The 57,671-nt window shown below is 67.8% G+C and carries 52 protein-coding genes and 1 pseudogene (2 of these 53 cut by a window edge); 33 read left to right on the forward strand and 20 right to left on the reverse strand.

What is annotated here, in order from left to right:
* Nucleotides 1-173 carry the 5' end (the start) of a hypothetical protein gene (locus G1H11_RS16295; protein ID WP_163819643.1) on the reverse strand. It extends 793 nt beyond the left edge of the window, so only the first 173 of its 966 coding nucleotides appear in the window; its start codon is at nt 171-173; the stop codon falls past the left edge of the window.
* Nucleotides 174-426: 253 nt separating this feature from the next.
* Here G1H11_RS16295 and G1H11_RS16300 point away from each other — a divergent pair, with 253 nt between their 5' ends.
* The 4 genes from G1H11_RS16300 (at nt 427) to G1H11_RS16315 (ending at nt 3,641) form a co-directional block, all read left to right on the forward strand.
* Nucleotides 427-759: a hypothetical protein gene (locus G1H11_RS16300; RefSeq protein ID WP_163819644.1), complete on the forward strand. Its 333-nt coding sequence runs from the start codon at nt 427-429 to the stop codon at nt 757-759.
* 319 nt (nt 760-1,078) lie between these two features.
* Entirely contained in the window at nt 1,079-2,374 is a 1,296-nt protein-coding gene (locus G1H11_RS16305; protein WP_163819645.1) for an AlbA family DNA-binding domain-containing protein, read from the forward strand.
* A gap of 707 nt (nt 2,375-3,081) precedes the next feature.
* Nucleotides 3,082-3,360 (forward strand): type II toxin-antitoxin system prevent-host-death family antitoxin, encoded by a 279-nt coding sequence (locus tag G1H11_RS16310; RefSeq protein ID WP_163819646.1) that lies wholly within the window; start codon nt 3,082-3,084, stop codon nt 3,358-3,360.
* Complete coding sequence (locus G1H11_RS16315) at nt 3,357-3,641, forward strand: type II toxin-antitoxin system mRNA interferase toxin, RelE/StbE family (protein ID WP_163819647.1); 285 nt, start codon at nt 3,357-3,359, stop codon at nt 3,639-3,641. The genes G1H11_RS16310 and G1H11_RS16315 overlap by 4 nt, the downstream gene beginning before the upstream one ends.
* 830 nt (nt 3,642-4,471) lie before the next feature.
* Here G1H11_RS16315 and G1H11_RS16320 read toward each other — a convergent pair.
* Nucleotides 4,472-4,858 (reverse strand): annotated as a pseudogene (locus tag G1H11_RS16320) (transposase); the annotation flags it as partial.
* A gap of 80 nt (nt 4,859-4,938) precedes the next feature.
* Between G1H11_RS16320 and G1H11_RS16325 the strand changes: the two are divergent.
* The 10 genes from G1H11_RS16325 (at nt 4,939) to G1H11_RS16370 (ending at nt 16,375) form a co-directional block, all read left to right on the forward strand.
* Nucleotides 4,939-6,168: an ROK family transcriptional regulator gene (locus G1H11_RS16325; protein ID WP_163819648.1), complete on the forward strand. Its 1,230-nt coding sequence runs from the start codon at nt 4,939-4,941 to the stop codon at nt 6,166-6,168.
* Nucleotides 6,165-7,232 (forward strand): Gfo/Idh/MocA family protein, encoded by a 1,068-nt coding sequence (locus G1H11_RS16330; protein WP_163819649.1) that lies wholly within the window; start codon nt 6,165-6,167, stop codon nt 7,230-7,232. Before G1H11_RS16325 ends, G1H11_RS16330 begins: the two co-directional genes overlap by 4 nt.
* A gap of 45 nt (nt 7,233-7,277) precedes the next feature.
* Nucleotides 7,278-8,636, forward strand: coding sequence for an ABC transporter substrate-binding protein (locus tag G1H11_RS16335; protein WP_163819650.1), 1,359 nt, complete (start codon nt 7,278-7,280; stop codon nt 8,634-8,636).
* Nucleotides 8,633-9,571 (forward strand): ABC transporter permease subunit, encoded by a 939-nt coding sequence (locus tag G1H11_RS25890; protein ID WP_163819651.1) that lies wholly within the window; start codon nt 8,633-8,635, stop codon nt 9,569-9,571. The genes G1H11_RS16335 and G1H11_RS25890 overlap by 4 nt, the downstream gene beginning before the upstream one ends.
* Nucleotides 9,571-10,392 carry a carbohydrate ABC transporter permease gene (locus G1H11_RS16345; RefSeq protein ID WP_163819652.1) on the forward strand — a complete coding sequence of 274 codons (822 nt, stop codon included), beginning with the start codon at nt 9,571-9,573 and terminating at the stop codon, nt 10,390-10,392. The genes G1H11_RS25890 and G1H11_RS16345 overlap by 1 nt, the downstream gene beginning before the upstream one ends.
* Nucleotides 10,389-11,348 (forward strand): zinc-binding dehydrogenase, encoded by a 960-nt coding sequence (locus G1H11_RS16350; RefSeq protein ID WP_163819653.1) that lies wholly within the window; start codon nt 10,389-10,391, stop codon nt 11,346-11,348. Before G1H11_RS16345 ends, G1H11_RS16350 begins: the two co-directional genes overlap by 4 nt.
* Nucleotides 11,345-13,831: a glycoside hydrolase family 65 protein gene (locus G1H11_RS16355; RefSeq protein WP_163819654.1), complete on the forward strand. Its 2,487-nt coding sequence runs from the start codon at nt 11,345-11,347 to the stop codon at nt 13,829-13,831. Before G1H11_RS16350 ends, G1H11_RS16355 begins: the two co-directional genes overlap by 4 nt.
* Nucleotides 13,832-14,096: 265 nt before the next feature.
* Nucleotides 14,097-14,804: a hypothetical protein gene (locus G1H11_RS16360; RefSeq protein ID WP_216843821.1), complete on the forward strand. Its 708-nt coding sequence runs from the start codon at nt 14,097-14,099 to the stop codon at nt 14,802-14,804.
* Nucleotides 14,805-15,542: 738 nt separating this feature from the next.
* The gene (locus G1H11_RS16365; RefSeq protein WP_163819655.1) at nt 15,543-15,734 is read left to right on the forward strand and encodes a hypothetical protein; all 192 of its coding nucleotides are present in this window, start codon (nt 15,543-15,545) and stop codon (nt 15,732-15,734) included.
* Nucleotides 15,735-15,970: 236 nt separating this feature from the next.
* Entirely contained in the window at nt 15,971-16,375 is a 405-nt protein-coding gene (locus G1H11_RS16370) for a hypothetical protein (RefSeq protein WP_163819656.1), read from the forward strand.
* 105 nt (nt 16,376-16,480) lie between these two features.
* On the opposite strand, the gene G1H11_RS16375 is transcribed toward G1H11_RS16370, so the two are convergent.
* Complete coding sequence (locus tag G1H11_RS16375; RefSeq protein ID WP_163819657.1) at nt 16,481-17,113, reverse strand: TetR/AcrR family transcriptional regulator; 633 nt, start codon at nt 17,111-17,113, stop codon at nt 16,481-16,483.
* Between the two features lie 68 nt (nt 17,114-17,181).
* Here G1H11_RS16375 and G1H11_RS16380 point away from each other — a divergent pair, with 68 nt between their 5' ends.
* The gene (locus G1H11_RS16380) at nt 17,182-17,946 is read left to right on the forward strand and encodes an SDR family NAD(P)-dependent oxidoreductase (RefSeq protein WP_163819658.1); all 765 of its coding nucleotides are present in this window, start codon (nt 17,182-17,184) and stop codon (nt 17,944-17,946) included.
* A gap of 592 nt (nt 17,947-18,538) precedes the next feature.
* Here the strand turns inward: G1H11_RS16380 and G1H11_RS16385 are convergent.
* The 4 genes from G1H11_RS16385 to G1H11_RS16400 all read right to left on the reverse strand — a co-directional run bounded on the left by G1H11_RS16385 (nt 18,539) and on the right by G1H11_RS16400 (nt 24,502).
* Nucleotides 18,539-19,600: an alanine racemase gene (locus G1H11_RS16385; protein WP_163819659.1), complete on the reverse strand. Its 1,062-nt coding sequence runs from the start codon at nt 19,598-19,600 to the stop codon at nt 18,539-18,541.
* On the reverse strand, nt 19,597-20,709 hold the full coding sequence (locus G1H11_RS16390; protein WP_163819720.1) for a DUF1611 domain-containing protein: 1,113 nt from the start codon (nt 20,707-20,709) through the stop codon (nt 19,597-19,599). The genes G1H11_RS16385 and G1H11_RS16390 overlap by 4 nt, the downstream gene beginning before the upstream one ends.
* A 308-nt stretch (nt 20,710-21,017) precedes the next feature.
* Nucleotides 21,018-22,706 carry an ABC transporter ATP-binding protein gene (locus G1H11_RS16395; protein WP_163819721.1) on the reverse strand — a complete coding sequence of 563 codons (1,689 nt, stop codon included), beginning with the start codon at nt 22,704-22,706 and terminating at the stop codon, nt 21,018-21,020.
* A 110-nt stretch (nt 22,707-22,816) separates the two neighbouring features.
* Entirely contained in the window at nt 22,817-24,502 is a 1,686-nt protein-coding gene (locus G1H11_RS16400; RefSeq protein WP_216843824.1) for an ABC transporter ATP-binding protein, read from the reverse strand.
* A 138-nt stretch (nt 24,503-24,640) separates the two neighbouring features.
* Here G1H11_RS16400 and G1H11_RS16405 point away from each other — a divergent pair, with 138 nt between their 5' ends.
* The 3 genes from G1H11_RS16405 to G1H11_RS16415 all read left to right on the forward strand — a co-directional run bounded on the left by G1H11_RS16405 (nt 24,641) and on the right by G1H11_RS16415 (nt 26,830).
* Nucleotides 24,641-25,069 (forward strand): nuclear transport factor 2 family protein, encoded by a 429-nt coding sequence (locus G1H11_RS16405; RefSeq protein WP_216843825.1) that lies wholly within the window; start codon nt 24,641-24,643, stop codon nt 25,067-25,069.
* A gap of 86 nt (nt 25,070-25,155) precedes the next feature.
* Entirely contained in the window at nt 25,156-25,467 is a 312-nt protein-coding gene (locus G1H11_RS16410) for a DUF6506 family protein (RefSeq protein ID WP_163819660.1), read from the forward strand.
* 178 nt (nt 25,468-25,645) lie between these two features.
* Complete coding sequence (locus G1H11_RS16415) at nt 25,646-26,830, forward strand: ScyD/ScyE family protein (protein WP_163819661.1); 1,185 nt, start codon at nt 25,646-25,648, stop codon at nt 26,828-26,830.
* Nucleotides 26,831-27,176: 346 nt separating this feature from the next.
* On the opposite strand, the gene G1H11_RS16420 is transcribed toward G1H11_RS16415, so the two are convergent.
* Nucleotides 27,177-27,737, reverse strand: coding sequence for a helix-turn-helix domain-containing protein (locus G1H11_RS16420; protein WP_163819662.1), 561 nt, complete (start codon nt 27,735-27,737; stop codon nt 27,177-27,179).
* 67 nt (nt 27,738-27,804) lie between these two features.
* Between G1H11_RS16420 and G1H11_RS16425 the strand changes: the two genes are divergently transcribed.
* The 4 genes from G1H11_RS16425 (at nt 27,805) to G1H11_RS16440 (ending at nt 31,110) form a co-directional block, all read left to right on the forward strand.
* Nucleotides 27,805-28,482: an AzlC family ABC transporter permease gene (locus G1H11_RS16425; RefSeq protein ID WP_163819663.1), complete on the forward strand. Its 678-nt coding sequence runs from the start codon at nt 27,805-27,807 to the stop codon at nt 28,480-28,482.
* The gene (locus tag G1H11_RS16430; RefSeq protein ID WP_163819664.1) at nt 28,479-28,802 is read left to right on the forward strand and encodes an AzlD domain-containing protein; all 324 of its coding nucleotides are present in this window, start codon (nt 28,479-28,481) and stop codon (nt 28,800-28,802) included. Before G1H11_RS16425 ends, G1H11_RS16430 begins: the two co-directional genes overlap by 4 nt.
* Before the next feature lie 107 nt (nt 28,803-28,909).
* Nucleotides 28,910-30,028, forward strand: coding sequence for a hypothetical protein (locus G1H11_RS16435; RefSeq protein WP_163819665.1), 1,119 nt, complete (start codon nt 28,910-28,912; stop codon nt 30,026-30,028).
* Nucleotides 30,029-30,093: 65 nt separating this feature from the next.
* A complete protein-coding gene (locus tag G1H11_RS16440; protein WP_163819666.1) occupies nt 30,094-31,110 on the forward strand; it encodes an SDR family NAD(P)-dependent oxidoreductase in 1,017 nt (338 codons plus the stop codon).
* Between the two features lie 9 nt (nt 31,111-31,119).
* Here G1H11_RS16440 and G1H11_RS16445 read toward each other — a convergent pair whose 3' ends face one another.
* Nucleotides 31,120-32,814 (reverse strand): helix-turn-helix domain-containing protein, encoded by a 1,695-nt coding sequence (locus tag G1H11_RS16445; protein WP_216843827.1) that lies wholly within the window; start codon nt 32,812-32,814, stop codon nt 31,120-31,122.
* A gap of 91 nt (nt 32,815-32,905) precedes the next feature.
* Between G1H11_RS16445 and G1H11_RS16450 the strand changes: the two genes are divergently transcribed.
* Complete coding sequence (locus tag G1H11_RS16450) at nt 32,906-34,171, forward strand: NAD(P)/FAD-dependent oxidoreductase (RefSeq protein ID WP_163819667.1); 1,266 nt, start codon at nt 32,906-32,908, stop codon at nt 34,169-34,171.
* 493 nt (nt 34,172-34,664) lie between these two features.
* Nucleotides 34,665-35,027, forward strand: a complete 363-nt coding sequence (locus G1H11_RS16455) for a RidA family protein (protein WP_163819668.1) — start codon at nt 34,665-34,667, stop codon at nt 35,025-35,027.
* A 19-nt stretch (nt 35,028-35,046) separates the two neighbouring features.
* On the opposite strand, the gene G1H11_RS16460 is transcribed toward G1H11_RS16455, so the two are convergent.
* Nucleotides 35,047-36,429: an FAD-binding oxidoreductase gene (locus tag G1H11_RS16460; protein ID WP_163819669.1), complete on the reverse strand. Its 1,383-nt coding sequence runs from the start codon at nt 36,427-36,429 to the stop codon at nt 35,047-35,049.
* A 121-nt stretch (nt 36,430-36,550) separates the two neighbouring features.
* On the opposite strand from G1H11_RS16460, the gene G1H11_RS16465 reads away from it, so the two are divergent.
* From G1H11_RS16465 to G1H11_RS16475, 3 genes are all read left to right on the forward strand, one after another.
* Nucleotides 36,551-37,003: a MarR family winged helix-turn-helix transcriptional regulator gene (locus G1H11_RS16465; protein WP_163819670.1), complete on the forward strand. Its 453-nt coding sequence runs from the start codon at nt 36,551-36,553 to the stop codon at nt 37,001-37,003.
* Nucleotides 37,004-37,460: 457 nt separating this feature from the next.
* Nucleotides 37,461-39,206 (forward strand): alpha/beta hydrolase, encoded by a 1,746-nt coding sequence (locus tag G1H11_RS16470; protein ID WP_163819671.1) that lies wholly within the window; start codon nt 37,461-37,463, stop codon nt 39,204-39,206.
* A 9-nt stretch (nt 39,207-39,215) separates the two neighbouring features.
* Complete coding sequence (locus G1H11_RS16475) at nt 39,216-40,121, forward strand: hypothetical protein (RefSeq protein ID WP_163819672.1); 906 nt, start codon at nt 39,216-39,218, stop codon at nt 40,119-40,121.
* A gap of 185 nt (nt 40,122-40,306) precedes the next feature.
* Here the strand turns inward: G1H11_RS16475 and G1H11_RS16480 are convergent, their stop codons facing one another.
* Nucleotides 40,307-42,688 (reverse strand): DUF222 domain-containing protein, encoded by a 2,382-nt coding sequence (locus G1H11_RS16480; RefSeq protein ID WP_163819673.1) that lies wholly within the window; start codon nt 42,686-42,688, stop codon nt 40,307-40,309.
* Between the two features lie 241 nt (nt 42,689-42,929).
* On the opposite strand from G1H11_RS16480, the gene G1H11_RS16485 reads away from it, so the two are divergent.
* Both G1H11_RS16485 and G1H11_RS16490 read left to right on the forward strand, forming a co-directional pair.
* Nucleotides 42,930-43,097, forward strand: coding sequence for a hypothetical protein (locus G1H11_RS16485; protein WP_163819674.1), 168 nt, complete (start codon nt 42,930-42,932; stop codon nt 43,095-43,097).
* A gap of 113 nt (nt 43,098-43,210) precedes the next feature.
* Nucleotides 43,211-45,343, forward strand: a complete 2,133-nt coding sequence (locus G1H11_RS16490; protein ID WP_163819675.1) for an MMPL family transporter — start codon at nt 43,211-43,213, stop codon at nt 45,341-45,343.
* Nucleotides 45,344-45,431: 88 nt separating this feature from the next.
* On the opposite strand, the gene G1H11_RS16495 is transcribed toward G1H11_RS16490, so the two are convergent.
* Nucleotides 45,432-46,310 (reverse strand): endonuclease/exonuclease/phosphatase family protein, encoded by an 879-nt coding sequence (locus G1H11_RS16495; RefSeq protein ID WP_163819676.1) that lies wholly within the window; start codon nt 46,308-46,310, stop codon nt 45,432-45,434.
* A gap of 251 nt (nt 46,311-46,561) precedes the next feature.
* Nucleotides 46,562-47,320, reverse strand: coding sequence for an arginase family protein (locus tag G1H11_RS16500; RefSeq protein WP_163819677.1), 759 nt, complete (start codon nt 47,318-47,320; stop codon nt 46,562-46,564).
* A 234-nt stretch (nt 47,321-47,554) separates the two neighbouring features.
* Between G1H11_RS16500 and G1H11_RS16505 the strand changes: the two genes are divergently transcribed.
* Entirely contained in the window at nt 47,555-47,929 is a 375-nt protein-coding gene (locus G1H11_RS16505; protein ID WP_163819678.1) for a MerR family transcriptional regulator, read from the forward strand.
* Between the two features lie 54 nt (nt 47,930-47,983).
* Here the strand turns inward: G1H11_RS16505 and G1H11_RS16510 are convergent, their stop codons facing one another.
* The 6 genes from G1H11_RS16510 to G1H11_RS26585 all read right to left on the reverse strand — a co-directional run bounded on the left by G1H11_RS16510 (nt 47,984) and on the right by G1H11_RS26585 (nt 54,150).
* Complete coding sequence (locus G1H11_RS16510; protein WP_163819679.1) at nt 47,984-49,687, reverse strand: hypothetical protein; 1,704 nt, start codon at nt 49,685-49,687, stop codon at nt 47,984-47,986.
* 109 nt (nt 49,688-49,796) lie between these two features.
* The gene (locus tag G1H11_RS16515; protein ID WP_163819680.1) at nt 49,797-51,023 is read right to left on the reverse strand and encodes a GNAT family N-acetyltransferase; all 1,227 of its coding nucleotides are present in this window, start codon (nt 51,021-51,023) and stop codon (nt 49,797-49,799) included.
* 9 nt (nt 51,024-51,032) lie between these two features.
* Nucleotides 51,033-51,512, reverse strand: coding sequence for a hypothetical protein (locus tag G1H11_RS16520; protein ID WP_163819681.1), 480 nt, complete (start codon nt 51,510-51,512; stop codon nt 51,033-51,035).
* A gap of 53 nt (nt 51,513-51,565) precedes the next feature.
* Complete coding sequence (locus tag G1H11_RS16525; protein ID WP_163819682.1) at nt 51,566-52,627, reverse strand: sigma-70 family RNA polymerase sigma factor; 1,062 nt, start codon at nt 52,625-52,627, stop codon at nt 51,566-51,568.
* Between the two features lie 128 nt (nt 52,628-52,755).
* A complete protein-coding gene (locus G1H11_RS16530; protein ID WP_163819683.1) occupies nt 52,756-53,463 on the reverse strand; it encodes a nucleoside/nucleotide kinase family protein in 708 nt (235 codons plus the stop codon).
* Between the two features lie 12 nt (nt 53,464-53,475).
* Nucleotides 53,476-54,150 (reverse strand): TetR family transcriptional regulator, encoded by a 675-nt coding sequence (locus G1H11_RS26585; protein ID WP_163819684.1) that lies wholly within the window; start codon nt 54,148-54,150, stop codon nt 53,476-53,478.
* Nucleotides 54,151-54,202: 52 nt separating this feature from the next.
* Between G1H11_RS26585 and G1H11_RS16540 the strand changes: the two genes are divergently transcribed.
* Nucleotides 54,203-54,547, forward strand: a complete 345-nt coding sequence (locus tag G1H11_RS16540; RefSeq protein WP_163819685.1) for a VOC family protein — start codon at nt 54,203-54,205, stop codon at nt 54,545-54,547.
* A 240-nt stretch (nt 54,548-54,787) separates the two neighbouring features.
* On the opposite strand, the gene G1H11_RS16545 is transcribed toward G1H11_RS16540, so the two are convergent.
* Nucleotides 54,788-55,723, reverse strand: a complete 936-nt coding sequence (locus G1H11_RS16545) for an ArgP/LysG family DNA-binding transcriptional regulator (RefSeq protein ID WP_163819686.1) — start codon at nt 55,721-55,723, stop codon at nt 54,788-54,790.
* A 142-nt stretch (nt 55,724-55,865) separates the two neighbouring features.
* Here G1H11_RS16545 and G1H11_RS16550 point away from each other — a divergent pair, with 142 nt between their 5' ends.
* Both G1H11_RS16550 and dnaG read left to right on the forward strand, forming a co-directional pair.
* On the forward strand, nt 55,866-56,474 hold the full coding sequence (locus G1H11_RS16550) for a LysE/ArgO family amino acid transporter (protein WP_163819725.1): 609 nt from the start codon (nt 55,866-55,868) through the stop codon (nt 56,472-56,474).
* 103 nt (nt 56,475-56,577) lie between these two features.
* A protein-coding gene (dnaG, locus tag G1H11_RS16555) for a DNA primase (RefSeq protein WP_216843828.1) crosses the window boundary here: on the forward strand, nt 56,578-57,671 show its 5' portion. It continues 811 nt past the right edge of the window; only the first 1,094 of its 1,905 coding nucleotides appear in the window; it begins with the start codon at nt 56,578-56,580; its stop codon lies off the right edge, out of view.

The following is a 57,671-nucleotide window of genomic DNA, read 5'->3' on the forward strand; positions in this document are numbered from 1 at the left end:
CGACGCCTGCGCTTGTCGGGATCGGGGACGCGCAGGCACTCGAAGACCACGGCGGGGCAGGCGACGACTTGGATTCCACTCGCCTTGGCCATCTTGCGCAGTGGCTCAACACCATTCTCATCGATGATGTAGTTCCATACGTTGGTATCGAGCAGGACTGTTGGTGCAGACATACGTCAGAGTCTGGCGGACCGGACGGCCGGAAGGAAGGTTGGATCCATCAAAGGCAACGTCCACTGCCGCCTGTGCAGCCCGCGCCTGATCATGTCGAACGCGAAGCACCAGCACGGCAGCGTCTACTGCCGATTCATCTGCACCGGCTGATACGCCCGGCGCACCAACTGCGACCGCAGCGCGATCCCCATCGCGGATGCCGAGAGGCTGATCGCGGACTACTACCAGCGCATCTAGATCATCCCGCCCGCCGTGAATCACCCCCTGGGGTGCTACGAGTTCGACCAACTGCTCTCCGCCGAAGTCGAGGAACTGGCCCAGCTCACCGCGCACCGCCGCGACAGTCTCCGCCACAGCAGGAATGGCTCTTGCAAGCCCACTACGCCATCACGATCCCACTCACCCTCCTCAAGAGAGAGCAAGAACCGCATCCTCGCCGAGCGGGACAGCGTGAAACGGCGCATCGATGGCCACCACGGCGAGTACGCCGAGGCCCGCGCCCACGTCAACGACGCGCTGAACCTGCCGACCAACTGCGCCGAAATCTACAACCTGTGGGTACACCAACCGGCGCCTTGCAACTAAGCATTCCTCACCAAGGTCTACATCGACAAAACGACGGACTCCGCGTCGAGAACAACCGTCCCTCCAGATTGCTGCTGCACCGAGATCAACGCCAATGCCCTCAACTGGCTCAAGACAGCCAAAGCCCAGTCTCAGCCAACAATCCGTTCGGTCGCCGCGGGGAGGCATTTAACCACTCGTTGACAACTTTCGAAGCGTCCGCCGGTCGGAGGGAGCGTCCGAGAGATTCGCCCGAGCGGCTTTGGCGTATGACTGCATTGGAAGTATCCACCCTCTGCTCGGCAGTGTCCGGCAGTTTGTCGGTATCGTTCACCACGTGATGATCACCTGGTCTAGCCTGCACCGGCTGCTTGGGCTCACTCCGCAGCCACTCACCCGCGCACATATCGATCAGGCTGTCCACGAGTCAGTCGCTGAAACCAGCGACCTTGATTGGAAGCCACTCCCCGGACGGACCGACCAGGAGCGACACGAGTTCGCCAAGGATGTCGCTGCCATGGCGAACAGCGGTGGTGGCCTGCTCGTGTTTGGGGTCGGCGAAGACGGTGGTGGCCGAGCCAGTTCCGTCCCCGGTGTGGAGATCGGAGAGGACGTGGAGAGGCGACTACGCGCACTCGCCGCCGGACGCATCCAACCGCCAGTCGCTGGGCTACAGTTCGCCAGCCTGTCTAATGACGGCGACCAAGCGCGAGGAGTGCTCGTGCTCGCTGTCCCCGCCAGCGCCGACGCCCCTCACATGCTGGAACGTGACGGTGGCATCCTTCTGGCCCCGTACCGAGACGGACCCGAGACGCCGTGGATGCGTGAGCGGCAGTTGGAACGGGCATACCGCGACCGGTTCGCTCAACGCGCAAATGAGCTTGGCGAGCTCGGACGGCTTGCCGCAGAGGTGAGCGACCAGCTTGAACTTGACGTTGGCGCGTGGCTCGTTGGCGTAGCACGGCCACGGATACCACGAGCTGGGATCCTGCCGGACATTGTGCAGACCGAAGTGCGCGAGATCGTCATCGAGGGCAAGAGCAGAAGCGTTGACATCGCACCAGCAAGGCCGGGGACCGGCCGGTTTCTCATACTCGACGAGCTCTACGACGAGGCACTGAACCCCCGTCGTGGTCTCCGTCGGTGGGTCGTTCGAAGCGCCTCGGATACAAGCCCTAGGGGTCAGAGTGACGGTTCCTACCTCGAAATTCACCACGACGGCACCATCGCATTCGCCACACGGCTCGATTGGGGAACTGCAGCCGTAGAAGGTCACTATGTCGTCCCTGCCGAACTGGCAGAGAGCTATGTCTCCGATCTGATCGGCCTGGCCCATGTCTCAGCCCAGCGCCGTTCGGTGGACGGGCCGATGGCCGTCCACCTGGACATCGTTAAGCCAGATCCTGCGACTCCGCTTGCGATCGTGACCCGCTACAGCACGGGCAGTCGTCCAGGCCAAGTCGAGCAGGAAGCACCATGGGCACGCCCAGTGCGCAAATTTACGCCGCTCACTTCAGAGATCTCGCCAGGCGTCGACACCGAAGCACTTCGTGACACAGCCCGCAACCTCGCGCAGGACGTCGTCCACCAGTTCGGACATGACCCCTTGCGGATCATCCCTCCAGCGTCGTCCTAAGCCCCGTAGGTTGGGATCAAATAGCCCTCTACACGACTACGGCCCGGGATGTGCCCGGAGGGCCATCGGCAGAGACGGGCCGCACAGGATCCATCCGCGCCGCTCCTGGCGGGCAATCCCCAATCTGGTCTGTGATCTTCAGCACGATGTTCGTGGCATGAAACGTGGCATGAAACGGCGGGAACTACGGTGGACAACGACGACTACAGAGGTCGCGGCGTAAGCGAAGGTGCAGGTAGATGCCGTAGTCAACGTTGTGGAGGACACTCATAATCCCTTGGCCGTGGGTTCGAGTCCCACCCGCCCCACTAGCAGGTAAAACGCAGACGCATGCAGTCCGCACAGCACCTTGAGACGCAAGGGGTTGTTTGTGCCATGACAGGCACGTCGATCGCCAGCCAGCCCAATAGGCGTGTAGCGTTGCGCACCTGTCACCGGGTCGGTCTACGGCTGCTGTAGCCACCAAGAGCCGCGCCGGAGGAGGCCAACATGACCGTAGAGGTCATTTCCAGGGCTGACGCCGGGGCGCGCCGCCGTGCCGCGTCAGAACTGATCGAAAACTGAGCGCGAAGCACAATGATGAACCCAACAAGATGGTCGGCCAGGCGGGCAATGAACGCACCGCACGCAGGGGTAACCCATGCTCGCCGGGCACCTACGCGGGTCTGGACCTTCCACTCCATGTGTACACGAGGTACACTTGCGGCATGACGGCTGCAAGCAACGCCTCGGTGTCGTCGGTACGCGAGCTACGCGACAGCCTCGCCGACGTGATCGACCGCGCCCTACGCGACGAGATCACCGTCGTGCAACGCCGCGGCAAGGAGGTCGCCGCCGTGGTGCCCATCGAGTACCTGCGCGAGTACCAGCGCCTGGAAGAGGAGCGGGTCGCGGCGATCCTCGACGAGCGCATGGCCGCCGTCCGGGAAGGCGAGGGTGTGCCGCTGGAAGACGTAATGGCTGAGACGCTGGCGCGCACCGAGTGACTGACGAGCCCGACGAGCCGGTCAAGTACCGCACGGTCTTTACGCCGGCCGCCCGCGACGACCTGCGCAAGATCGACCGTGCCACCGCGCTGACGATCCTGCACAAGCTCACCGAACTGGAGACAGACCCGTACGGATTCGCCACCACCGAACTAGTCAGCCGCCCCGGCGTGCGCCGGCTGCGAATTGGGAACTACCGCGTGTTCTACACAGTGGAAAACGGCAAACTCACCATCTGGATACTCGCCATTGGCCATCGCTCCACCGTCTATGACAGCTGACGCGAGAGATTCCGATCTGCCCCCTCATCTGAGGGCAACCGCAGCGCGCTTGAAGGCCTCAGCTTCTCCGTTGAGCGTGGCGACGACGCCGAAGAACCGGACAATAACCTGGAGCGCCTGCGCCGCCATAAGCCCGCAGTCTCAGGTGTCACCGGATCCCCCCGTGGAGATCACCTACGCACGCGGCGACTCAACTCGCGGCCAGGGTGCCCATCGTGGGCTGCCTGCAAAGGTGTTGGCACGCGAGTAGGTCCTTGGAACGACACACCACTGCTCACATGTGGCCGAGCCCAATCACGGCGCGCCGGCAAGGATATCGATATCGTCGCGTACCGCATGGAATCTCTTCTTGACCGTCGCACAGTGAGTCGGAGAGGCCGTGTCCGACCCACGGCGTCCTGCTGTAATCGCGGCTCCTGGTAAGACGCGACGAGATGCAAGGGATTCGGGCACTTACGCTCGCAGCCAAGCTGCGTTTTCATTGGTTAGCACTGCGTTCGCTGTATACGCACTCATAATCCCTTGGCCGTGGGTTCGAGTCCCACCCGCCCCACCACCCGTGAGCTGCACATATGGACGAGCAGATCCACAAGAGGCCCGTCGTCGCATGGTCCATGGCATGAGCTGCGCGCTGTTGTTCGCCCGCACGAACGGATGGCCGCACTCGCAACGACATCGAGGAGCTGCCGAGCGGCGGCTATCGCGTGCGGGTCTATGCCGGCTTGGGCCCCTTTAATCAAGCAGCCGGCACCATCTCCGCAAGACAGTGCCGACTGGCCCCCGGGTCAAGTCCCCGGTAGTGGTGTAGCGCGGTGTCCTTCGGTTTGGTGTTAGGCGCTGAGTTCGAGGGGGGTTTCGGTGCTCACCTCCGCCTCGGTGTTGGGGACGAGGGTGAGGCGGCTTTTGGTGAGGATGTCGAGGCCGAGGTAGCGGCGTCCTTCGGCCCACTCGCCGGTCTGTTCGGCGAGGACAGCGCCGACGAGCCGGACGATCGCGTCGCGGTTGGGGACGATGCCGACGCTGTCGGTGCGGCGACGGATCTCCCGGTTGAGGCGCTCGTTGGGGTGGTTCGAACAGATCTGTGACCACAGCCCGTCGGGGAAGGCGGTGAACGCGAGGATGTCGGCGCGGGCGGTATCGAGGTGCTCGAATGGGTCGGGCAGCTTGTCCTGGACGTAGTCGAGGAGCCGGTCGAACTGGGTGTGCGGCAGCGCTGCCAGCTTGCACGGAGGGCTTGTCACCTTACTTTGTTTGGCGTACGATCAACTTCGTTCTCGTACCGAACGAAGGTAGTCAGATGACCAAGCCCATGGCCTCGAACGCAGACTCGTTCAAGTCCGACAGCGGCGCGATCGCCAGCGCGGCCGCTGTTGTCGCCGCTATCCGGCCGCTGCCTGACGGCGCATCTCGCGCGGAGGTCGGTTCGACAACTGGCTTGAGCAAGGCCGTGATTTCGGAACGGGTACGCGCCCTCGTCGATGCTGGTCTGCTTCAGGAGGCTGGTGAGTTCGGCAGTAGCGGTGGCCGACGGGCAACCCGCATTCGCCTCCGGCCTGACCGGGTGGTCTTCGCCGCGGAGATCGCCATGACTCACGTGCGGGCCGCGGTTGTCAACCTCGGTGGGGAGATCCTGGCTGACGGCAAATTGTCTATATCCATGCGCGAAGGCCCTGACATCGTCCTTCACGAGCTCGAACAGCTGATGGACCGAGAGCTCGCCCGGGCTCGAGAGAGGTTCGGCGACGGCTTAGTGCTGTGTGGCACCGGTGTCGGCATCGCGGGACCGGTGGAGTTCACCACCGGACGGACCGTCCACCCGCCAGTTCATCCCGATTGGCATGACCAGCCCGTCCGTGATCGCCTCGCGATCCGTTTCGGCGTTCCCGCCTGGGCCGACAATGAGGTCAATCTCATGGCGCTCGCCGAGCAGAGTCTCGGCGCAGGCATCGGAGTCGCGGACTCGCTCGTCGTTAAGATCGGCTCGTGGGTCGGAGCTGGCCTAATCTCGAACGGACGGCTGCATCGCGGCGCCCAAGGAAGCGCCGGTAGCCTCGCCACCACGGCCGGCGGCGACGACATCGCCGCGCGCGCCGAGCTCATCGCGCTGAGCGGCCAGAGTCAGGCCTTAGCCCGCGCCGCCCGAGATCGCCCTATCACCGCACAAGTGGTAGCCGAACTGGCGCAACTCGGGGACCGGGACTGCCGCACGATCATCGACGACGCGGCCCTGGACATCGGCTCGCTCGTCTCCGTCATCGTCGACTTCTTCAATCCCGCGTTGTTGGTCGTAACAGGCGGCGTCACGAGCGGCGGTGGCGAGTTTCTGGCCCGGATCCGGGAGACGATCTACCGCAAGTCACTGGCCCTGGCTACCCGCGATCTACGTATTGTGCCTTCGGAGCTGGGCGCTGACGCCGCTGTCCGCGGCGCCGCCGTGATGGCCGTGGACGAACTCACCACTCCGGCCATGTTGGCTGACACGCTGGGACGCCTCGCTAGGGCCGTCGCCCCGGGGCGGGTCAAATGATCCGGGTCGGCGTCGTCGGCGGCAGCGGCGTGGGCGCCGCCCATGTCGCCGCCCTGCGGATGGTTGATGGCGTTCGTGTCGAGGCGGTGACAGGCTCGACGCAACAGTCCGCCGAACGTGCCGCACGATCCCTCGACGTCCCGGCGTCCTTCGTCGACGCAAGACACATGATTGAGTCAGGGCTCGTCGACGCCGTCCACATCTGTACCCCGAACCACCTGCACGGCGAGGCAGTTCGAGGCGCGCTCTCCAACAGTCTTCATGTCGTCTGTGAGAAGCCCCTTACCAGCGCAGCGGCACAGGCCGTAGAGCTCGAAGCGGTTGCGAAGGTTTCGACGGCGTCGTCGACTGTGTGCTACCAGTACCGCTACTCACCGCTGATCGCGGAGTTCACTGACTTCGTGGCAACCGGGAAGCTGGGATCTGTCCACTCCATCCGTGCCGCCTACCTACAGAACTGGCAGCTCGGCGGTGCCGCCTCCTGGCGAGACGATGCTGCCAGAGCGGGAGCGTCCCGAGTCCTGGCGGATATCGGCACGCACCTTATGGACCTGGTGGAGACCGTTAGCGGCGAGCCGATGGCCAGCCTGAACGCCGACTTCCTCACCGACCGAGATGGACGTCCTCGCGGCCGGGACGACGCCGCAGTGGCCATGGCCCGCCTGGATAGTGGCGCACTCGTGGCGATAACGGCGTCCCAGGTCTCACCGGGACACATGAACACGATCATCATCGAGGTGGACGGCGATGACGGCACCATCCGATGGGAGCTGAGCGACCGCGAGACCCTCGAACTCGTCCACGCTGCCGACGCCCGCCCGCTCCGCCTCAACCGACACGCGAACCCCCATGTCGTCAGCCGTGTCTGGCGGGCACGCCTGGACCCAGATGAAAGACTCGGCGCGCTTTTCCGAGCGTTCTATGAACCACTGCTCGGGCGTGCCGAGCACAGGTCCGTCCCGCTACCCGGTTTCCACGAAGCGGCCCGGCATGTCCGGCTCATCGAGTCGGCAGCCGCCGGCCTGACATCCCTTTCCACTCCCGAGGAACTCGCCGCCGGGTGACACCGGTCGTCCACACGCATCCACAAACTCACCCAGGAGGTAATGATGCACCTCAGGCCCACCTTGCTTGCGGGAAGGCCCCGCCGCGGGATCCTCGCGCTCGCCGGTCCAGCCGCGGTCCTCGGGGCGGTCTCCCTCACCGCGTGTGTCGGCGGTGTGGAGCCGTCAGGCGACACGAGCGTCCCTCTCGGCGAGGACGCGACGCTGACCGTCGTCAGCCAGTTCGGCGACAACGCCGCCCTCCAGCCGGTACTGCAGGAGATCAGCGGCCTTTGGGAGCAGGGCCACCCCGAGGTCAACGTCGACATCCAGTTCTTGTCGGCGGAGGACCAGCAGAAGACGCTGCCGACGTCGCTGTCCTCAGGGTCCGGCCCAGACGTCTTCGACTATGACGCGGCCGAAGGTGCCCTGGGCGTGCTAGCCGCGAACGGACTCGTCCGCCCACTCGACGAGTACGCGGGCGAATATGGCTGGCTCGACCGGCTGCCCGAGTCGATGATCGAGCGCATCACATACGACGGTGCCTTCTACGCGGTACCCCGATCCAGTGAGGCCGTCGGCCTCTTCTACAACGCGGATATCCTCACCGACCACGGCATTGCCGAACCGGACGACTACGCCAGCTTCATCGCCGCGGCCGATGCCCTCAGGGACGCGGATATCACGCCGGTCGCCTTCGGCAACAAAGACCAGTGGCCGTCCTCGCATCTAGTCGGTGCGGCGATCCACGCGCTCGTCCCGGTCGACGAGATCAACGCTTTCGAGTCCCTCGACGCCGAGGGCCACTGGTCGGCGACGCAGGTGCGCGAGGCATTCGAAATCACCTACGGGTGGGTGGAGAGCGGTTATCTCACGCCCAACTTCAATGGGGTCAGCTTCGACGACGCCTTTAAAAGCTTCATGAACGGCGAGGCCGGCATGTTCATCGAGGGGACCGGTGTGACGCCGGACCTCATCGCCAACACGCCGGCCGGAGAGATCCGCTTCATCTCGTTCCCGATGATCGACGAGAAGCTCGAGCAGCAGGCCCAGGGCGGCGTCGGCGGATCCTGGGCGATCTCGTCCTCCTCGCCGGTCGCCGACATCGCCGCCGACTGGATCGACTTCGTCCACTTCTCCGAAGAGGCCGAGCGGATCTGGCTCGAAGCGGGGGTCCTGCCAACCACCGACTATTCCACAGACGGTGTGGAATTGGCGCCGCTGCTGCGGGAGAGCGTCGAGGTCGTGCAGGATGCACTCGACGGCGGCGGGCTGGGTCAGTGGACGGGGTACACGTCCAGCCCGCTGGTCACAGACGCTTGGAACGGCGGCGGCCAGCGCTTCCTAGCGGGCGAGATCGACGCGGACGCCTTCACTGCCTCCCTCGACGAGGCATTGGACGAGGCGAGGAACTCGACGTCGTGACCACCACCGCGACCAGGCCGCGTACCCCCGGCGCAGGCACGCCAACGAGAATGTCATCGCGCCGCGGCGGCGCCCGAGGCGGGCGGCGAGGCTACTGGCTCGTTGTCCCCGCACTCACGCTCTACACCGCGTTCCTGTTGTGGCCGATCGGGCAGACGGCATGGCTGAGCCTCACCGACTGGAATGGGTTGACCGCCTCGCCCACCTGGGTCGGCATGGAGAATTACCGGCGCCTGGCCGGCGACGCGCGCTTCTTCGCCTCGCTCGGTAACAACCTTCTCTGGGTGGTAGGGAGCTGGCTCGCGCAGGGCCTCGGGCTGCTACTGGCGGCGATGCTGTCAGTCTCGTGGATCCGCGGGCGCACCCTGTTCCGAACACTTTTCTTCATTCCGGCGACGATGGCCCTGGTCATCGTCGGCATCGCGTGGGACCAGATCTACCAGCCGAACACCGGCCTGCTCAACGCGGCCCTCGACGCGATCGGCCTCGAGATCCTCACTCGCGGCTGGCTCTCGGACTCCGGCACTGCGATGGGCGCCGTCATCGCGACCGCAAACTGGACGTACTACGGCTTCGCCATGGTGATTCTGCTCGGTGGCATGCAGGCCATCGACCCGCATCTCTATGAGGCGGCGTCGCTGGACGGCGCGAGCGCGTGGCAGCGCTTCCGGCACGTCACCGTCCCCGGTATCCGCAACCAGATCACCCTGCTCGTGGTCGTGTCCTTCATCAACACGCTCAAGACGTTCGATCTTGTGTACGTAATGACCAGCGGCGGACCCGGCCACGCCACCGAGGTGGTCGCCTACTACATCTACGCCCTCGCGTTCGTCACCGGCCGGCCCGGCTACGCCGCGGCGGCGGCCGTCGTGCTCACCGTAATCATCCTCATCATCACCGCGATCTTCCTCCGAGTCCGCGAACGGGAGCGCTGATGACTCGCGCGCTGGAACGGATGAGTGCCTACACAGCGCTCATCGTCATGGCAATGATCTCTGTGATACCGCTGTTGTGGATCTGGGTGCAGTCGCTACGCACATCCGCGGCAACGGCGGCCAATCCGTTCGGACTCGAATGGCCGCTGCAGGTCGGCAACTACGCGACCGCGTGGAACGCCGGGCGGTTCGCCGACTATCTAATGAACAGCACCATCGTCGCCGTCGGCACCGTAACCCTGGTGGTGGCGGTGGCATTCCCAGCCGCCTATGCCCTCGGCACGCTCGATCTGCGCTGGGCCAACGGCATGTTCATGCTGTTCCTGCTCGGACTCATGATCCCTATCTGGTCGATCGTGATTCCGCTCTTCTATCAGATGCGATCTCTCGGACTGATCAACACCCTGATCGGTGCGATCCTCATCGAAGCCGCGCTCGGGCTTCCATTCGCGATCTTCCTGCTCCGCGCCAACCTCCGCGGGTTGCCCCGTGAACTCCTGGAGGCAGGGCGGATCGACGGCGGCGGCGACCTGCGCCTCATGTGGTCGGTGGTACGGCCCCTCGCCGCGCCGGCGCTTGGGGCGATCGTCGTCTTCCAGTTCATGATGTCGTGGAACGAGCTCATTGTCCCGCTGTTCTTCCTCCAGACCGACGACGTGCGCACACTTCCCATCGGCCTGACGTTCTTTCAAGGTCGATTCACAACTGACACGGCCGTCCTCGCGGCGGGCACCACCCTGGCGTCCCTCCCGGTCGTCGTCGTCTACATGATCTTCAACCGGCAGTTCGTCGCCGGACTCACCGCAGGAGCTACGAAATGAAGGCACGCAGCTACCACATCACCGCGCCGAGCCGGGGACAGCTCATCGAACACGAGATCAGGGATCCTGGCCCCGGACAGCTGCTCCTGCGGGTGCTGAGCAACGGCGTCTGCGCGAGCGACCTGCCAACCTGGACCCAGGCGTCCCGCACCACTCCCCTCCTACTCGGCCACGAACCCGTCGGCGAGGTCATCGCCACCGGCCCCGGTGTCCAGGTCCCGCTCGGCACCCTTGTGGGCGGACGGATCTTTCCGTCATATGCCGAGGTCGCCGTCGCCGACTTCGAGGATGTCGTCGTCATCCCACCCGGGATCGACCCGGCGGCGGTCCTTCCGGAGCCGCTTGGCTGCGTCGCCGAAGGCCTGCGGCGCACCCCAGTGCCGCTCGGGGCCCACGTGGCGGTGATCGGCCTCGGTTTCATGGGTCTCGTCATGCTTCAACTTCTCCGCAACGCCGGGGTCGCGTCCCTGATGGCGATCGATCCCCGTGCCGACGCCCGGGACGCCGCGATCGCCAGTGGGGCGGACGATGCCCGCCCCGCGGATCAGCTGTCAGTCACCTCTTTCGTAGACGAGGACTCTCCGCCCGACCATGGGTTCGACGTGGTGGTGGAGGCGTCGGGCTCACAGCCCGGACTCGACCTGGCCACCCGTCTCGTCCGGCCACACGGTGCGCTGTCGATCCTCGGCTTCCACCAAACCAACCGGCAGATCGACCTGCGCACCTGGAACTGGAAGGCGTTGGATGTCGTCAACGCGCACGTCCGCGACCGGGCGTTGCTCAAGGCGAGCACCGTCGCCGCTCTCGAGCTGCAGGCGGCCGGACGCATCGACCCGGGGCGGCTCATCACCCATCGGTTTCCGATGGAGAGCGTCGACGAGGCATTCGCCGCGCTCGCGTCCAAGCCGGCGGGCTTCATCAAGGCAGTCATCGACATCGGGTCGCCGTCGGCATGATCGACCGCAGTCGGTTTCCCGTCGATCCCTGGCGGCTGATCGAGACGTGCCCCCGGCCTGGCGACGACGGGGTAACCGAGACGTTGTTCGCCGTCGGCAACGGCTACCTCGGCCTGCGGGGCAACCATCCCGAAGGCGACCATGCCCACGAGCACGGCACTTTCATCAACGGCCTGCACGAGACGTGGCCGATCCGTCACGCCGAGCGGGCATACGGCTTTGCCGAGGTGGGCCAGACGATCGTCAACGTACCGGATGCAAAGGGCATCCGCGTGCACGTCGACGACGAGGCATTCTCGCTGGCTGACGGCGATATACGCGAGTACCAACGCACACTAGATCTGCGCGAGGGTGTGCTGAGCCGACGCCTGCTGTGGGTGACGTCGTCCGGCAAGGAAGTGTTGGTCGAGGACGACCGTCTGGTCTCGTTCACCGACCGGAACCTTGCGATCATGCGACTGGAGGTCACCGTCCTCAACGCCGACGCGGCCGTCATCATCGACTCCCTGCTGGTCGACCGGTGTGGCGGCCGGGAAGACGGCTCCGCCGCGAACGGTCGGGCGTCCGAGGAGCGGCTAGACCCGCGCCGGGCCGAACGACTTACCGAGCACACGCTGCGGCCCGCCGGGCACCGGCAAGACGACGCCCGCTCCGTGCTGTGCCATCAGGTGGCCACCTCGCGGATGAGGCTAGCGGTCGCCGCCCACCATGTGGTTGAGACCGAAAACGACCACGCTACGCAACGATCGATTGAGCCGAGCGGCGCACGGCACACGTTCGTCGTCCGGGCCAGCGCCGGCGTACCCACTCGAGTCACGAAACTCGTCAGCTACCACACCGCCGCCCGGCAGATCCCGCCGGATGAAACGGCACGACTATGCGAGCGCACACTCGACCGCACCCTCGCTGAGGGCATAAATACCCAGTACGTCCGACAACAAGACTGGCTCCGAGACTTTTGGGAGCGATCGGACGTGCAGATCCCCGATCATGACGATCTCCAGCAGGCGATCCGGTGGTGCCTCTTCCATCTCGCGCAGGCGGGTGCACGCGCGGACGGCCTCGGTGTCTCCGCTAAAGGCGTCACCGGCTCCGGCTACGGTGGCCATTACTTCTGGGACACCGAGATCTACGTTTTGCCCTTCTTCACCTACACAACGCCGGTCTGGTCACGGAATGCGTTACGAACGCGAATCCTTATGCTGCCGGCGGCCCGCTGCCGGGCCAAGCAGCTCAACGAGGAAGGCGCTCTCTTCCCGTGGCGGACTATCAACGGCGAAGAGGCTTCCGCCTACTACGCCGCAGGCACCGCGCAGTACCACATCAACGCGGACATCACCTATGCACTCGCGCAATATGTGCGGGCGACCGGGGATGCGCAGTTCCTATACCAGGAGGGTGTTGACATCCTCGTCGAGACCGCCAGGCTGTGGGTCACACTAGGGTTCTGGCGGCGGCAGAAGAACGGCGAGACGTTTCACATTCACGGCGTAACCGGTCCCGACGAGTACACCACCGTCGTCGACGACAATCTGTTCACCAATGTCATGGCACGCTTCAACCTGAGGTATGCGGCACGGACCATCCGCGAGATGGCAACGGCCGTTCCGGATGTTCACCAACGCATGGCCGATAGGCTCCACCTCGATCCGGCCGAGCCGGCCGAGTGGGAGCGAGCAGCTGAGGCGATGCACATCCCATTCAATTCGGCGTTCGGGATCCACCCGCAAGATTCGCGCTTTCTCGAACGCGAAGTCTGGGATCTCGAACACACCGATGCCAGCCAACGGCCACTGCTGCTCCATTTCCATCCACTGGTCATCTATCGCTTCCAGGTGCTCAAGCAAGCCGACGTGGTGCTCGCGCTGTTCCTTCACGGGGACCAGTTCGCGAGTGAGGAAAAGTTGGCCGACTTCGAGTACTACGATCCACTCACCACCGGCGACTCAACCCTCTCTGCCGTCGTCCAATCCGTGCTGGCCGCCGAAGTGGGTTATCGAGATCTGGCGCTGGAGTACTTCACCAGAGCGCTTTACGTCGACTTGGCCGACCTGCATCACAACACTGCCGACGGCGTGCACGTCGCCTCCGCGGGTGGTGTCTGGACAGCCCTGGTGTGCGGTTTCGGCGGCATGCGAGACCACGGGGGACAGCTGACGTTCGATCCGCGGCTGCCGGCAGCATGGCCGAAGCTCTCTTACCCCCTGTGCTGGCGTGGCACCAGGCTCACCGTCTCGATCACCCGTGATGAGCTGCGGGTGCGAGTGTTGGGCGGTGGTTCCGTCTCGTTCGGGGTGCGTGGCGTGCGCTACACCGCGACGCCTGGAGACGACGCGATCGTGCCCCTCGCCGATCAAGGGCCAGTCCGATCCGGTAGACCCCTGTTGAAGAGAGTCACCGGCATGCGGCGCCAAGAGGATATCGGTTCCGGACCCGACAACAGCTCCGTCGGCGACACAGTCGCCATTACGGTGAACTCTTAGGAGACGTAAACGAGAGGTCCATCGCCCCTCCTTCACTCCGAACCGACGCCCACCGACCGGAGCTGAAACGTGCCATTGGACCGAGGCTCCGGGCCAGTGAAAATCTGTTGCCACACCACAGCTTTGTCGTAGCTCGTGCCGACCGTGGCGGGCTCCAACCATGATCGTCGATGTTTTGACTCAGCCATCAAGGGTACTGCGCCGTCTAGCCGATACCGGCGGAGGAAGAAGGCCATGGTGGGCATCGGAATGATGGGCCGACATCGTGATTAGGCGAGCACCGGGCACGCAAGACTTTGCCGTCCAGGCGGCCAAGGCGGCCGGCTCACTACTTGGAGCCACGTTCGGCGCTGCCGGGGCCTTACGGCGTAACAAGCCGCTGCACCCGAAGGGCCTCGTCTACGATGCCCTCATTCGGCGCGTCGGCTCGCCGATCATGTGGGGATGTCCCTGGCTGGACGACGAGGGGACTGATGCCGGGGCTGCGCGGCTGTCGCGGGCAATCGGGCTTCCCGCGCCGGTGCCGGATATTCATGGCTTAGCGATCACATTCACTGGCGACGACGGCGAACGCAACGACCTTCTGCTCGCGACGACGGGGCTGGGGCGATGGGGCAGGTTCCTACTCATCCCCAGGTCTGATCCCCACACGTGCTCTTATGGCTCGCTGTTCCCATACCGTTCCTCTCGCGATCTCGTCCTTCTCGCGGCGGTGCCGCTCCCGGCCTTTAGACCTCAAGAGCCACCGGCGGTGAGGTTTCGCCTGCAGGCGGCCGGTGTGGCTGGACACTGGCACGCCTTCGGCACCCTCGAGCTGAGTACCCCTGAGGGTGGGCTGACGGACCGTCCGCTGCGGTTCAATCCGGTCGCGTATCCGCTGCCGGGCCTGCGCACGCCAAGAGCGCTGCAACGGCTTCGCGAGCCTGCTTATATCGCGGCGCGCCGCACACCGGCGAGAGTCGGGCCACGGTGACCTCTAGGTCACCAGAGGTCACAATTGCCCGGCGACTCTGGTCGGGAACGGTCACCGCCGGTACGGTGCGGTGGTGGTCGACGCCGTTCACCTGCGCTACGTGCTGGAGCAGCCCTAACGCGGGGCTTCGCCGTCGTTCTCCTACAAGGTCAGCGAGTTGCTCCATCGGGCACGAATTCGCGAAGAGTCGGATGACTCAGACCCGAGGTTTCGGATCACGCTGTCGAAGCTCGGCGCGTACGCGTTCCTCGACCGGCTAGGCATCCCGCACACGACCGTGCGGGCCGTTGTTCCGCTCGCGGACCTCACGCCGGCGATGCTGACCGCGGAGCGGTCGTCAAGCCGCTCCACAGGCGGTCGTACGTCGGCGTTGCGATGCTTGAGCAGGACGGCGAGCACTGGATCCACACCCTGCGAAACGGACGATGGACGTTCGATGAACTCATGGGATGGCTCGGCAGCCAGCGCCGCCGCGATCCGTTTCGCCGGGCGTGTGTGCCAGCCGGATGCCGATCGCGTTTGGATGCTCTGCCTATCGTCGTGTTCCGATAAAGCGACATTGCCCCCGTCAGGAACCGCATGACCCGGGATGTGGTGTCCTCTGGGCTCACACGTCGCCGACGAGCTCGTGGGCGAGATCGTCGAGGGCCCGGATCGCGGCGGTCTCATGCTCGGTGACCCAGACGAGCATGCTCTGACCGGCGCGAATCCGTCAAGGGGAAGCTCAATGACCTCGGAGTGGCGGTAGTAGGTGCTGAACGAGGCGACGGTGGGGCGCACGATCTCGCCGCGGCGACGAGCTGGAGCACGTCGCTGGTGGTCCTGATCGCCGGCCCGCGGGGAATGGGACGGCCGGAGGGGGTGCTGGCGCGCCAGAACTCGTCGTACATCAGGCGCGGGATGCCGCTCTGCTGGATGACGCCGCGGTAGTCGGCCAGGTCCTCCACGTCGACCCGATCCTTCGAGGCCAGCGAGCAGTTACGCGAGGCACGGGAATCTGGCCAGATCATCTTCGTCCAGTTCCACCACGCGCCGTTCAGCAGTGGCGAGCACGGCCTGCCGATGAACCATGCTCTCACCTCGGGGCAGAGCGGCACGCCGATGCGGGTCTACCACCCCTCTTCGGGCGATATGGGGTCGCCGCGGTGGTCTCCGGTCACAGCGAGATGTTCGAACGGAGCTTCGTCGATTCGAACGGCGACGGCGCCGGTGTCCACTACTACGACGTCGGGGTGTCCGGGGACGGCCTTCGTGGTGCGCGCCGCGACGGCCCGTCGCTGAACAGCCCGCTACTCGACTACAACCCCTTCAGCCAGTGGACAGCCGATCAAAGTGAGCCCGAACTCTGGCAGGTCGTCGATGGCACGCCGCGCTTGGTGTCCGGCGGCAAGCACTATGGCCATCTTGAGATCAACGTCAAGCGCGTAGACAGGCCAGCGCGGATCACGTTCACTCCCGTTCACGTGTTCCCCGTGCTCGACGAGAACCTCGACGTGGTTCGAACCGAGCGCCGGACCTACTCGGACGAGATCGTCATCGACGTCGGCCGCGACGGCGCACCGTTGGGCTGAGCCGAGGCCGTTGGTCAGCGGTGAAAGGTCTTGTCAACAGCGGTAGAGGGTTTCGCGTCCCCTGATACGCGAAACCTTCCACGCTGATCACGAACCCTCCCAGCGTCACTCGCTCGCTACTGCGACGACGTCATCACCGAAGGCGGCAGCGAGCGCCTTCGCGATCAGATCGGGCAGCTCGCTCCGCCCGTCGTCCTCGGCCCAGCGCACCAGTGCCGTGTGCATGGCGGCCAGGCAGGCGCTGGCGGCCGCATGGGCGTGGAACGCGGCGTCGGTATCGCTGCCCTCGTCGATGATCGCGCCGACGATGGCCTGCTGAAGTGCGTAGTGGTTGTCCAGGTGTTTTGCCCGTAAGGCCGGTGTCGAGATCATGAGACGGAGGCGGGCCAGCAGGAACTGCTCGTTCGCCGTCAGGTCGCCTCCGTGGCGATCCCCTGTCAACGTCGTGACTGCCTCGATGAGCGCGCTGCCGATGCGGCGGACCAGGGGCTGTGCGGCGGGTGTGGCAGCGATCTGCTCAGCGACGAGCATGCCGTGCTGATCGATCAGCACGAGGTCTTCCTTCGTGGGGAAGTGCCGATACACCGTCATGGGCGACACCCCTGCGGCTTCAGCGACGTCGGTCACCGTGGTCGCGTCGTATCCACGCTCGGTGAACAGCCGTATCGCGCGGGTCTGAATCATGCGCTGCGTCTCGGCTCGTCGCTGAGCTCGCAAGGTTGCTTGCTGCTCGGGCATGTGATAGACCCTACCGCAATGGTAGTGACTACCAAGTCGGTAGTGTCTAACAGATTGAGGTGGCTGACATGAGTGATCTGACCGGCAGGACAGCCCTGGTGACCGGAGCATCGCGCGGAATCGGGCAGGCCATCGCGGCTCGATTGGCGACGAACGGAGCGGAGGTCATCGTTCACTTCGGCACAGACAAGACGGGCGCGATGGCAACGGTCGACGAGATCGAACGCACCGGTGGAACGGCGCTTGCCGTCCGGGCCGAGCTGGGCGTGGATGACGACGTCGAGACGCTCTTCGCGGAGGTCGACGCCGCTTTGGGCGGGCGGCCACTCGACATCCTCGTCAACAATGCGGCCGCCACGCCCGCCGGTCGCCTCGGAACCACGACGCGGGCGGAGTTCGACCACCTCTTCGCGGTCAACGTGCGGGCGCCGTACTTCATCATCCAGCGAGCATTGCCCCTGTTCCGCCACGGAGGCCGCATCGTCACGATCTCCTCCGTGGCGACCCGGATGGCCAACCCCGCGCAGACGTCCTTCGCCATGACGAAAGGCGCGGTGGAGACGATGAGCATGACCTTGGCCAATGAGCTCGGAGGCCGAGAAATCACGGTGAACGCCGTTGCCCCCGGTGCCACCCGCACGGCGACCAACGGATCGTTCTTCGAGGCGCCCGGCCTGGCCGAACAGATCACTGGGATGACGGCGCTGGGTCGGCTGGGCGGGCCTGACGACGTGGCCGGCGTCGTCGCATTCCTCGCCTCCGACGCCGGGCGCTGGATCACCGGCCAGGTCATCGACGCCAGTGGCGGCTTGTTCCTCGGCCCACGAGCCTGATCACATGACACGACCTCTACACCGTTGCGTCCGTTGGCACCGAAACGGCTCGCGCGGGCACCTCATGCCAAGCACAATGCCGTGCGGTCGACTGATCGCTACATCTGCACCGCGACGCGGTCCGGTCGTCGGCCGGCTGACGTCACACACAGAGAGTCGCCCTGCCAACCTGGGGGGCAAGAGGCAGGACGACTCTCTGTGTGTCACAAACACTAACGCACCGTGACGGATGACGCATCCCGAAAATAGACCGGCATGCCTCGAGCTGCACCGAGTTCAACGCTCCCCATGCCGCACACCCGCTGTGACGATCGATGCTCCTATTGATGTCAAGTGGTTGTGATGGGGGTTGTGTGGGTTTGGGCCGGACTACGGGGGGACGGGCCAGGCGTGTGAAAGGTCGTGTTGGGAATCGCCGTCCAAAGCGGGCGAAATTCACTCGACGTGTCCCACGTCGACTGTGGTGATTGCCGTGGGATTCCGCCGCGGTGTTTGTGCTGGTCCACGACCGTCGTGATGATCGCCGTGGGAGTTTCGCCCGGTCCACGACCGTCGTGAAGATCGCCGCGGAAAGAATGGCAGGCACAAAGGGCTAGCTGCGCTCTACCTTGGCGATGAAGGGCGACGTCATCGCCCGGACCAGAGCGCTGTAGTCGAGCTGGAACGCGAGTTCGTCGCCCACCGATACGTCATGGTCGCCGACATCCACCACGAGGTGGTCGCTGCTCATGCCCAGCGCCACGATTCCCGGCGGCGGAGTAATCCCGTCGGGGTCCACGTCCTGGCGGCCCACGGCCAGGATCGCCTGACGCACGGTTCCGGCGCCTTCTCGAGGTGGCTGGTCACCGAACGCCGCCTGAGCGATGTCACCCCACGGCTGGGCCGGTTTGAGCTTCGCCTCGATCACCTCGGCCACCAGGGTGAACGCGTCCGTACGCAGTCCGTCGATCACCCGCCGGTGCAACGGTTCGGTACCGAGCAGGATCGACTCGCCGAGGCGTAGCTCGTCGACCCGGCCGACATCACCGGTGGACATCGCCCAGTCGAGATTGGCCGAGTTGCCGCCCGACACGACCGACAGCACCACTCCGCAGGCCGCTTCCACCTCCCCGGCGAGCCGGGAGAGTTCGTCCATCTTTCGCTGATCGGGAACGACACCGCACTGGCAGGCCAGGTTCGTGCCCAGCCCGGTGAGCAGCAGACCCGGCCGCTTGCCCATGGTCCGGGCCAGGTCGACGACGTCGACGGCGGCCACCCCCTCGCGCAGGTCGCCCAGTTCCACCATCAGCACCACGGAGTGCGTGACGCCTGTGCGCACGGCTGCTGCCGACAGCGCGTCGAGCACGGCCGCCTCGGTGTTGAGGCTTACCTCGGCGTCGCGCACGACGAGATCCACCTGACTGAGCATCGGCGACCGGATCAGCGTCAGCGGGACGGCCACCCCGGCAGTGCGGAGACGGCCCAGATTCTCGACGCGCGAGTCACCCAGCCCAGTGACGCCGCCCTGCACCATCGCCGCCGCGACTCCGGACGAGCCGAGGGCGGCCTTGCAGATGCCGGTGACACGGATGCCCTTGAGCGCCAGCCGGTCAACCAGGAGACGGGAGTTGTGCGCAATCGCGGCGAGGTCGATGTCCAAGCGGGGTGGGGTCACCGCCTGCTCGAGACGAGCGTCTCCTTGATCGCGGGGAACGCGTCCAGCACCATGTCGGCGAGGCGGTCCAGCGGGCGAGTCAGCGGGTCGGTGGCGGGCACGCCGATCTCCAGCTCGTGCTCGTCGATGGCGGCGTCGATCTCCTCGTCGGACATGAACTCGTGGTTGATGGTGATCCCGATGACCTTGGTGTCGGCGAACGCCTCGATCAGCGCTACCTCGCTGGCGGCGGTGGGCATGGGCACCATCGGGAAGTCGCCCAGCATCGTGCGCTTGGGCGCGTGCTGCACGATGACGCCTTCGGGCCGGCTGCCCCGGAGGATGTGCGCGGAGGTCAGGTAGGCGGGATGGCTGAGCGCGCCTTGGCCCTCCACCACGATCACGTCCGGGTCCTCCCCCTCGAAGGCCGCGACCACCTGGTCCTCGACCTCGCCAGAGCAGAACTGCGGGACCAGCGCGTCGAGCGCCACCCCGTACTTGCCGCCCTGGATGAGCGTCGTCTGCCCGGTGCCCACCATGACCGCGTTCACCCCGCGGGCGTTGAGCGCTTGGACCAGGAGAGTCGCGGTCGTGCGCTTGCCGATGGAGCCGTCGGTCCCCAGCACCGCGATCCGCGGGCAGGTCACGTCGAAGATCCGCCCGGAGAACAGGTGCAGGTCCTTCTTCTCTTTGGGACGGCGGACGTCGGTGATCGTCACACCAGCCAGGATCCTGGCTGCCACGAACTCGGCGTCATCGTTGAGGAACTCGTGCAGGCCGTTGACGATGTGCATGCCACGAGCGATGCCGTCGAGCAGGACCACCCGCTGTGCCGCGGACAGCAGCCCGTCCGCTGGGGCTACGCCACAAATCAGGTAGTCCGGAACGTGGCCGGCGTGGGCGATCGCCTCGTTCAGACTCACCAGCACCGGAACGCCGTTGGCGACGCCGTCGAGGAACTCGCCCGCGTCGGTGCCGGCCTGACGGCTATCGATGACGCTGAGGATCTCGAACTTCTCAGAATGGCGGACCAACCCGTTTGCCGTCTTGCCGTCCTGCTCGCCGAACTGGCCCTCGCAGTAGATGACAGCAGAGCAACCGTGCGGAAGCGCGGCGGCAGCGTCCAGCATCGGTGCGTCGTCGTCAATCATCGCCGCGGGACTCGGCTCGACGAAGGCAGGCTCGTGAAACAGCGACATACAGCTCCTCTGGGATGGCCCAGAGGAGGCGACGGGATCGTGGCGGGGCCGGTCACGGCCCAACGGTCAACGAGGCGTCTTCCCTGAGTACGGCAAAGTTGCCGGTACTTGAACGGTACCAGCACGAGCGGAACTACTGAAACCGCAACGAAACCGCACGCGGGAGACCAGGATCTGCAGCGCCTTCGCCGGATTCTCCGGCTGCTTGTCCGGCCAGAGTGCCTCCACCAGCCCGGCGGTCAGGCCCCTGGCCTGCCGTGCCAGGACCGCCAGAGCGATGCGTACGTGCCGTCGGCGGCCAGAAGCTCGTCGTGCGTGCCGACTTCGATGAGGCGGCCGCCTTCCATCGCCGCTACCCGGTCGGCGTCCTCGGCGGTGTGCAGCCGATGCGCGATCGCGATCACGGTCCGGCCGCGGAGCACCGCCGCCAGCGCGCGTTCCGTGTGGCGAGCGGTCCCGGGGTCGAGCAGCGCCGTAGCCTCGTCAAGCACCACGGTGTGCGGGTCGGCCAGTACGACGCGAGCCAGCGCCAGCTGCTGCGCCTGGGCGCCGTCCAACCGGATCGCCTGTCCACCCACTTCCGCGTCGAGCCCGCCGGGCAATTCAAGCGCCCAATCAGCGCCGACGGCGCAGAGAGCGGCGCCGAGTGCGGCGTCGGTAGCGGACGGCGCGGCGATCGCGAGGTTGTCCCGCACCGTGCCCCGGAAGGCATGCTGCTCCTGCGTGACGAGAACGACGTGCCGGCGCAGTAACTCCGGGTCGAGGTCGGCGACCGGAATCCCGCCCACGGTCACCGTGCCGACACGAGGCCGTTCGATGCCCGCCAGCAGCCGGCCCAGCGTTGACTTCCCCGCACCGGACGGTCCGACCACGGCCAGCCGCTCCCCCGGGCGCACAGTGAGGCTGACGCCATGCAAAACGTCCGGTCCGGCATCGTAGGCGTAACGCACGTCGCGCACCGCGATCTGGTCGTCGGCGGGCACGAGGGATGACGACGGCGGCCCGGGGTTCGAGTGCTGGCCCGACGATTGGTCAGGCTCCATGGCCTGGGCCAAGCCCTCCACTCGGGCAAATGACGCGCCGCTGTTCTGCAACTGGTCCATCCATACCAAAATGGTGTCCAGAGGCTGAGAGAGCTGCCGCAAGTACAGCGCGGCGGCGACCACCGTCCCCAGGCTGAGGGCGCCGTTGCCGTGCAACACGCTGCCGACCAGCAGCACCGCCACCACGGGGATCACATACGACACGTCCACTACCGGGAACAGCACACTGCGCAGGGACAAGGTTCGCAGCTGGGTGCTGCGGGACCGTTCGACCGCTGCCTGGCATGCCGCCACCCGGCGGGCCTGGAGCCCGAACGCCTCCACGGTGCGGGCACCCGAGGCGGTCGACGCAAGGATCTCGGCGAGTTCGGAGTTGGCAGCGCCCGCGTCGAGGTAAGCGGCCGGGGCGCGGCGCAGATACCAGCGCGCGGCGATGCAGATGCCAACCATGCCGGCCAATCCGCACACACCGAGCACGGGGTCGAGCAGGAAGATCACCCCGGTGATCAAGATCGCCTGGATCGCCGCGATGAGTACGTCCGGTCCGGCATCGCGCAGCGTGATGGCGACCTGCTCGACATCCGTTGTCCCCCGAGTGGCGAGGTCACCCGGCCCTGCTCGCTCCACGACCGAGGACCGCAACGTCAGAGCCCGGTCGACGTACTGTTCGCGGAGGCGGGCCGAGGTTCGCTCACCGAAGCGATGCCCCACAAGTCTGGCGTAGCGAACGAGAAGGAGCTGAACCAGCGCGAATGCCAGGATGGCCAGCGCCAGCTGATCCACAGCCTGCACGCCTCCGCCCCCACTCACCTCGTCGATGATGCGGCCCAGTAGCCAGGGCCCGGCCAGGCCGGCGGCAGCGGCGAGCACATTGAGCACGATCATGGCAGCGAAAGCGCGGGTGTCCGACCGGATCAGCCGCAGAGCGGCACGCCGCACCTGGGATGGCCGGGCGATCGGCAGCCGTCCGGACGTCGATGGCGACCCGGGAGCCACTATCCAGCTCCCCGCGACACCAGCCGGCGGTAGCCGGCGTGCGTGCGCAGAAGCTCACGATGGCCACCGGAGGCCGCCGCTACTCCGTCGACCACGTAGTACACAAGATCGGCCTGCTCCAATACCAGTGGCGATGTGCTCGTGACGACGGTGGTTCGCCCTGTTCGCGCCGCGCGCAGGCGGGCTGCGACTATCGCCTCGGTGTGGGCGTCCAGTGCGGAGGTGGGCTCGATCGCCATGAGTACCTCAGGTTCGGCCAGCAGTGCGCGGACCAGCCGGATGCGCTGACGCTGGCCCCCGGAGAGATTACGGCCCTGCGCATCGACGGCCGATCCGAGCCCGTCCGGCATGGCCTGCACGACGTCTTCGGCCATGGCCACCCGAATCGCTTCGGTGATCGCGTCGTCGTCGCGATCCCAGCGCCCGGCGACCACCTCGCGCAGGGGCCCGGTGAAGACGTCAGCCTCGTTGTCCGCCACCAGGATGCGGTCGCGAACTCGCGACAGGGCCACGTCGGTGAGGGGAACACCTCCCCACGTGGCGTCCGACCCGGTGAACCGGGCGAGACGATCGACGACGGCCGCGGAATCCGATGAGCGCGAACTGACCAGGGCTGTCAACGTGCGGGGCGGGATCTCGATGCCGGACACCGGATCGTGCAGCACCGCCGCGGCTGCCGGCCCCTCCGCGGCCTCCACCCCGTCCCGGAGTTCCGGTTCTACAGCGAGGAAGCGCACGACGCGCCGGGCAGCGACCAGACCACGGCTCACCTCGTAGCCGCCCTCGATGAAGAAGGTCACGGGCACGACGAGGACCGCGGCGTAACCGTAGACCGCCACCAGCTCACCCACAGTGATGTCGCCCACCGCGGCCATCCGGGCCGCCAGCCACGTCACCGCGGCGAGAAACAGCAACGGGAGTCCGACGGTGAGAGCCTGGACCCAGCTGGTCACGGCTCCGACCCGGTACCCTTCCGACCGCAACTCGGAGGACCGCCGCCGATACCGGTCGGCGAACAGGTCTTTGCCGCCCAGGCCGTTGAGTACGCGCAACCCGCCGACGATGTCGGCCACCCGCGCGGTGAGTTCGCTCTGCCGCTCGCGGTACGCGCTCTCCGCGCCGTGCAGCCGACCCAGCAGGGGGCCCACGAGCACCGCCAGCACCGGCACACCGATCAAGACCACGACCGCGAGGACCGGGGAGATCGCAAAGAGCAGCACGGCGATCACCCCATAGGCCAGCACCGATCCGACGCCAGGTCCGGTGACCGTGAGCGTCTGACTGATCCGAAAGGCGTCGACCATGCCAATGGTGGCCACCTCACTCGCTGCCACCTTGCGCGGCAGCGCGGCACCGAGCATCGCCGCGTGCCGGACCACGACGAACATGGTCCGGAATCTCGCGTCCATGCGAACCTTGCTCATGGTGCGATGCCGGGTGATGGCCAGCCACGCGTTCAGAACACCTACGCCCAACAACACGGCCGCCCAGCCGACGAGCGCGGACGTGTTTCCGGGCGTCAGACCGTCGTCTATGACACGAGACAGCACGTACGGCGGAAGGGTGAGCCCGACCGTCCATGCACTGCCCACCAACGCTCCCACGGCGACCCGGCCACGCTGGCGAACGACGAGCCACCACAGGTAGCGAAGGGCTCCGCGGTGGTCGGGGATGCCAGAGTCCATGTCCGCGTCCATCAGGGCCTCAGCCTAGCCCGCGAGATCATGGCCGTTCATGGACCGACCTCTCGCCCTCCGTCGGCCGGGACTTCAGCGGCCGAAACCCGCCAGCATCAGGCGCGATCCTGGCAAGGATGGTGACCTATGAGCATTACAGATCACGACGCCATGACCGTGCTGAAGAACATGTACGCCGCGGAGACCCAGTACCTGGCCGCGGGCGGGCCGGGGCAGGCCGATTTCGCCTTGCTCGCACCGTACTTCGCTCCCGACGTCGTGCTGCACCAGGCCGATTCTCTCCCCTACGGCGGCGTCTGGCGCGGCCACGACGGGATGGAGCGGTTCTTCGTCGCCATGAGCCGCACGTGGCAATCGTTCGACATGGTGAAACAGGAGTTCCTGGCTTCGGCTGGGCCGGTGGTCGTGCAGACCCAGGTGCGCGCCCAGGCCCGAGCAACCGGACGTCAGCTCGAGTTCCCGATCCTGCAGACGATCACCGTAGAGAGCGGGCGTATCGCCAACGTTCGACCCTACTACTGGGACACCGCCGCGATCGCACTCGCCTGCCGTTGACCTCAATGATGGTTGAGGCAGTAGCGTCGAGCTTCGATCCAGCGGCAACGTCCACAGCGCCGCGCCACCAGACGAGGAGCACGTCCATGAGCATCAGCTGGGCATACATCTACGAGCACCCGGGCACCGACCCGGTCGCCGATCGCACAGTCGTCGAGCGCGAGGGCCTGCGCACTCTCCTGGTCCCGGTACCTGACCCGGCTGTCGCTCCGGACGTTGCGGTCGAGCTCATCGACGAAGGAGTGGGGCTGATCGAACTGTGCGGCGGCTTCTCGATCGTCGCCGCCGCGAAGGTGGCCGAGGCCGTGCAGGGCCGGGTACCGATCGGCCACGTGACGTTCGCCGTCGATTCCGTTCCGGCGGCCGCGGTCTACGCCGCCGCGTTCGAGGAATCGTGACCCGGGCGCACGCGTCATCCGTGGTGATCGGTGTCCGCGGTGGGACCGGGCCTCCGGTGGGCGGCCGACCATTGACGGGACACGACGCTTAGCGGTAGGCATCAACTCTTGGCGTCGGCCGGTTCGGGGGGACCACCGCGGTTCACACCGGCTGACCGCCGAAGGGGGGAACGTTGCCATGGGTGTCATCGGTTCTCGAACCCAGATCGCGGCTCTCGCGTCCACAGCCATGCTGATCATCGCGGCCGGCCCCGTCGCCGGCATCGAGCAGACGGCCGGTAAGCCTTCCGGCCACTCGGAACCCAGGATCGACGTCGTGGCCAGTGGCCTCGACGCACCGCGTGGGTTGACCTTCGCACCGAACGGCGTTCTCTACGTCGCCGAAGCCGGCTCCGGCGGTGCGGGGCCGTGTGCCACCGGCCCGGAGGGCGACGAGGTGTGCCTCGGGCAGAGCGGCGCGGTCACGGCGATCTCACGTGGGCAGCAATGGCGGGTGGTGGACGATCTGCCCTCGCTGGCGGACGCCGACCAGTTCGCGGTGATCGGGCCTCAGGACGTCGCCTGGAGCTCCCGCGGCCTCATCGTGCCGGTCGGGCTCGGTGCGGATCCGGCGGCCCGGGTCACCTTCGGCGATGACGGCGCCGCCCTGGGCACAGTCGTCCGGATCAGCCGCAAGGGATCGTGGCGTTCCATCGCCGACATCGCGGCCTTCGAAGCCGCCCATGATCCTGATGCCGGCCAGCCGGGCGTGGAGCATCCGGACAGCAACCCGTACGGAGTGCTGGTGCACGGCAACAAGGTGATCGTGTCCGACGCCGGCGGCAACTCGATCGTCTCCCACAAACTGTGGCCGAAGAAGAAGAGCGCGAAGGTCAGTCTCGTCGCCACCCTGCCGTTCGGTTCGGCGGAGGCACCGCCGTTCCTCGGGCTTCCGCCGGGCACGCAGATTCCGGTGCAGCCGGTGCCGACGGGTATGGCCAGGCGCGGGGGCGCGTACTACGTCGGCGAGTTGACCGGCTTCCCGTTCCCGGAGGGCGGCGCCAGCGTGTACAAGGTGCGCCGTGACCGGCAACCGGTGGTGGTGGCCAGTGGATTCACCAACATCATCGACGTCGCATTCGACCGGAAGGGCCGGCTGCTGGTACTCGAGATGTTCACTGAAGGCCTGCTCAATGCCGAGGACGACCCGAGCGGAGCCTTGTGGCGGATAGACCACAAGGGACGCCGCACACTGATCGCCGACGGCAGCGACGGCCTCCTGGCTCCGGGTGGGCTCGCGGTCGGCCGGGACGGCTCGTACTACGTGTCCAACAAGGCTGTGTTCGGCGAAGGCCAAGGCGAGGTGCTGCGGATCCGGCGCTGACACGTCGCGCTGCCAGGCTGCCGCACCCCTGACACCCTGCGGCACCCTGACAGACTGCCGTCTTGACGCCATTTTGTCGTCCTGACGCCAGCGAGTCGCGTCAACGGGCTCACACACGCTCGGGAGCACGACCGCGCGGCGTCAGGACGACGCGATCGCGCCAGGCCGGGCCACGGCATCACGCCGGATCAGGCCGAGGAGGTCGTCGAGCTTGTCGAAGCTCGGTCTCGCCGACGTTCGCCGTACCGAACGCGCCAGCGGCCGTTCCACCATGCTGGTGATCCAGGGCAGGTCCGAACCAGCCGATGGCGACTGAGAAACCCGTCACCACGGGCGGGTAGCCACCTTACGTGTGCTCCGACACCAGGACGGCTCGGGTGCCGGGCTCCAGCGCCTGGAAGAGGTGCGCCACGTCGCCCGGGTAGGCGACGTAGTCCCCCGGCGACAGCTCCACCGGTTCGTCGGCCACGCCCACCAAGGCTCGACCGGCACTGAGCACCACGTGCTCGACCACCCCGGGCATGTGTGGATCGGACTCCCTGGCCGGTCCCGGCTCCGAGGCGATGCGATAGATGTCCCGTCGCGCGTTCGGCGGGCAGGAGGCGACCAATGTTGCCTGGTAGTCCGCTTGCTCGGCATAGATCGCGGGCCCTTCGTCCGCGCGGATCACCTGGACTCGCGGACGGGGCGGATCGACGAGCCGGGAGAACGGCACGCCCAGAGCAACACCGAGGGCCCAGAGTGTCTCCACGCTGGGATTGCCGGTGCCGGACTCGAGCTGGGAGAGTGTGGACTTGGCCACGCCAGCCCGCCTGGCCACCTCGGTCAAGGACAGCCCACTTCGTTCCCGTTCACGCCTCAGCGACGACGCGATCACGTCGAGCGGTGCGGAACCTCCTGCTGCCATTCGTTCGCCCCATCAGTCCGGCCGTTCATTTTGACGAACGGCGCCGTGTCGTTCATCATAAGATGTTATGCGTTCGGTATGGCGAACAGTTGATTTGGGCCTCGCACGCGACGTCGCCCTCGTCTGTGTCGCCGCCGCAGTGATCGGACTGTCCTACGGCGCCATCGCGATCGGTTCCGGCTTCGAACTCTGGCTGCCCGTCGTCATGTCCGTCGTCGTCTTCGCGGGAGCCTCCCAGTTCCTGTTCGTGGGAATAGTCGCCGCGGGCGGCCACCCGCTCGCGGCGATGCTGGCCGGCCTGATGGTCAACGCACGGCATGTCGCGTTCGGCCTGGCGGTGAGCGACCTCCTCGGACGAGGCCGGCATCGTCGGATCCTGGGCAGCCACCTCATGACCGACGAGTCGGTCGCGTTCGCACTGGGGCAGGAAGACCCCGAGCGCAAGCGAAGCGCCTACTGGGCCTGCGGCATCGGAATCTTCGTGTCCTGGAACGCCGGCGTCCTCCTCGGCAGCGCGGCCGGCGCCGCCATCGAGGACACCGGCACCTTCGGTCTGGACGCCGCGTTCCCGGCGGTGCTGCTCGCGCTGGTCCTGCCGTCGTTGCGTGAGCACACGACCCGCCGGGCAGCGCTGATCGGCGGGGCGGTGGCTCTGGCCGCCACTCCCTTCCTGCCCGCAGGCGTACCGGTGCTGATGGCCCTGCTCGGCCTCCTGGTCTTCGCCGGAGACAGGGGTGCCGCATGAACAGTCCGACGATGATCGCCATCGCCATCGCCGGGCTCGCGATCGGCACGTTCGCTTTTCGTTTCGCCGGCTCCGCCCTGCGGGAACGCATCGACATCTCCGCCCAGGCCGAGCGGCTGATGGCCGCGTCCGCGGTGGTCCTGCTGGTCGCGGTTCTGGCCACCGCCGCGTTGACCGACGACGGCGGATTCGCCGGCATCGCGCGGCCCGCGGGCGTGCTCGTGGGCGGGATGCTGGCGTGGCGCAAGGCGCCGTTCCTGGTGGTCGTCGTCGCGGCAGCGGCGACCGCCGCGGTTCTGCGCCTGTTCGGCGTCCCCTGACCGCTGTCCGCCTCACATCCCAGATCACCGACGTCACGAACCACGGCGGCGCGCCTGACGACAACAGATCTCCCCCACGCCGCCGCGATGGCGCTATGGTCAGTGACGTGTTCTCGCGACTCCGGCTCCCGGCCGGCCAGGACATCCACGCCGTCGCACGGCTCGAGCTTTTCGTTGTCTTCGCCGTGAGCACCATCCTGGGCACCCGCGCGTACCTGGCTCTGGCCGACTACCCGCAACTGGGCGGCGACGGCCTGCACATCGCTCACATGCTGTGGGGCGGACTGCTGATGATGGTGGCGCTGGGCCTCGTCGTCTCCTTTCTCGGCCCGCGCATCAAGGACATCGCGGCGAGCGTGGGAGGCGCCGGGTTCGGGCTGTTCATCGACGAGATCGGCAAGTTCGTGACGTCGGACAACGACTACTTCTTCCGGCCGGCGTTCGCCCTCATGTACCTCGTCTTCGTCGGGCTCGTGTTCGTCATGCACCGCCTGGCCGAGCGACCGGTGCACGACCCCGCCACGCAGTTGGCGAATGCCGCGAGCATCGGCGTCGGCGGCATCTTGCGCGGGCTCAATCAGACCGGTCGGGACGAGGCGCGTGCGCTTCTGGACGCCGCACGCACCGGCGGCGCCGATCCACGCGCGGTCGAGGCGATCGGCGAACTGATCGCCGCCGGGCGAGGGCGCCGGGGCACAGGGCCGTACCGCGCCGTCCGGGAGCGGATAGTCCGGCTTCTACGGGGTGTCGTCCGGCATCGGTTCATCTTCGCCCTGGTCTGCGCCGTACTCGCGTATCAGGTGGCGCACTCCCTGTATGACGTCGTCAACACACTGGTCAGCGACGGCGCCGGCTCCATAACCGTGGCGCGTGCCATCCAGCTCGGCTCGGCATTGCTGATCGCCGCGGTGATCGTCGCTGGGTTCGTGGCGTGGCGGCGGCACGAGCCCGGGACCGGATTACGGGTGCTGCGTTACGCGGTCCTGCTCAATATCCTCGTCGGGCAGGTGTTCAACTTCCACGAGCAGCAGCTCGACGCGCTGCCCGGGGTTGTGATCTACCTCGTCGCCCTCGCCACGCTGAACTACCGGATCTCCCTTCTGGAGCATCCCGACGACGACCAGCGCACCCTCGCGGAGATCACCCGTCCCGCAGGGGCTGAGGAGGTCCCGCCGGTCGTGGTGGCGGAGAGCGCCGACCAGGCCGACGGCCCGCAGGCTCACTGATGCACGGCACCAAGGTGTACTAGGCCGAAGGTTGACGACACCCGCCGTGGATCGGGAGGTAGGGAATGCGAGTCATGGTCACGGGCGGCACCGGCTTCGTGGGATCGCACACGGTTGCGGCGCTGATGGCCGCGGGCCACGACGTCACTCTGTTGGTCCGCTCTGCTGAACGGCTCTCCGCCGCGCTGGCTCCATGGGGGATCACCGATCCCCCGCACCACGTGACGGGCGACGTGACCGACCCGGACTCGGTGCGCCGGGCGCTGGATGGATGTGACGCCGCCTTGCACGCCGCGAGTGTGTACAGCCTGGACAGCCGCGCCCACCGCGCCACCAGGGACACCAACGTCCGTGGCACCGGGATCGTGCTCCAGGCGGCCCTCGAACAGGGCTGCGACCCAGTCGTCCACGTCTCGAGCACGGCCGCACTCCTCCGCCGGCGTGCCATCGTCGTCCCCGACGCGCCCCTTTCCACGGCACGGGGTGTCTATACCCGGTCCAAGGCCGAAAGCGAGCGGATCGCGCGGCGGTGGCAGGCGGAAGGCGCGCCGGTCGTGATCGTGCAACCGGGCGGCGTGATCGGACCGGGCGACCCCCACCTGAGCGACCAGATGCTCAGGCTGCGCAATGTGCTGCGTGGCCAGTACCCGATGTGGCCCCGCGAAGGCTTCCACGCGTGCGACGTGCGCGACGTCGCCCGGCTTCATGCGGCTGTCCTCGAGCCCGGCCACGGTGGGCGCCGGTACATCGTTCCCGGGCATCACCTCGACGGGCGCACCTACTTCGGCGCGCTGCACACCGTGACCGGGCGCCGTATGCCTCATGTGCTGCTTCCGTCGGTGCTCATGCTCGGTCCTGCCCGGGTCGCCTCCGCCGCCCAGCGTCTCTTGCCGTTCCACGTTCCACTGGAGTACGAGGGAGCTCTGGTCACCTGGCACGACACGCGGTGCGACGACTCCCGAGCCCGGCACGAACTGGGCATACAGCCGCGGTCACTGGTGGACTCGTTCGCCGGCGCCGTGCGCTGGCTGCACGACGCGGGCCACCTGACGGCCAAGCAGGCGGGGCACGCGGTGGAGTAGGAGATTGCCCTACCGGCCCTGAATCCACCTCGCCTCGATCTGCATCTGCAGGGCCAGCCGCTGGTCCGGATCGTCGAGGTCCATGGCGTCCGCAGCCGAGCCCGAGCCCGCGTCCGTGCCGTACGAGCCCGCGTCTGTGCCGTACGAGCCCGCGTCCGTGCCGGCGGCAGGCCGGCCGCGTGCACCAGCGACTCCACCGGCGTCCTGGAGCACCTCATGTATCCGCCGCATGCGGTACCGCAGCGTATTGGGATGGATGAGAAGCTCGCGCGCAGCGCGGCGGGGTTCGCCGTGATGCCGTAGCCACATCCGCAAGGTCGCCACGTAGTCGGTGTGGTGTGCGGCGTCATGCGCAGTGAGGACCTGCACCGGGCCGCCCAGCAGCGACGTGTCGAGCGAGGCGGCCATCCGGTGAACGGTCAGCGCGGCCCAGGCGTTCTCCACTTGGATCACCGGGCCGGCCACGCTCGGGCTGCCCCGGTGTGGATCGGCCGCATCGGCGAGGAGCCCGAGCAGCTCGACCGCCTCCGCGCGGGAACGCGGCAACTCCGCGAGGGTTGCCGGACCGCCTGCCGCGGCCGCCCAGCCCGACCCGTCGGCCTCATACGCGTCCGTCACCAGCCGCCGCAACCATATCCAGGAGCCCGCCGACGAGCCGTCATCCACCACGGCGAACACCGTCTCCTCGAGGTCGGCCAGTCTGGCCTCGGGCCAGCCGTGCCGCCGGGCCAATGTCTCCCAGAGCTGCAGTCGCTCACTCGTGTCCGCGTACGCCTCCGGCGCCCTGAGCGCCACCACTCGCCACGGACCACTCCCGGGAAGCTCGAGACGCGCCGCCTGCTCCGGGACGTACTGCCACAGGGCGGAGCGAAGCAACTCGGTGGCACTGCGCCGCGCGACATCGGACTGCGCCCGCAGCCGCAGCAGGTGCAGAGCCAGCACCGACGCCGCCTTCCGCAGGTCAGCGGTGATCGTGTCGCCGACGGGACCGTCCACGACCGCCCAGATCGAGCCGAGCCACTCTCCGCCTGCCCGGACGGGGACGACGAGCCGCGGCCGGGTGCCGTCCGGCCCCTCGGGCACCAGAAACGGCTCGTCCGAGCGGGCGAGGCGCCGGAACACTCCCAGCGCCCGGAAATGTGCCGCGACCTCCTCCGGGACGCGACGGCCGACGATTGTCGCCACTCGCGCGGTGTCCGTCTCACCCTGGCCGGACGAGTACGCCAGCACACGAGAACGGTTGTCCTCGATGGTCACCGGGGCGTCCACCACTGCCGCGACGGTGTCGGCGAGGGCGAACATGTCGTTGTGCACCCCTTGGGACACCGCCGGCCCCGGAACCGCCGTCCGGTCGATCACACCCCGCAGCAACCACACGAGATGTGCCCACGAGATGCCTTCGCCGGCGCCGATCACGGGCAGCGCGGCTTCCCCGGCCGCGCTCATGACGTCGGGGTGCGTAGCGAGATCGAGTCGGATCACCAGCCCGGAGGCACCGGCGGCCGCGCAGCGCCGCACCAGGTCCACCGCCTCGTCCGGTCCGCCCATCCCCACGCCGAGAACCAGGTCGCCCGGTTCACCTGCCGACGACGAGTGTGACTCCGCGAGAAAGACATCGCGGGTCTCGGCTCGCACGCCGCCCTCGACGACGGTCCTCAACAGTGGAGCGCCCACCGCTCGGGCGATGTCATTGGCCGAAGTCACGGCACCATTGTCCTCCAAGCACAATGATTTGGGCGACCTTTGATGTGCCGGGACCATGACAGGCTCGCGTGACCGGCGCACCATCGAAGACATGAGCCATCCCTCCCCCTCGTCGCCCGCGCCGCGCCGGGTCGCCGTCGTCGGCGCCGGAATGGTCGGGCTGGCGACTGCTTGGTTCCTGCAAGAACGCGGCGCGGACGTGACGGTCCTCGATCGGCAGGGCGTCGCGGCCGGCGCGTCGTGGGGAAATGCGGGCTGGCTGACGCCCGGCCTGGCCACTCCCCTACCCGAGCCCGCCGTACTGCGCTACGGCGTTCGCGCGGTGCTGAGCCCGTCGTCACCGGTCTACGTGCCATTGCGACCGGACCCCCGCCTGCTGTCGTTCCTCACCCGGTTCGCGCGAAACAGCACTGCGGCGCGCTGGAAGCGGGCCATGAGCGCGATGGTGCCGATCAACGGACACGCCCTCGACGCGTTCGACGCGCTCGCCGCCGGTGGCGTCGACAGCCGCACCCATGAGGCGACGCCGTTCCTCGCCGCCTATCGCACATCCACCGAACGCCGCACGCTTCTCGAGGAGCTCGAGCACATCCGGGCGGCAGGCCAGTCGATCGAGTTCGACACACTCACCGGCGACGAGGCACGGACCACCGAGCCTCTGCTCGGCCCCGCCGTCGGCGCCGCTATCCGCTTGCACGGCCAGCGTTACATCGATCCCGGCGACTACGTCCACGCACTCGCGGAGGCCGTGCGAGCCCGCGGCGGCCACATCGTCACCGGCGCCACGGTCACTGATCTGCGCGACGAGCGGGAGGGCGTCGTTCTCCACACCGCCGAACACGGCGGACGCTCGTTCGACGCGGTGGTGCTCGCTACCGGCACCTGGCTGAACCACCTCGCGCGCCGCGCGGGTGTGCGCGCGGCGGTGCGGGCCGGCCGCGGCTACAGTTTCAGCGTGAAATCCGATCACGTGCCTTCCGGCCCGGTGTACTTCCCGGCGCAGCGCGTCGCGTGCACGCCGCTGGGCGATCGGCTGCGAGTGGCCGGGATGATGGAGTTCCGCGCGCCCGGCGCCGCTCTGGACCCGCGCCGCATCGCCGCCATCGTCGAAGCGGTCCGGCCCCTGCTCCCCGGCCTCGACCTGGACAGTCGCGCGGACGAGTGGGTGGGTTCCCGGCCGGTCACCGCCGACGGTCTTCCGCTGATCGGGCGGACCCGGTCACCGCGCGTCTTCGCAGCCGGCGGACACGGCATGTGGGGCGTCACGCTGGGGCCCGCCACCGGCCGCCTCCTGGCCGAGTCAGTGATGACCGGCCGGACACCACCCGAACTGGCGCCCTTCGACCCGCTCCGCTGAGTCGAGCCCGCATCTCTCGGCCCGCGCCGCCGAGCCAGGCCCGCGCTTCGCGCACGGTCAGGCGGAGCGGGCTTCCGCAGCACGGGCCCCGATCCAGTCGCTCCATGACCTGTTCGAGCTCGCGGTCTCCGTGGGCAGCTGAGACGTACCAGATGCCGCGCGAGGCGACCCAGATGCCGTGATCGGCCAGCGTGTGACTGAACCGGGCATACCGGCGCGCGTCGAGCGCGTCCAATGCGGCGTGCGTGCGAATCCGGCCCGGCTCACCGAAGGAGACGTGAAACGCCATCGGGCGCCCCTGCACGCGTCACGCGACAGGACCGCCGCCAGCTGGTGATACCGTTCGGTGCGACGAACATCGACGACGCCGTTCTCGCGGCGAGATCACCGCGCGCCTGGTGTGACGAATCCACTCTCGATCAATGAGCACCAGCGCAGCACATAGGCCACCCGGCTTCGGCGAGGCCACGACAAAGGACAACAGGAGCGCACCATGCCAAGACCTGACGCCGACGGAAACACGGCCAACTTCTCGCCCGCCGTTCGCGCTGGCGGCCTTCTGTTCGTCTCCGGGCAGGCGTCCGTGGATGAGGAGGGCACCATCGTCCCAGGGACGTTCGCCGAGGAAATGGACCGCTCCATCCACAACGTCGGCCGAGTCCTCGGCGAGCACGGCCTCGACCTCGGCGACGTGGTTCGCGTGGGAGCTTACGTGCAGGATCCCGCGGATCTCGGTGAGTTCAACGCCCTGTACCGGCAGTACTTCAGCCCGCCGCTGCCTGCCCGGACCACCATCACGAGTTGCCTCACCGACAAGATCAAGTTCGAGATCGACGTCGTGGCGGCGTTCCGGTAGACGACGACAGCGGGCTGTCTCACTCGCCGGCGGGCGGGATGTTCTGGTTCATCCGGAAGAAGTTCTCCGGATCGTAGCGGCTCTTGATCTCTCGGAGCCGGTCCCATGTCCGGCCCGGATACGCGTCGCGGACCCGTTCCGGCCCCTCGTCGCCCAAGAAATTCACGTAAGCCGCCTGGTCACCGTCACGCAACTGTTCCGCGACGTCGCGCACCCATTGCTCGTGCTTGGGCGTTTCCGCGATGTCCTGGTACACGGCACCGACATTGGCCATGATCCGCCTGCTCCGGTGCGCGTACGCCGTGGCGTCGTCGGCGACCCGGCCGATCGCCCCGCCCAGCGCGCGCAACTGGACCGCCGACATGTCCGCCGTCGACTGACGCAGATTGTGGATGATGAGCTCGGCCGCTTTGGTGTCCACTGCGTCGAGGAACAGGGTGTGCCCGGCGGCCGTGGCCCGCGGTGGCCCACCGGCCTCGAACAACGCCGGGTATGGCATCGGGCGGACCATGTCGACCAGCGGCGTGGCGAGCGCCCGGAGGCGGTCCACCGCGCGCTCCCCGTCCTCCACCGGCCCGGCGTAGCACAGCATCACCATCACGACGAGCTCCCCGTGCAGCTGGGACGGGAGGAAAGGCATAGGCGGCGCCACCATCACGTTCACGAACATGGACAGCTCGTCCGGCGCCGCCGTCGCCTCCGCCACCACGGAACTGATCACCTCAGGGGTGGCCGGCAGGACCAGCACGCCTCCGACGACCGTCTCCACGGGGTGCAGGCGGTAGGTGAAACGTGTCGCGACGCCGAAGTTCCCGCCTCCTCCGCGAATGGCCCAGAACAGGTCCGGGTGTGCGTTCTCATGCGTCTCCAAAATCTGTCCGTCCGCGGTGACGATCTCGGCAGCCAGGACGTCGTCGACCGTGAGGCCGTACTTGCGACTCAGGAACCCGATGCCACCGCCCAGCGTGATGCCGCCGATGCCGACCGTGCCGACGTCACCGAAACCCGTGGCGAGCCCATGCTCCCCGACAGACTGCGCATATGCGCCAGCCGTCAGCCCGGCCTGCGCTGACGCCGTCATCCCCTCGGGGTCGATCTCGATATGGCGCATGCTGGACATGTCGAGGACGATGCCGCCGTCGCTGACGCCATGGCCGGCGCCGCCATGACCGCCACCCCGCACCGCGAGCTCCACGCCCGCCTCCCGTGTGAGCGTCACGACGCGCGAGACCTGCCCCGCGTCCTCCGGCGAGACGATGGCGGCGGGCCGGCGATCGATCCGCGCGGAATACACCATCCGCGCGTCGTCGTACCACTCGTCCACGGGGATGAGGACCTGTCCGCTGAACTCTTCCTGCAGCCGGGAGACCAGCGTGGATGTATCTACGTCGAATGTCTTCATTTCTACCTCTCCTGCTTGTGCCGACGATATCGGCGGCCACTGACAGCTGTGGAAAACGATAGAACACTAATCGTTAGATCTCAAACAATTATTCCCATGGGAGCCGGGTTAGGCTCTCGCCATGCACGATCCGCGCGGCGAACAGCACATCGGCAGGCTTCTCTGGGACGTGTCCCAGTCCGTCGGCCGCGCCTTCGACGAGCATCTCCGCGCCGTCGGGGGCTCGCGTCCGATCTGGTTGATCCTGCTCACCCTCAAGACCAAGCCGTCGGCGAACCAGCGTGAGCTGGCGGCCGCGGTCGGCATTCAAGGCGCCACCCTGACGCACCACCTCGCCGCCATGGAGGCCGACGGACTGCTCACCAGGCGGCGCGACCCGAGCAATCGCCGGATCCATCAGATGAAGCTGACCCCCGAGGGCGAGCAGGCGTTCCTGCGCGTCAAAGACGCCGCGGTACGCTTCAACGCCAAGCTCAACGAGGGACTGTCCGAAGAGCAGCTGGAGCAGTTCCAGGTCACGCTCGCCCAGCTGCGGGCCAACGCATGGCGCGACGACGCCGAACCGCGGGCGTGACGCACCCTCGGCAGTCCCCCGCACGTGCGCCCGCCAGACGCCCAGCGCTCACCACCCCGAACCCAGGCACTGCCATGCAGTGCGACGATTTGCGGCACCGGGCTCGGGCTGGAGAATGCCCGGCGGATCATCGAACTCCGGCACCACGGCTCGCACCTTCGTCACCGGCGACGACGGCACCACGTTCACGGCGAGGTTGTCGCTGGGCCAGTGACAGCGGAGGTGACCGGCGCCAGATTTCCTGACGCGCGCAGCGTGTCCGGATGGGGCACGGGTCGTCAGCGCGGAGGACCACCGAGATCGTCGTCGCGGAGGACTACAGCGGGGCGCCCCCGTGGGTAGCGTCGGCCGGGTACGCGAACCATCGGCGACAAGGAGTCCCATGTCCGCCCGCCTGTCCCGGTCCTCCAGGTCCTCTCGCCCACGCTTGATCCCTCGGCTAGATACCCGTTCCCGTATGCCGTCCAGAAGCGCGTCGCCCGCCGGCAAGACGAGTGTGTCCCGTCAGACGAGTGCCGCCCGGTCGGTGATCGTCGCTATTCTGGCCGGACTCACCGCCGCGGGCACGATCGCCGGCACTGCACTGAGCGCTGGAGCCGGTCCGCGGGACACGTCCGAAGCCGCCGCAGCAGGCGAACCAGTGAGTACCTCGCTCGACGACCAGGTCGAGGCGGCGATCCCGGTACTTGACTGGCAAACGTGCGGCGAGGGTTTGGAGGACTTCCTCTGCGCCACGGCCGAGGTGCCCACCGACTACGACCAGCCGGACGGCGACACCACGACGCTGGCGCTCACCAAGCTTCCGGCGACCGACCCGGAGAACCGCATCGGAACCCTGTTCACCAACCCGGGCGGACCGGGAGGCTCAGGGGTCGAGTTCGTTCAGCAGATGGGCAAGGACGCCTACACCGACGAGGTCCGCGCACGCTTCGACGTCCTCGGGTTCGACCCACGCGCCGTCGCCGCATCCGACCCCGCCACCTGCTATCGCAGCTACGAGGAGGAGATGGCGGCACTGGCGACGCAGCCGGCATTCCCGGTGACGCCGTCCGAGATCAATCGATTCCACAGTGAGAATCTGCGGATGGCGGTCCATTGCCGGATGATGTCGAGGGAGCGGATCCAGCACTCGTCCACGGCCAACGTCGCCCGGGACATGGACCTGCTGCGTCAAGCGGTAGGCGACGAGCGGCTCACCTACATGGGCTACTCCTATGGGACGTTCCTCGGCGCGACGTACGCGAAGCTCTTTCCGGACAGAGTGCGGGCGCTCGCTCTCGACGGCACCATGGTCCCCGAGCACTATGCAGGCCAGCCAGGCCGCGAAGACGCGTCCGTCGGCGAGCGGCTGCGCCAGGGTTACGGTGCGTCGGACACGTTCGGCGAGTTCCTCCGTCTCTGCACGGAGGCAGGACCGGACGCGTGCGCGCTGGCCGCGCTCGGAGACCCGGAGACCGTCGTGGAAGAGACACTCGAGCGGCTGAAGTCCGACCCGGCCGAGCTTGTCCTGCCCGACGGCGGCACGGTGGAAGTCACCTATGCCACGGCGGTCGCGCTCACTTTCAGCAGCCTGTATGAGCCGGGAGCATGGGCGGCCCACGCGGGGCTGCTGACGCAGCTGGCCGCCGGCGACGCCCACCTGAGCGGGGCCGCGGCCGCGCTTGCCGAGCGGAGCCTGCCTCACCGGCCGCGGCGCGGTGAGGACTATCCGTCGGTGGGTGGCAACATGGCCTCCACGTGCGTCGACAGCGGCACGACGGGCGATCCCCGCGGCTACGCCGACCAAGCCGAAGCCACCGACAAGGAAGCTCCGCATTTCGGCCGCTATCGCGCGTGGATCGTGCTGCCTTGCGAGTACCTGCGCCTGACCGACGACGACGCGTACACCGGGCCCTGGGATCAGGAGGTAGACACCCCCGTCCTGGTCATAGGCACCCGGTTCGATCCCGCCACTCCCTATGAAGGAACCGAGCCGTACGCTGCGCATTTCCCCGACGCCAGAATCGTGACCGTGGAGGGCTACGGGCACACTGTGCTCGGAAAGAGCAGCTGCGCCGACGAGACGATCAGCGAGTATCTCGTAGAACTCAGCGCACCCGCGGACGGGAGCACCTGTTCGCAGGATGTCGCGCCCTTCGCCGGTGACGCGACACCTGACGAGCGCACACTGGCGCGGATACCCGCTGTCCCACTGGGCCAGTAGGCTCATTGCGTGCTGAAGCAACCGCCCTCGTGGCCCGAGATGCTCGGCCGGATGGTCGCCGTCGGCTTCAGCACCGCCCGCGGGGTCATCCGGTCCCGGGAACCGAGCGAGCCATCGGGGGACGAAGCCACGGAGGGCCGCTGCCGCTTTTGGCACGCAGCGCCGGACCTGTGGCGCGTCGACGATGGCGCCGGCATAATGCACCTGCATGACGGTGCCTGGAACTACGTGCGAGACCCCGATGGCACCGTCCAGCGTGTCCCCAGCGGGTCGATGCTGTGGGGTTTCGACGTACCACACCCATGGTCACTGTTCGGCACGGACGCGGACAAGGTCGGGCGGTTCACCGAACGTGACGACTTCTGCGTCCCCATCGGCGCTGCGGAGGCCGTCGAGATCGCGGGCCGGCTGTGCTGGCAGTTCACCCTGGCGCCGCCGCCGCACAAGCCGCACCCGCTTCAGGTCGCCGTCGATGACATCACCGGCACGGTACTGCGCATAGCCGCGCCGGAATCCGGCTTCTATGCGGTAGCGGAGGAGTTCGAACCGGACGTCGATATCCCTCCTGCCACGTTCACCTACGACGGTCCGTTCTCGACCACGTGGCACGACGAGTTCACCAGGGACCAAGCCGGCCAGGAGTGGCTCGAACGTGTGTCGTTGCCCGTTCCTCGGTGGTGGCCTTCGGGACTGGGCTATTCGATCAACCAGGGTGACCCGAGACCGGCGCTTTCAGCCTCGATCTCGAGGTGCCCGGACATGCGGCCCTGGCCAGGTGGCCGCGAGGCGGCTCCGCCCCACGGTATTGGTCGCAGCGTGCCGACGGCCGCCATGTGCACGAGTGGAGCGACGACACTTGGCAGTGGGCTATCGCCGTCGACGAGGCATTGTCGCCCGAGGAGCTGGCTCGGGTGATCAGTTCCATCCCTGCCGATGGCACGGAGAACCCCGAGCCCTGAGGCCGTCCGGCACCTCGCGAACTGAAACGCCCGGCACCTCGCAAACTGAAACCGCCCGGCACCGGCGCGCACTGTGGCCGTGGCTCTCACCAGATGTGCCCATACGTAGTACGTATGCGCCATCCCTGAGCTTCGGGCTAGTCAGAAGGGGGGCAGGTCTGCGCGGCGGGGGTTGCGGCCGGGCGACGGGTCGCCGTGCCTGCCGGTGTCACCATCTCGCTGCGCGTGGCCGCTCCCGCCGTCGCCGTTTGATCCCGCGTGGCTGTACCGCCCACCGTTGTCACCCCTGCGGTGGTCATGCCCGTCGTGACCGCGATCAGCACCAGCGGGGCGCGCCCGGGCGGTGGCGGCGCGGATCCGGGCCAGGCGTGCGTTCACCTCGATGGGATTGTCATACCGGTCGCCCGCGACGCCGGGACGGGGCCGCGGCAGCGGCGGTATCACGGGAGGCACGCGATTGAGGTATCGATGGCCGAGCGGGCTGTGCCACACCGTCAGATCCGGGGCGGGCTTGCGGACCCGCCAGCCGCCCTCGTCCTTGAGCCGGTGGTCATGCCGGCAGCACGACCCCAAGTTCTCCGCAATACTGAGTCCACCATCGGCATGCCGTCTGGCATGATCTTGATCCGTGCGTGTGGCCGGTGCCCGGCACGCGGGATGGGTACACGACCGATCCCTGACCTGCACCACTCGTCGCAGCCCAGCTCGAGCCACCCGCCTGCACGCATCCCGCAGCGCCTGCGCAGCCACATCAGCCGACCTGAAGCCTCCGTCGAGGCCAGAGGCGGCATCGGCGACCGTGCCGGTGGCTCCGTCGCCGCGACCCTTGGACCTGCCAGGTGGTTCAGCGCCGGCTCGGTATTGGTTGACGATGTCGTGGATGACTGCCGTCCACGCGCCGTCACGATCGCGGGCACACGCGAGCAGCGCGTCGAGATCGAGCAGACTCACGTGGACCTCGACCATGCCACGCCGTCGCCGATCACTCGCCCGGCCAGACGGCGATCCAGACGGCGATCCAGGCGGCCGGCGGGGCCGACGTCGCGTGAGACCACAATCGACGGCTCGACCGTGATGATCACACACCACCCACCGCCACTGCGCGTCTGTCATGGCGGCCACCATGCCACGCCCCAGCGAAGCGGGCACGAAATCCCACCCGGGGATCTCAGCCGGACGCTCGTTCAAGCCCACCAAGGTGGCCAATTCGATCCGCAACTCCCGCACCGACCACCCGGACGCGACACCTCCCAGCCCGCCCGGTGGGTCACCATCACCGCTCCCGCCGCCTTCACCGCTGCCCGACGTGCCGAGGCCCTCGCCGTCCGACGCACGCCCGACGCTGCTTGTCCCGGGACCAACGATGGGACGCTGCTGCCCGCCGCCATCACCGCCGCCTTCGGAGCCACGGTCGCCATCCGACGCGCCACCACCGCCGATCCCAGCACTACCACTACCACTACCGCTGCCGTGGCCGCCGCTGTCGTCTCCGTGGCCGCCGTGGCCGCCGCTGTCGTCTCCGGTGCCGTCGTCGCCCTGCTCACTGCCGCTGCCGTCGTCGCCCTGGTCACCGCCCCCGCCGTCGTCGCCCTGATCACCGCCGCTGCCGTCGTCGCACCCGTCGCCGTCATGGTCGTCATGGTCGGTGAAGGGGTGGTTCAGCACGTGGGTAATGATCTGCTTATCGCTCATGAGCTCGAAGGTGGCATCGAGCATGCCCAAGAACAGGTCCGCCCGGATGTGATCGATACGGCGGCGGTCTCCGGCTCGCTTACACGCCCGGGCCAGCGTGTCGATACGGTCATAGGCAGCAGCTGCCCGGTCAACAGGCAGGTCCCGGCCGCGGATGTCCACCGACCCGTCATCGTTGCGTGAGCCTTCCACCCGGCGCCCCTTGACCGCCCGCCGGTAACGCCGCTCAGCCCAATCCGGGTCAATGGCTATCGCGGCCCTCTTGATCCGGTCGATCAATTCCCCGACCAGCAGCCCCGGCGCCTGCGGCAACAACTGCGCAATGATCTGCGCCGCCTGCTCATCCGTCAACTCGGTGGTCCACTGCACGAATGCCCGCGCCCGTGGCTCGTCCAGAACCCCCGCGTACATCGCCTCACCGAGCATCGGCAACCGCTGATGCACGTCCCACGCGAACGCGAACGTGGCGCTGGCCCGCATCCTGGACCACACGAGCGCCGCCCGCGCTTCCTCGGCCGCGAACTCCCCCGGATGCTCGACACGGGCCAGGCCATCCGCCGACCCAGGCTGACGCATCCCCGTCTCCAGCAGCGTCGCCAAGAATACCGCCCGATCATGACAACTCTGCCGATAGGCCGCCGCCATCACCTCGACCGTGTCACGCCCACACACGCGCTGCAACGGCAACCGGGCCAGCACCGCCGCCAACTCCGCACCCGGCGGCATCGCCGCGAGCCCGTCAGGCACGCGCACACTACCGCTCACCCCGCCGTCGCCGCCACCGTCCCGGCCACCATCAGCAGCAGGAACATGCACCACTACGCCCACCACATCCACCCCCTTCCCACGTGCCGAGCCGCCGGCCTTCAGAACCCGCCACTACAGGTGCGACCAAAGATCGTCTCCTGGAGTGAACCTAAGATCAAGTATATATCGAACTTATGTTCGATACAAGTCCTTTCAAGTGCAATAACGTCAAGTCGCCCTTGCCACCATACCCAGCCACACCGCCGCCGCCCCCAGCATCACCGCCGCCGCCCCCGGCAGCACCGCCCGGCGGATGAGGATCTCCATGTGGATCCATCGAGCGACGCCTCCAACGCAGCGCGCCGCCGCCTTGGCATCAAGAGCGCACACAGGAGTTCCGCTGACCACCCGCGCGGACGCCGAGCACAAGGAGCATCCCGGTGGCATCAGCGACTGGCAGATCAACCCGGGTTCGGCCGCGGCGCGGACCTGAACTCGTTGCTCAAAAGGGGGTTCCATCACGGCGCGACGGGTCTACACTCAGCCGTGGAGCGACGCGCCCACGGGGGGTGGGCGCCCGGGCTCCACCTTGGGGGGGCCGAGGCGATGTCTACCCGCAATCTGGCGCCGCTCGTCTGCGGGCGCCGCACCAAATGGGCCGTGCTCGCGTTCTGGATCGCCGCCATGGCCGTGGCGTTCCCACTGTCGGCCAAGCTCACCGGCGCGCAGGAGAACGACGCCGCGTCGTGGCTTCCGGGCAATGCCGAGTCGACCCGTGTCTTCGAGTTCCAGCAGGAAGCGTTTCAGAGCGGCGAGGAACTGCCCGCGATCGTCGTCTACGAACGGACCGGCGGGATCACCGCGGACGACCAGGCGAAGGCCGCTCAGGATGCTGAGCTCTTCACCAGCCTGTCCGGCGTCACGGGCGACGTGATCGGGCCGCTTCCCTCCGCCGACGGAGAAGCGATGCAGGTCGTCGTCACCGTCGATCCAGGCGACGGCGGATGGTTCGAGCTGGGCGCAGTCGTCGAGGAGATGACCGGGATCGTCGAGGGCGGCCCCGATGGGCTCGCCGCCTACGTGGCGGGGCCCGCGGGCGTCGCCGCCGACTTCGCCGACGCGTTCGAAGGCATCGACAGCACACTGCTCCTGGCCGCGATGTCCGTGGTGATTGTCATCCTCCTCCTCTCCTACCGCAGCCCCATCCTGTGGATCATCCCGGTGTTCTCCGCGTTCACAGCGCTGACCGTTACGCAGGCCGTCGTCTATCTCCTGGCGGCCTATGCCGACGTCACTGTGAACGCACAGACAGCGGGAATCCTGCTGGTGCTGGTCTTCGGTGCGAGCACCGACTATGCGCTCCTCCTGGTGGCTCGATACCGCGAAGAGCTACGCCGGCACGCGGACCGGCACGAGGCGATGGCCTTCGCACTTCACCGGGCCGGACCCGCGATCATCGCGAGCGCCTCGACAGTGGCGGTCGGGATGCTGTGCCTTCTTGCCGCCGACATGAACTCGACCAGAGGCATGGGACCGGTTCTCGCCGTCGGCATCGCCATCGGCCTGGCGGCCATGCTCACTCTGTTGCCGGCGCTGCTGGTCGTGGCCGGGCGCTGGATCTTCTGGCCGGTGCGACCTGCGTTCGGCTCCGGCGAGCCTACCGAGAAGGGGCTGTGGGCGCGGATGGGCCGCGGCATCAGCCGCCGTCCGCGAGTCGTCTGGATCGTCACGTCTCTGGCGCTCGGCGCGATGGCACTGGGCCTGGTCAACCTGGACGCCGGGGTGATGCAGAACCGGGATGCGTTCGTCGACAAGCCAGCGTCCATCGCCGGGGAGGAAGCGCTGGCCAGACACTTCCCGGCAGGCGCCGGCAACCCGGTAGTGGTGGTCAGCGACGCGAGTGCCGCCGACGAGGTACGCGCGGCGCTCGCCGGCACGCCCGGCATCGCCGATGTCACCGAGCCGATGGTCGTCAACGGCGTCGCCTACCTGGAAGGGACCCTGGAGTCCGCCTCGGACAGCTCCGCCGCGCAGGACACGGTCATTCAGGTCAGGGAGAGCCTGCATGCCATTCCGAATGCCGACGCCGCGGTGGGAGGTACCACCGCGATCAACTACGACGCACAGGAAGCCGCCGCCCGGGACAGTATGGTGATCATGCCGCTCGTCCTGCTCGCGGTCTTTGTGATCCTGGCTCTCCTGCTGAGGAGCTTTGTCGCGCCGCTACTGCTGGTGGCAACGGTGGTGCTGTCATTCGCCGCCGCCCTCGGCGCCAGCGTCCTGATATTCGAGCACGTCTTCGGGTTCGCGGGGGTCGACACCGCGTTCCCGTTGTTCGTCTTCGTCTTCCTCGTCGCGCTCGGCATCGACTACAACATCTTCCTGATGACGCGCGTGCACGAGGAGTCCAAGGCGGTCGGCACCCGGCGAGGCGCGCTCATCGGTCTTGCCGCAACCGGAGGCGTCATCACCTCGGCCGGTTTGGTCCTGGCGGGAACCTTCTCGGTCCTCGCGACACTGCCGGTGGTGGCGTTCGCGCAGATCGGCTTCGCGGTGGCCTTCGGTGTCCTGCTCGATACCATGATCGTGCGGTCCATCCTCGTCACCGCGCTCACGCTGGACATCGGCCGGTGGATGTGGTGGCCGAGCGCGCTGGCGCGCATTCCGGGTCCCGCACCGGACACGCCGCCGCCAGACCTGGATTTCCCCGAGACCGAGGCCGCCGCCAGCGGGACCTGACCCCGCTGGCGACGCGCCCCAGCCGGCACCCGATCAGCTGCCCCAGCCGGCGCCGACCGGCACCTCCACCGGTCGGCCAACCAGGTGATCAGCCAGCGCCAACGCCGACTTTCGAACCGGGCAGAAGCAGGTCGGCGTGGACCGGCAGGTGGTCCGACGCGTCAGTGGTCACCACGGCCGCGCTGCGAGCGACGACGTCTCCCGACGTGAGCACGTAGTCGATGCGGCGGTTCGGCCCTTCGCTGGGAATGGTGTAGCCGTCGCCGACACCGGCTTCCTCCCACGCGTCCACCAGGTCGTCGAGGAGGGTGGTGATCTCCGGCGCCTCCGGCGTGGCGTTCAGGTCGCCGAGCAGGACCACCGACTCGTCGGGCGTGCCGATGATGTCCTTGATCGCCTCGGATTGCTCGAGCCGCTCCGCGGCGTCGTTGTGCTGCAGGTGTGTGTTGTAGACCTGCACCGGCACGCCCCGTACGACGATGCGTGCCCGCAACAGGCCGCGCTGTTCGTGTCCCTCGTATCGAGGCAGATACGTGTTCTCCCAGTCGAGGATCGGCCTGTCGCTGAGGATCGCCGTTCCGTACTGCCGGCGCGGTTCGCCCGGATTCAGCGGGTCCCGATCGATGTTGGCGCCGTACACCACGTGCATGTTGAGCTCGCGTGCCAGCCAGGCCGCCTGGTCGACGAAATCGCTTCGCTCCGAGAAGTGCCGATCCACCTCCTGGAGGCCAACGACGTCGACGTCTTCCTGTTCGATCACATCGGCGACCCGCCGGAGGTCGAGGCGGCCGTCCAGCCCGACGCCGTGGTGGATGTTGAAGCTCATCACCCGCACCTCACGGTCCGGTGCGGACGGCTGGGCCGAGCGGGGCGATGCTGTGGCGGTCACGGTCAGGACGGTAGCCGCGGTGAGCACGCTGGCCAGGATGGCCGTGAGCGCGACGCGGAGAGTGTGAGGAAAGCGCATGCCGGTGATCTTGCCGACCGCCGGTGAAATCCGCAAGACCCGGGCGTGAATCTTGACCGTCGAACAGGTCCAGTCCGGCTCCGGCACCCGCAACCCCCACAACGCCCGCTACGACAACGACTTCGGGCGGGCGGGCGGTCTGAAAACGGCGGGGACAACCTTGCGCTCTTCACTCGCGACGGCGCTCTGGCCGAGCTGTACGCCTACTGACACGCGAAGCGCGATTCACGTCCGGCACGGGGCCGGCGCGTTCACCCGAGCGCGTCGGCCCCGTATGCCAGGATGCGCTCGGCGCTACCGTGCCCGGGCCGCCAGGTGCAGCCGAGTCCCGTGGCGGCGACCCGGCCGGTCTCCTTGATCCGGTGGATCGCGGCCAGAACCGTCTCGAGGCCCGGCCCACCGGGCGCCGGGAATAGCGTGTCCGGCAACTCGCCCGGATCCACCACGTCGAAGTCGACGTGCAGGTAGATGGGGCCTGGTGGCAGACGATCCACCGCGGCGCCGTCACCCACCAGGTCGTACACACCGCAGCGGGTGATCGCCGAGTCATGGAGGTAGTCGATCTCGGCGGAGTCCAGGTCGCGCGCATCGACGAGTACGACCTTCTCCTCGGCCACCGGGAGCAGACCCAAGCGCTCAGCGATCAGCTCCGGGCGGTAACCCACCAGCATCCGCAGGGGCATCCCGCCGAGGTAGCCCGAGGTGGACGTCTCCAGCGTCTGAACGTCCCCGTGCGCGTCGAACCACACGATCGCGGGATCGAGGCCGGCTCGCTGCATGCCAGCGACCGTCGCCATGGAGACCGTACAGTCGCCGGACATGACCGTGGGGCGCTGGCCCGCACCGATGTCGTCGGCGACGGCGGTGGCCACCCGCTCGTAGAGATGCGCCATACGGTGCCAGGTGTCGCCCTCGGGCAACTCCGCGGTGATCGTGACATCCGCGGGAAGGGGGATGTCGAGATTCGGCCGATCCTCGTCAAGGTGATACGGAACCACTATGTGCGACATCTGCCTCACGGTAGCCCATACACGCCGACCCGAGCGCAGGCGTTACGCGGCGTCGAGGCGCCCCGCTGACCACTGGTCAGCTCCCGCCGCTCCAGATCAAGCCAGCGCCGCCACAAACCCTGGCATGGGTTGTGGTCGCTGGAAACGGACGTTTCGGGCGCAATTACGACCACAAACCCTGGCATGGGCGCGAATCCTTGACCTGGAGCACACTCGAGGTGGCACACTGCGGCCATGCAGCAGCAATACTCGCCCGCGCAGGTAGTGGACAAGACGGGGTTCAGCCTGGACACTCTGCGCTACTACGAACGAATCGGCTTGCTCAGCGACGTCGCCCGGACAGCAGGTGGCCGGCGGCTGTACAGCGACGACGACCTCGGCTGGCTCGACATCCTGCGCTGCCTCCGGGACACCGGAATGCCGATCGCGGCGATGCTCCGCTACGCCCAGCTCTGCCGCGAGGGCGATCACACCATCGACGCCCGGGTCACCATCCTCGAAGAGCACGACCGGGCCGTCGAGGAGCAGCTCGATCACTTGCGCCGGCAGCAGAACCACCTGCGGGACAAGATCGCGTGGTACAAGAACGGCTCAGCCCGCGCCGAGTGATCGCACGACACTTGAGCCCCGCGGTCCCGGACGTCGGCGGCTGAAACGGCGGGCCTATTGGTAAGAGACGAACCACGGCGCCGGTTCGATCGCCATGGTCTCCTCTGGGGTGAATGTGGGCTGGTCCTCGTCGATGAAGTTCTTCCATCCCCACCAGATGCCGTCGGGCGCGTCAGCATGGAGCCGGTTCCATGTCTCGAACTTGAGCTGAGGTGTGCCGAAGCCGTCAGCATGGATGAGGATCGCGAGCTCGTCGTACCCGGTCTCCACGTCCTCCCGGTCGGCGATCATGGCGAGGGTGAACTGATGCAGGATCAGTAGCTTCTGCGGCAGCTGGTGTTCTTCGGTAAGCGCTGCGAGCCACTCCGACACCTCGTTGATCTCCGCCGCGTCCACGCTGCCGATCTGGTTCAGGTGCCGCTGGCCCGCTTCGAGCCGCCACTCCGGGTCCAGGGCGAGGCCCACGTGCGGTTCGAGCAGAAGCTCTTCGTACTCCCTCGCCTGCGAGAGGAAATCGGTGTGGCCAGGCTGCAGATCAAGCACAACGTAGACCCCGGCCTCGGCGGCGGCGTCGACCCACGGCCGCAGCTCCTGCACGGGAGTCCGGGAGGAGTAGTCGCCGTCCGGTCCGGGCTCGGTGTGCGCGATGGTCGTGATGATCTCGAACGCGGGAACGATGGGCTCGTCGACCAAACCGTCGTACTCCGCCGCATTCTTCTGGGCCCGCTCGATGGCTTCCTCGAGTGGTTGCTCCCCCAGCGCTCCCATGGCCGACGATCTCGGCGTGCCGTAGAGCGCGATGAAGCGGCGGTGCGGGAACAGCACCTGACCGCCCCCAGGCAGTTCCCTACCGGTAGCGGCCACCGCAAGCCGCTTCCGCAGTGTCTCGGGCGAGCCGAAGGAGTCACCCAACGCCAGCGCCCGGACGGTGTCCGCCTCGTCGTTCCCGTCAGTGTCCTCCCGGGCGAGTGCGGCGATCAGGTCCGGATCGGCGCGCGGATCCGCCTCGTCGGTCACCAGAACGCGGGCGCCGCTGGCGCGGGCCGTCGCGGCCGCTGCGAGGTTCCCCTCGTCCGGATCGGTGAGCACGGTCAGGTTCTCGAGTGGTTCGCCGGGCGCGACCCGGGGAAACGACGACGCGGCCACCGGCTCGCCGCCGGACTGAGGGTTTCCTGGGTCCAGGCCGGCCACCGCCGTGACGACGTCCTCGCCGTCCACCTCGACCGGCTCGCCCAGGTCGACCCCGGTGAGTTCGGACAGGTCGCGGGGATCATCCGGCGCTCGCGAGACCTCGACGCCGCCGAGGTCCTCGGCCCACCGTGACGCGGACGCGCCGAACGCGAGGACAGCTTGCGGGTCCAGCCGCTGGATCTCGTCCTCCGAATGCCGCGCATCCGCACTGGGTTCACCGGGCGCCAGGAGCAGTGGGACACCGAGGCCCACGGCGACCGGCGCGGCCGCAGCCTGAGCGGGCAGGTCGTCGGCGGCGGCCAGCACAACCACGGGTGCGTGGTCGAAGACCATCTCACTCGTGCGTGCGGCCCGCTCCCCCGCCGTCGCCGCGGAAAGAACGACGACGTCCTCTCCCGGCAGTGCTGTCTGCGCCTGGGCAGGCGGCTCGGCCTCCGGCTCTTCGGGGCTGAACTCCGTGCCATGTCCCGGCCCCGCGGGCTCTGCGTCGTCGTCGGGCGACGACGTGCATCCCAGCACGAACGTCGCGCACGCCACCGCCATGGCCAGATTCCTGCGTACCCACATCACCGACAAGCTTGCCCCGTATGCGCGGAAGTATCCATTCGGGTGCGCCCGCGACCTGTCCGCCCGCCCCCTGCGGATCTCCGGTGCAGGGCGCCAGTCGTGTCCTGCACTAGAAGATCTCCCAGGATCGCGGTGCCCGGTCCCAGCCGAAGGCCGCGGACGCGGAGGCGACCCGGCCGGCGTCGTGCTCTCGCACCAGCCCGGCGTCGGACAGGGACCGCAGCGACACGCCGCCGAGGTAGACCGAACCCAAGACCCCCACGTCCATAGTCAGATCCGGCGAGGCGGTGGTCAGCACGCAGGTCGCCGAGGAGCGATCGCCGACCAGTCGCCACCGGCCGGCATTGCCCGGGATCAACTCGTCATCGACCTCGAGGACGACGTCGACCGGCGCGGCGTAGCGGCGGGCCGCCAGAGCCGCCGGAAGATCCACCACCCGTACCCACAGGCCAGGCCCGGTGGAGCGGACCAACCCGCCGGGATTGTCGAGGAGGTGGACCAGTGGCTCGTCGACGGCGGCGAACTCGTAGCGCACGGTGCGGACCAGGTCGATCGAGACGAGGAAGCGCCACAGTGCCGCATAGGCCTCCGCGGTCTCGGCGACCACCTCGGTGACCATAGCCTCTCCGATAGGCCCGGACGCACCCCAGCCGCCCTTGGTGCGCCACATCGCGTATCCGTCGGCGCCGTCCGGCCCGGAACACAGCACCGCTCGCTCCGCCGACCATCCTCCCCGTCGCGACACCACATCGGCGGTGCGCCGTTGCCACCATCCGCCCGGGCGGGAGGAGACACCGGGGTAGGTGCCTCGCGCGCGGTCCAGCACCTCCGCCATGGTCGCGCGTTCCTCCGCGGGAACCACCTCGCGCAGCCGGCCCGGCTGAGTGACGCCCGGCACCGTGGTCTCCTTCGTGAGCAGCTCGTATCCCACGTTCCACGACGCGAGCCCGTAGCCGTAGCGGCCGTAGATACCTCCCTCGCTGGCCCACAAGGCGGCGATCGGCTCCGCTCCGGCCGTGTGCACAGTGTCGAGCAGATCCGTCATCACCGCGGTGAGAAGGCCACGGCGGCGATGTGTCGGCGCCACGCCGACACCCGTCACGTGCGCCACGGGGAGCGTCGTTCCGGGGACGGTCATCTCCCGGGTGAACACCCCGCCCGCTGCCACGATCCGGTCCGCGTCGACGGCGACGTGGGTGCGGGCGGGCTCGAACACGAGCCGCCGGACCGCGAGAACGTCGTCGTCGGCCTCCATGAGCAGGGCGCCGGACACCAGGGCGGTGACGGCCGCGAAGTCGTCGTCGGTACAGGTACGCAGGGCGATGTCAGCAATCACGGATCAGTTCTAGCGCACCTCCACCTCGTGGCGCACGGCCGCGACGGCGGTGTCCACCTGGTGACGAGTCTCCGCGTCCCGCATGTCGATGCCCGGATCCAGCACGGCGCTCCAGATCAGCTCGCCGTCAGCTTGGCGCCGCCCGGTGACCCGGACCCCACGGCGACCCCGCAGCGGGACGTGCCGGCTGATCACCACGCTCGCCACGACCCGCTCCCGGACGACGTCGACGAGCCGTCCCGGCGTGGCGATCGGCAGCCGGTGGACCCGCTTGCGACCAGAGGTGGCCACCGGCTCCACCGTCAGGACCTCGTCGTCCCCGTCCCAGGAGGCGCGTTCGATCTCATGCCAGGCGATGGACCCGTCCGCCCAGATCAGCCGCTGGTCCGTCGCGGCCACCGGCCCCTGTGGACCATCCGCCCGCACCAGCACACGTTCGGCGGCCCACAGGCCTTCGATCTCGGGATTCTGGCGTCGTCGTCGCAGCACCCCACTACTCTATGGGGCGTCCGGCGGTACGGCGGAGCAGCGTCTCCGCTCGGTCAACGCAGGTATTCGCGCAGCTCCACGGTGGACTCCTCCTGCCGGAGCTTGCTCAGAGTCCGCCGCTCGATCTGGCGGATGCGCTCCCGGGTGACTCCCAGCAACCGGCCCACCTCCTCGAGCGTGCGCATCCGGCCGTCGTCCAGTCCGTAGCGCAGCCGCACCACGGACTGCTCGCGTTCGCTCAGGCAGGACAGCACCGACGAAACCTGGTCCTTGAGCATCGCCTGGGCGACGATCTCCGCCGGCGACAGCTCGTCGGTGTCCTCCACCAGTTCCCCGAACGACTGCTCCGACTTGTCGCCGACCGGGGCCTGCAGGCTGACCGGCTCATCGACGAACGCCAGCAGGTCGGTGATCCGCTCCTGCGCCACGCCGGAATGGGCGGAGAGCTCCTCGTGAGTGGGTTCGCGCGCTTGTGCCTGCCACAGGGAGCGTCGCGCGCGGAGGATCCGGTTCAGCTCGTCCACGACGTGCACCGGCAACCGGATGGTGCGGCTCTGCTCGGCCAGCGCCCGGCCGATGGCTTGGCGAATCCACCAGGTGGCATACGTGGAGAACTTGTATCCGCGGGCGAAGTCGAACCGCTCGACGGCGCGCATCAACCCGACGTTCCCCTCCTGCACGAGATCGAGGAGGGACAGCCCACGACGGGCATAGCGGCGGGCCACGGAGACGACCAGGCGCAGGTTGGCTTCGGTCAGCCGGCGTTTCGCGGCACGTCCGGCGACGGCGACCTCGGCCAGGTCGGCGTAGTCCGGGTCGGCCGGGCCGTTGTGGGCCATGCGTTCCTCAGCGAGGACGCCCGCTTCGATCGCCCTTGCGAGCGACACTTCCTCTGCCGCGGAGAGCAGCGGCACCCGGCCGATCTCGTCGAGGTAGCGGCGGACGAGATCCTGCCCGGAGCTGAACGCCTCGGGGCCGCGGGCTGGTGCGACGGCGTCTTCATGCTCATCCAGATCGGGCACCGCGCGCAGATCAGGAGACGGCTGTGGTTCGTGGTCGGCTGGTCGTCTCGGCGAGGGCACTGCTCCTGCGCGCGCGACGGTGGTGAACGCCACCGGCACCACCTCCGGTCGGGTTCGGACCCTTTGCCGGGACCTAGTTTGCCGTGATTCGCGTCACCTTTCTAGCCCTTGACCGAGAGATGATCGATTCGTCAAGTTCGGCCGTTCTGCGTCAAGCGTCGTCATGACTCCCATCGACGCAGGTCAACCACTAGATCAGCGCGATCTTGGCAAGCCGCGACCTGAGCGGCGTTCGGCTGGTCGACTTCAGCCACCCACCTTCGCGCTGCCTCCGGCGACTTGCCGAACCGAATGTGACGCTCGACGAGCCGGCGCTGCCGGAGCTCCTCGCCTGTGACCACGAACCACACCTCGTCCATAAGGGATCGCGCCCGGCGCCAGCCCGGCCCGTCGAGCAGCAGGTAGTTCCCCTCGGTGATCACCACATCCGGCTCCGGCCCGATCGGTAACGCCCCGGCGATCGGCTGCTCCAGGACCCGCTCGAACCCGGGCGCGTACACGATGTGCGGCTCGCGTGCTCGCACCCGGGCCAGCAAAGCGGCATAGCCATAGGCGTCGAAGGTCTCGGGGGCGCCTTTTCGAGAGCGCAGCCCGAGCCGCTCGAGCTCGGCGTCCGCCAGGTGATACCCGTCCATCGGCAGGCCGACCGCACCCACCCCGACGGCCCGGGTGAGGGCAGAGGCGAACGTCGACTTCCCAGCGCCAGGCGCGCCGACCACGCCGATGATCCGCCGCTCGTGACCTTCCTGGTTTTCAGCGACTCGGTTCCCGGCGCTCCCGTTCCCGGTGGCCCGGCGCGCCAGGCCGGCCAATTCTGCCCCTGTCGCCGAAACGACAACCGTCTCCCGCGAACCGCCTCGTGTGCTCATGGCGCCACTGTCTCAAGCGGGCGGCCCGAGCATGAACTCCAGGGCGGCTCGCGCGGATTCCGCCGGCGCGCCGTTGGCGACACTCAGCAACGCGGCGCGCCAGCCTGCCACCAGGACCGCCGCACCCACGGCGAGCCGGTCCGGCAGGTGCGCCCGGAGCGCGACCTCGATCGGGTCCGGATGACCCGACGGGCCCGCCTCGGCACCGGCACGAGCGCCAGCACCAGCGCCAGCCCGCTCGCCGCCTTCGCCGCCTTCCCCGCCGCCCGGCAACGGAGGCTCGCCGAGCAGCCGGCAGGCATTGAAGCGCACGGCGGCGTCGAAGGCCACGAGGAGCGCCGCCCGGACCACCGCCCGTTCGCCCACAGTCCACGTGTGGTGGGCCGGAGGCTCATGCGCAGGCGGAGATCTGTTCGCGGACGGCGACCCGTCGGCGCCCGCCGCGGCAGCGCCCTGCGCCGCCCCCTCCATCCGGTCGACGACGCGCTTCTCCAGGTCACCGCGGACTGCCACGTAGAGGCCCAGTTTGGAGCCGAAGTGGTGGTACAGGGCGCCCGTGGTCACGCCGGCCTTGGCGGCGAGCTCGGTGACGCCGCACCCCTCGAAGCCGGCCCGCTCGAAGTGGTGCATGGCAGCCTCGATCAGCCTCGCTTTGACCGAGCCGGGCACGGGGATCCATTCAGGCACCACGCCATCATAACCGCTTGACGACTTTCCGTAATCGAATTATGTTCGTCGCATGAAACTGACCTTCATGTACCAGTCCGTGCGTGACCTGCCGTCCGCGCTCGCCTTCTACCGCGATGAGCTCGGCCTGGACGAGGCGTGGCGGGAGGGCGACAAGACGGTGGCCTTCGAGCTTCCCGGCTCTCCGATCCAGCTCATGCTCGACGTCCCCCCGGACGATCATCCGCGCTGGGCGTCCGGCATGTTCTGCGAAGTTCCCGACGTCCAGGCCTTCGTCAAGGAGCATTCCGAGTTCACGTGGGTCGGCGACGTCATGGACATTCCCGACGGCCGGTCCGCCACGTTCACCGATCCGTTCGGCAATACCGTCCACGTGTTCGACCAGTCGAGCGCTTAAGAGGCCGCGCAGAATGGGGCGCTGGACAGTGAACGGGGCCGGGCGCCCGGCTGGCAAGGCGGAGGAGGGAGTCGCACCGGGTTTGTGCGTTGACTGACGACAACGCCGCTAGTCGGGATGCCCGGGCACGCGAGCCCGGCGACTCCCATTCTGCGCGGCCTCTAAGCCGACCCGGCCTGAGCGCCGATCGCCACCGGATCCACGGCTCCAGCCCAACGGCTCCAGCCCAACAGCTCCGGCTCAGCGGCGCAGACTGGCCGCCGCGGCCTGCGTGACCGCGGCGGTCAGCGCCGCCAGTGCGGGCGAATCCAGCCGCCATCGCTGCCAGTACAGCGGGACGTCGAGGAACGCACCCGGGGCGATCTCGGCGAGATCCCCCCGGTCGAGTCCGTCCCGGACCATCTGCTCCGGCACCATCCCCCAAGCCAGCCCCAGCCGGGCCGCTTCCGCGAACCCGTGGGACGACGGCAAGAACGTGACCGGGGGATCGAGCTCACGGCCGGCCAGCCGCGCCAGAAAACGCTGCTGCAGAGCATCCTTGCGGTTGAACACCAGCATCGGGGCGGCAGACAGCCGGTCCGGCGACAGTCCCGGGCCTAAATAGCGGTCGCGAAACGACGGCGAGGCCACGGCCAGATAGCGCATCGCGCCCAGTGGCTCCACCCGGCAGCCCTGAACGGCACGGGGCTCGGCCGTCACCGCCGCCATGACCGAGCCGTCTCGCAACAGCGCCACCGAATGGTCCTGGTCCTCCTGACGGATATCGAAGGTCGCCGGGTATCCGGAAGCCAGTGTCGCCAGGGCCGGTAGAAACCACGTGGCCAGCGAGTCAGCGTTGACGGCCATCTGCATCCGGAGCCCCGTCGCGGGTGCCGGCGGCCCTCCTGCCAGGTCGGCGAGCGCCTCGCGCTGAAGCAGGGCCGTCTGGCCGGCGAGACGGACCAGCACCTGGCCCGCCTCGGTCGGCCGGCAGGGCTTGGCACGCCGCACCAGAATCCGGCCCATACGGGCCTCGAGCGACTTGATCCGCTGGCTGATCGCCGATGGGGTCACATGCAGTTCGCGCGCGGCAGCCTCGAAGCTCCCCTCGTCGACCACGGCGGCGAAAGCCGCCAGATGCGCCAGATCGATACCGAGGCCGAGACCGGTACCCCTGCTGCCTCCCTCGTAGCCCACCTGCACACCTCTCCGATCTCGCGTTCCTCAGCACGATGAAGACGCTCTAATCCATCCTTAGAAAGATTAGCTGGACTCATCAACACCGCTCACCTATTTTCGGCATGTGCCCATCTCTCTCGCGGCAGCCGACCATGTCGCCCTGACCTCGCCGTTTCCCACGCTGGCCGTCGGGTTCGTCACCGGCCTCACTTTGATCGTCGCCATCGGTGCCCAGAACGCGTTCGTGCTGCGGCAGGGACTGCGACGCGAGCACATCCTGCCCATCGTGATGTTGTGCGGCGCTGCCGACGCCTTGCTCATCACCGCCGGCATCGCAGGGCTCGGGGCCATCCTGACGGCGCAGCCGGTCGCCATGGATATCGCCCGCTACGGCGGCGCCGCGTTCCTAGCCGGATACGCGATGCTGGCCGTGCGCCGGGCAGTCAGGCCCCGGGCGATGACCGCGGCGGACCGCGCGCCCACCACGCTCGGCGCGGCCCTGGTCACCTGTCTGGGCTTCACCTTCCTCAACCCGCACGTCTACCTGGACACAGTGCTGCTTCTCGGATCGCTGGCCAGCCAGCACGGCGACGCCCGGTGGCTGTACGGCGCGGGCGCCGTCGCCGGCAGCTTCGCCTGGTTCTTCGCCCTCGGCTACGGCGCGCGGTGGCTGAGCCGGTTCTTCGCGCGTCCGGGTGCGTGGCGGGTCCTCGACGCCGTGATCGCCGGGTTGATGCTCATGCTCGCGGCGGGCCTGCTTCTGACCTGATCGTCCTCGGGCCGGCGGCCGGTGATGACGCTGCGGTGGGCGCATGGAGATTGCCCGCGCCCACGCCGGCACAGTTCGCGGCGCACGCCCTAGACTCGGCAGCGTGCCCCGGATCCGTGATGACGACATCGCCGCGGTACGAGAACGTGCCCGGATCGAGGACATCGTCTCCCAGTACGTCACCCTTCGCCCGGCCGGCGGCGGGTCGCTGAAGGGACTCTGCCCCTTCCATGACGAGAAAAGCCCCTCGTTCAACGTCCGCCCACAGGTCAACCTGTTCCATTGCTTCGGATGCGGTGAGGGTGGGGATGTCATCTCCTTCCTCCAGAAGCACGAGCAGCTGTCTTTCACCGAGGCGGTGGAACGCCTCGCGGACAAGGTCGGCCTGCAGTTGCGCTACGAGGAGACCAAACCTGGAACCGCAGGTCCCCGGCAGAACCGCGAGCAGCGCAGCCGGCTGATCGACGCGCACCGGATCGCCGCGGAGTTCTACTCGGACCTGCTCACCTCGTCCCCCGAGGCCATGACCGGGCGGCAGTTCCTCTCCGAGCGTGGCTTCGACCGTGAGGCGGCGGAGAAGTTCGGCGTCGGCTACGCACCCAAGGGCGGCGAGGTGCTGCGCAAGCATCTACGGCAGAAGGGCTTCAGCGACGACGAGCTGATCAGCGCCGGCCTCGTCGCGCAGGGCCGGAACAGCCCGTACGACCGGTTCCGCGGCCGCCTGGTGTGGCCCATCCACGATCTGTTCGGTGACGTGGTGGGTTTCGGCGCCCGCCGTCTGTACGACGACGACCGGGTGGAGGCCAAGTACCTCAACACGCCGGAGACGAGCATCTACAAGAAGAGCCATCTCCTGTACGGGGTGACCTACGCCAAACGGGACATCGCCCGCAGCTCCCAGGCAGTGGTCGTCGAGGGCTACACCGACGTCATGGCCTGCCACCTTGCCGGCGTCACCACGGCCGTGGCCACGTGCGGTACGGCGTTCGGCGACGACCATGCCCGGATCCTGCGACGGCTACTGCGCGACCAGGACGAGTACCGCGGCCGGGTGATCTTCACCTTCGACGGCGACGAGGCCGGCCAGAAGGCGGCTCTGCGTGCCTTCGAAGGCGACCAGCGCTTCGTCGGGCAGACCTACGTCGCCATCGAACCCCACGGCCTGGACCCGTGCGAGCTGCGGATCCGCTCCGGTGA

Origin of the sequence: Phytoactinopolyspora alkaliphila, from assembly GCF_010550695.1 — a bacterium.
Lineage (GTDB): Bacteria > Actinomycetota > Actinomycetes > Jiangellales > Jiangellaceae > Phytoactinopolyspora > Phytoactinopolyspora alkaliphila.

Coding starts and splice junctions, on each gene's coding strand:
- G1H11_RS16305 (WP_163819645.1), top strand. CDS start 1,079: ATGATCACCTGGTCTAGCCTGCACCGGCTGCTTGGGCTCACTCCGCAG.
- G1H11_RS16310 (WP_163819646.1), top strand. CDS start 3,082: ATGACGGCTGCAAGCAACGCCTCGGTGTCGTCGGTACGCGAGCTACGC.
- G1H11_RS16325 (WP_163819648.1), top strand. CDS start 4,939: ATGACCAAGCCCATGGCCTCGAACGCAGACTCGTTCAAGTCCGACAGC.
- G1H11_RS16330 (WP_163819649.1), top strand. CDS start 6,165: ATGATCCGGGTCGGCGTCGTCGGCGGCAGCGGCGTGGGCGCCGCCCAT.
- G1H11_RS16335 (WP_163819650.1), top strand. CDS start 7,278: ATGCACCTCAGGCCCACCTTGCTTGCGGGAAGGCCCCGCCGCGGGATC.
- G1H11_RS16345 (WP_163819652.1), top strand. CDS start 9,571: ATGACTCGCGCGCTGGAACGGATGAGTGCCTACACAGCGCTCATCGTC.
- G1H11_RS16350 (WP_163819653.1), top strand. CDS start 10,389: ATGAAGGCACGCAGCTACCACATCACCGCGCCGAGCCGGGGACAGCTC.
- G1H11_RS16355 (WP_163819654.1), top strand. CDS start 11,345: ATGATCGACCGCAGTCGGTTTCCCGTCGATCCCTGGCGGCTGATCGAG.
- G1H11_RS16370 (WP_163819656.1), top strand. CDS start 15,971: ATGTTCGAACGGAGCTTCGTCGATTCGAACGGCGACGGCGCCGGTGTC.
- G1H11_RS16375 (WP_163819657.1), bottom strand. CDS start 17,113: ATGCCCGAGCAGCAAGCAACCTTGCGAGCTCAGCGACGAGCCGAGACG.
- G1H11_RS16380 (WP_163819658.1), top strand. CDS start 17,182: ATGAGTGATCTGACCGGCAGGACAGCCCTGGTGACCGGAGCATCGCGC.
- G1H11_RS16390 (WP_163819720.1), bottom strand. CDS start 20,709: ATGCTGGACGCTGCCGCCGCGCTTCCGCACGGTTGCTCTGCTGTCATC.
- G1H11_RS16395 (WP_163819721.1), bottom strand. CDS start 22,706: ATGATCGTGCTCAATGTGCTCGCCGCTGCCGCCGGCCTGGCCGGGCCC.
- G1H11_RS16400 (WP_216843824.1), bottom strand. CDS start 24,502: ATGGACTCTGGCATCCCCGACCACCGCGGAGCCCTTCGCTACCTGTGG.
- G1H11_RS16405 (WP_216843825.1), top strand. CDS start 24,641: ATGAGCATTACAGATCACGACGCCATGACCGTGCTGAAGAACATGTAC.
- G1H11_RS16410 (WP_163819660.1), top strand. CDS start 25,156: ATGAGCATCAGCTGGGCATACATCTACGAGCACCCGGGCACCGACCCG.
- G1H11_RS16415 (WP_163819661.1), top strand. CDS start 25,646: ATGGGTGTCATCGGTTCTCGAACCCAGATCGCGGCTCTCGCGTCCACA.
- G1H11_RS16420 (WP_163819662.1), bottom strand. CDS start 27,737: ATGGCAGCAGGAGGTTCCGCACCGCTCGACGTGATCGCGTCGTCGCTG.
- G1H11_RS16425 (WP_163819663.1), top strand. CDS start 27,805: ATGCGTTCGGTATGGCGAACAGTTGATTTGGGCCTCGCACGCGACGTC.
- G1H11_RS16430 (WP_163819664.1), top strand. CDS start 28,479: ATGAACAGTCCGACGATGATCGCCATCGCCATCGCCGGGCTCGCGATC.
- G1H11_RS16440 (WP_163819666.1), top strand. CDS start 30,094: ATGCGAGTCATGGTCACGGGCGGCACCGGCTTCGTGGGATCGCACACG.
- G1H11_RS16450 (WP_163819667.1), top strand. CDS start 32,906: ATGAGCCATCCCTCCCCCTCGTCGCCCGCGCCGCGCCGGGTCGCCGTC.
- G1H11_RS16455 (WP_163819668.1), top strand. CDS start 34,665: ATGCCAAGACCTGACGCCGACGGAAACACGGCCAACTTCTCGCCCGCC.
- G1H11_RS16460 (WP_163819669.1), bottom strand. CDS start 36,429: ATGAAGACATTCGACGTAGATACATCCACGCTGGTCTCCCGGCTGCAG.
- G1H11_RS16465 (WP_163819670.1), top strand. CDS start 36,551: ATGCACGATCCGCGCGGCGAACAGCACATCGGCAGGCTTCTCTGGGAC.
- G1H11_RS16470 (WP_163819671.1), top strand. CDS start 37,461: ATGCCGTCCAGAAGCGCGTCGCCCGCCGGCAAGACGAGTGTGTCCCGT.
- G1H11_RS16485 (WP_163819674.1), top strand. CDS start 42,930: ATGTGGATCCATCGAGCGACGCCTCCAACGCAGCGCGCCGCCGCCTTG.
- G1H11_RS16490 (WP_163819675.1), top strand. CDS start 43,211: ATGTCTACCCGCAATCTGGCGCCGCTCGTCTGCGGGCGCCGCACCAAA.
- G1H11_RS16495 (WP_163819676.1), bottom strand. CDS start 46,310: ATGCGCTTTCCTCACACTCTCCGCGTCGCGCTCACGGCCATCCTGGCC.
- G1H11_RS16500 (WP_163819677.1), bottom strand. CDS start 47,320: ATGTCGCACATAGTGGTTCCGTATCACCTTGACGAGGATCGGCCGAAT.
- G1H11_RS16505 (WP_163819678.1), top strand. CDS start 47,555: ATGCAGCAGCAATACTCGCCCGCGCAGGTAGTGGACAAGACGGGGTTC.
- G1H11_RS16510 (WP_163819679.1), bottom strand. CDS start 49,687: ATGTGGGTACGCAGGAATCTGGCCATGGCGGTGGCGTGCGCGACGTTC.
- G1H11_RS16530 (WP_163819683.1), bottom strand. CDS start 53,463: ATGAGCACACGAGGCGGTTCGCGGGAGACGGTTGTCGTTTCGGCGACA.
- G1H11_RS16540 (WP_163819685.1), top strand. CDS start 54,203: ATGAAACTGACCTTCATGTACCAGTCCGTGCGTGACCTGCCGTCCGCG.